Consider the following 56,391-nt stretch of genomic DNA (forward strand, 5'->3'; position numbering starts at 1 on the left):
ATCCGATCGAGCGGGTCGAAGAAGCCGATCGTTTCTTCCAGAACACCGGCGCGGTGATCCGTCACGGCGGCAACGAGGCATTCTTCCTGCCTGGCGCTGACATCATCCAGATGCCTCCGCTCCCCGCCTTCAAGGATGTGGCGAGCTACTATGCGACCCTCAGCCACGAGGCCACCCACTGGACTGCCCCGTCCAATCGTGTCGGCCGCGACCTCTCCCGTTACTCGAAGGACAAGAGCGAGCGGGCCCGTGAGGAACTGATCGCCGAACTCGGTAGCTGCTTCCTCTGCGCAGATCTCGGCATCACGCCCGAGCTGGAGCCGCGCCCGGACCATGCGTCTTACCTTGAGGCATGGTTGCGTGTGTTGTCCGGCGACAAGCGTGCGATCTTCCAGGCGGCCGCGCACGCGCAGCGCGCTGTCGCTTACCTTCACGGTCTCCAGCCGGCTGCGTTCGAAGCGCGGGAGGCAGCGTGATGAACGCCATCCCCTCCTCCCGCCTGTTGATCCTCGCCTGCTCGGCAACGAAGCGCGATGGCCCGGAATACCTGCCCGCGCTTGAACGCTATGACGGTCCGCTCTGGCGGACGCTTCGGGCGGTAGACCCCCATGGTGAGAAAGCGAAGATCGCCTTCCTGTCCGCCCATCTCGGCTTCCGTGCCGCTGACTGGCCGATCGAGATGTACGACGCCCGGATGACCGAGCAGATGGCGGCTGCCATGAAAACCGGCGATCTCGGCACGCGGTGGCCTCGCCCGAAGACCCAGCGTCGGGCGATGCCTTCCGGAGAGCATCCGGGCATGCATATCTACCACCTTTGCGGAGGAGCCGAACGTCGGGTCTTCCGCGACGTTGCGATGGTCGGAGGCCATCTCTATCTCGACGTCATGCGGCACCTTGTCAGCCTGTTCCGTCTCCGCGGCTATGTCGCCGACGATGCGCGGATCACGGAGATCAACGGTCCCATCGGCCTGATGCGCCGTGATCTCCGACGCTGGCTTGTCGAGAATGACGGGGAGGCGAACTGATGTTCTTTTCCCCGATCGACCGTGGCGAGTGGCTTGAGCCCTCCCCGATCCGGCTGCGCGCGCTGAGCCTCGGCGCCGGCGTTCAGTCGACTACGATGGCGCTTATGGCGGCTCATGGCGAGATCGGCCCGATGCCCGATTGTGCCATATTCGCGGATACCGGCTGGGAGCCGCGCGCCGTCTACGAGCACCTCGAATGGCTGATGTCGGACAATGTCTTGCCGTTCCCCGTCCATATCGTCTCGGCCGGCAACATTCGTGACGATCTCATGGCGGCCGGTGACGGCAACCGATGGGCATCCATTCCCGCGTTCGCCAAGACCGTCACGCCCGCCGGCGCGATCGTGCCCATCCTCGACGAGGACGAGGATGGCGAGATCATCGAGATCGGGTCGCGTAGCACTTCGCGCGAGACCACGTCCATCGGCATGATCCGCAGGCAATGCACGACTGACTACAAGGTGGTGCCAATACGACGCAAGGTCCGCGAGTTGGCGGGCCTTACGCGGAAGCGCTCACCCGACCATGCCGTGGTCGAGCAGTGGATAGGGATCAGCTGCGATGAGATCGTTCGGGCGAAGCCGAGCTTCGAGGCGTGGCAGACCAAGCGCTTCCCACTAATCGAGCAGCGGATGACCCGACGCGATTGCCTCGCCTGGCTGCGCCGCCATGGCTATCCCGAAGCTCCGAAATCGAGCTGCGTCGGGTGCCCCTTCCACGATAACGCAAGGTGGCGCTTCATGCGCGACCATGACCCGGACGCCTGGGCGGATGCGATCGAGGTCGACCGTGCGCTGCGCACGGGCCTTCGCGGTATCCGGGGGGAGGTCTATCTCCACCGCTCCTGTGTGCCGCTCGACGCCGCCGACCTTTCGACGGCTTCCGATCGTGGCCAGCTCGACCTCTGGCCGAACGAGTGCGAGGGGATGTGCGGTGTCTGATCGCTCCTCGCGCGCGCAGGTGAGAAATCCCCTCCTGCGCCTCCCGGCAGCGCAACGGATCCAGTGCCTTCCGCCCGAGGCGCGGCAGGCGCTTGCCGCGCTGTTGCTCGAACTGTCCCGCGATGCGCGGGACCACGCCAACCGAAGCTGGCGGCAAAACAAGGCGCCGATGGCTGCCTACTGGAAGGCAGTCAGCGTCTATGCCGGCCATCTTCACCGCATCACGCGCCCCGCGAAGGTCGAGATCGAGACCGGCGCGCACGCGCTCCATCCTGAACAGGATCAAAGAAGATCGTCCAATGAGCCCTCATGAAGCCGTCGCCCTCGCATACAGCGCGCGCCAGAGACAAGTCCGTCTCGCTGCCATGCTGTTTCGCAGCATGGGCTTTCAACTGAACCGGAGCAGCCTCAATCGGCTTGCCATGCGTATCGGCTACAACGGTGGCGACTGGCATGCTGCCGCGCGTCGGGAGGCCATCTATGTGCTCCATCTTGCGTTGTGCCCGAACCGGACGATCTGGCGCGGGAAAGGCTGGCGTGAACCGTTCACGATCGGCCTTTAACTGAGGGCATCGATGATGATGCCGACGTTCCGTCCCGACCTCACCACCTACTCGCATGAAGCTTTTCGGGGTGGTAAACGTCATTCATTTGCATTACATTACCCTCGAAGGAGTTCCTCATGGCTGCAAATGCACTCGTCCAGACACGCATCGATACCGAGATCCGCGACCGCGCCTCGGCCGTGCTCGAAAGCATGGGCCTCACGGTTTCCGATGCGGTTCGCATCCTGTTGACCCGCACGGCCAACGAGGGCGCGCTTCCGCTGGAACTCGTCACGAACAGCGCCGCACACGATGCTTGGTTCCGGGCGAAGGTCCGGGAGGCCCTGGACGATAGCCGCCCGGACATCCCCGACGATCAGGTGGAGGCGCATTTCGCGAAGCGCCGGGCCGCTGCCCGCAAGGCCGGCGATCCGAAGTCGTGAGGCTTGTCTGGTCGGCTTTCGCGCTCTCCGACCGCGATGCCATCTTCACGCATATCGAAGGCGAGAACCCCGCGGCCGCCATTGCGGTCGACGAACGGATTGCGGCCGCGGCGCACCGTCTCCGCGACTTTCCGGAGAGCGGCCGACCTGGCCGACTTTCCGGGACGCGCGAACTCGTCGTCACAGGCATGCCCTACCTCGCCGCCTATCTTGTCAGCGGAGAGATTGTGCGGATTCTTCGTGTTCTGCACGGCGCGCAACAATGGCCGGAGGACCTTCCTTCCGATTGAAATACGGAGCGCAGGAGCGGGGGGCAGTCGGTCCCGCCTCCCCTGCGGGCCGCTATGCTGAGGCTCCTGCGGCTGCCCTTTTTCCCGCTCCTACGCGTCGAGAATTCCCGAAATCCCGCCCTTATGGGCGGCGCTATGCTGATTTCTCCGATGCTCTTCTTCCTCGTCGACCGCGCCTTGCTCGCTGCGCGTCGCGCCGGCACGATCCGGCCGGCTCGCGTTACCCACGCTGTGGACGAGAGACGGCACTCCACGCTTTCGGAGGGTGACGGCAGCGGTTGAAGTCGTCGGGATGTTGCCGGCGGGAAAGAGATGGCCCGCCATTCCGCGCCCGAAGAGGCTGGGGGACGCGCCACGCCTTACGGCGGGCAGGCGCGGTATCCGTATCGCGACGAGCGGCCCGGACGAGGACGAAGCCACCGTGCCTATCGGCCGGCCAGGCCGATGGATGATCGATGCACATTGGGCGCTGTATCGGCCGAGTTGCATGAGATCGCCAAGGCACGCGGTCCTGCCGAGGGCCGCCCCCGCCGGCAACCGACACGGCCGCCGGCATGATCCGGGCCAGAGGCGCGGGTGTGCGGAGGAGCATGCGCTCGATCGGGCCGGGCCAAGCCAAGGAAACGCAGAGCGCGTAGCGCGGCCGGCGATCACAATGGCGCTGGCATGACGCGAGGGCTGACGATGACGGCCCGCCATCTCCAAAACCCATCCGGTCTGATCAACCCCGGCGCGGCCACCACGTCCTCGATGTGGCATGTCTGATCGGAGAGCGGCTGCGCCTCGATCGTCCTCCCGCAACGCCCGTCCGCAACTTTCTTCCCCTGCGAACAGGGTTCGCATTCCTCGCGGGACAAGAAAGCCGCTCCCGGCCGTCCTCCACCTTGTTCCGGCCTGAAGGTGCGGTCCGATCGTCCCCGATCCTTTCGACAGCCATCGAGGTCGCGATGGTCGCGACCCGAACAAACCGGAAGGATTTCGAAAATGGCTATTATCGGCAGCTTCACCACCACCGCCAACGCAATTACCGGCCAGGTCCGCACCCTGACGGTCTCCATGAAGGCCCGCCTCGTCCCGATCGAGCGCAGCTCGCAGAACGCCCCTGATTTCCGGATCATGTCCGGCATGGCCGAAGTCGGCGCCGGCTGGAAGGCGGTCTCGGAAGACGGCGAGCCCTACATCTCGGTCAAGCTCGACGACCCGAGCTTCAACGCCCCGATCAACTCGGCGCTGTGGCCGGCTGAAAAGGACGGCGACTACGACCTGGTCTGGAGCCGCCCGAAGCGCGAGGCCTGACACCTGGACTGCCCCGCCGCAAGGCGGGGCTCTTCCCTTGTCGTGGTGAAGCCGGAAGCAGGCATCGAGCCCGCTTCCGGCTTTTCAGGTGTTTGGCGGAAAAGGAGAGGTCTGGTGAGCGCGGCCGGCTCGCCACGACCGCGCAGGGCTTTTGCGGCGAACTCCGCCGCGTCAGCCGGGCAACCGCGTCGTGCGATGGCTCGTCGTGTTGCTCCTTGGCCTGTAGCCACGGGCGCGCCGCTGACGGAGCAGATCGAGAAATAGGCGAACGGCCTCTTCTTCCCGCTCGAAATGGTGGACCTTCTCCTGACCCGCCGTGCCGATGCGGCCCCAACGCCGTGTCAGGCAGCAATCGCCGAACAGCGTCGGCTCGATCGCCATGGCATAGTAGCGCGCCATGTTTTTCGTCGGGTCCGTCCGTTCGACATAGAGCTGGTAGGGTTGTGCGATCATGGAGGGATCGTCGCCGATCGCGGAATCCGTGTCCAACGACAGTTCTGAATCGATTACGTGCCAATGATTCATGGCCGTGATGATTGGCGGTCCCGGTAGAATGGTCTGGGCGAGCCGCCTTCGGCGACCGCGTGCTATGCGCCTGCGCACGGAGCCTGCCAGCAGTCTCCGCCCTATCGGGTAACGCCCACATCTCGCGGGATGAACCCGGCCGGTTCGACCGGCCCGCTCCATCACGAAGGGCCACCCTTCGCGCTTCCCCCGGCTGGTCGCCGGACACAGGCCGCGCCCCATCGGGCGCGGGGCTCTTCTTACGACGTCCAATTGTACGCCAGCCCGGAAAGCGTCAAGGACGGCGCGCCCGAGCCGATTTTATGCCGCCGCCGGCGACGTCAGAAAATCGGCCCAGGCGCTTGCAAGCCGCGTTCCGCGGTCCTTGACCCTCCCCGGGCAACAGCGTGGCCCCCCTTCCGTCATGACGAAAGGAGACATATCATGAATGATTTCAACGCACTGAAGCTCATCCCGATCGTTGTATCGTTCCGCGAGGACGTGGCTGTACGCGAACAGGCATGCAAGAGCGAATTCGCGCGCAGCCTTCACAGCACGCTTCTCGGCATGCTCGATGCGATGAAGGTCGATCTCGACAGGGAGGTCGAGGAGGAGAAAGCGCTTGCGCCTTTTCTGGGAACGCCGGAAGGCGACTTCTATTACCGGATCTACCACGTCTGCACGTTCTTCGAACATCGCTGGACCGCAAAGGGAGCAATCTCGATCCTGGATCCGATCGAGGAACTCGTCGTCATCGAGGACGACGCCTTCCCGTTTCCCGTCGAGTACAGCGAGGTGCCGGCCGACGAGATGGAAGGGCTTGCCGAGGTCATTGAAATGATCACGCAGCAGACGGGCGTCCGCTTCGTCGCGGCGCGCGTTTGAGATCAGGAAGGCAGGCCGCAGGGCCTGCCTTCCTTCTTCCCTTGGAAGCGAGCGTGCGCCGGCGGATCGACCGCCTTCGCACGCTGACCTGGCCGTTCGTTCCAGCTTTGTGATCCTACGAGGAATGCCGGCTGGCCGCCGGATGCGGACACGGCGCCTGCCGGCGCCGTGGGTTACCTCTCTCTGGTCGCCCATTGTCGCACCGCCTCTCCGGCGTCAAGGACATCGCGGTTCCCCCAATTTTCAGTCGACGCCCCGATGGGCGTCCCCGGAAAATCGGCACCCCCGCTCGCCGCCGCTGGCGGCCGCACACGGTCCCTGACCCCTCGATGCGCCGGTGCGGGCTCTTTCCGTCAGAGAGACGAAAGGAGAATTTCATGACCTGGGATCAAGCCCTCATGCTGATGGTGAAGCTCGCCGGCTTCAAGCTCATCGTCCGCGCCAACCGGCTCGGATGCGACACCGATCTCGCCCGTGATGCACACGATATGCTGACCGGCCATCTTGACGAGTTCCGCGAGGATCTCGACCGGGTTCTCGCTTTGTGGAACGAGTTGCTGGCCGAGCGTGACGCTGATGTGGCCGAGGATGTCGCCTACCAGTTGCGCGACATGCGCATCAGGGTCGAGCACTTCTGGCTCCACAACCATCATCCATATATCGCCGGTGGCTGGCGTCACGCCGATGACGCCGGCGGTTATCGCATCGCCGATGAATGTGACTACGAGCTGTTCGCGTCCCGCCATTGGGTGCGGCCTCTCGCGGACGACGAGCTGTGCGGCCTGCGGACTATCCTCGACCAGCTTGCCGGAGAGACGGGGCTGATCATCCCGGCCGTCGTGATCTACTACCGGCCCGATCCCGACCAGCCCGAGGCCCGGCGGTCCGATCCCTGCGATCCCGAGGCCCCCATCCCATGGTGACGTCGTTCGGGAAGGTGGCGGTAGCCGCATTCCCGCTTTTTTTGCGCCAATGCGGACGCGACCCCTGGCCGGGGCCGCGGTGCCTTCTCTTTCTGATCGCCCACTGTCGCACCGCCTCTCCGGCGTCAAGGACAGCGCGGTTCCCCCAATTTTCAGTTGACGCCCAAGGGGGCGCCCCCGGAAAATCGGCTCCCCCGCTCGCCGCCGCTGGCGGCCGCAGGCGGTCCCTGACCCCTCGATGCGCCGGTGCGGGCTCCTCCGCGTCAAAAACGCAAAGGAGACGCTGATATGTCCGATCCCTTCTACTACACGAAGCTCTACGCACGCCTTTCCGGCTGGCGGCTCATGGTGCTTGCGAACCGCTTCGGATGCGACGACGATTTTGCGCGCGAGTTGCACGACAACCTGCTCGAAGGATTGAGCGGCGTGATGTGGGAAGCCCGCAATATGAGCCAGCTCGAGCGCGACGTCCTCACCGCGACCGATCCGGAGGACCTGTCCCTGGCGAAGTTTCTTTATGAGGGGCACGCAGAAATCCTCGCGGAACGCAGGATCATCCTGCTGGACTATCTGGAGATCGACCACGAGACCCACGAGTACCGCCTGAATGGCGGCGAGTGGTTTTGCGCCTTGAGTGCGGACTGCGATGGCGTATCGGTGGACTACCCGACGACCGTCGAACTGGCCGACGAGGAGCTTGGCGGTCTGCGACCGATCATCCGCGGTATCGGAGCGGAAACCGGCATCGAGATCACCGTCGAACGCATCGATTACCGGTAGCCGGCCTGCGGGAGGCGGTCTTCGCCGCCTCCCGTCAATCTCGGCAAGGCCGTCGCCTCGCCGGACCCGTCTCTCCTGCCCGATGGTCCGCCCGGGCGTGGTGGCCCGCATCGGCAAGAGAGCTTCGTTCTTATCCTGACATCGTCGGGCAGGCCGGTAAAGCGGCCCGTGAAAGTGGCCCATCTCCCGCGCCAGTCCGCGAGCGGACCCGTGAAGATGGGCCACTTTCCGCGCCAGCCGCTTGACAGTCCCGCCCGCCGCCGTGGGGTCGGGCTGTGCTCCTCCCCCACTCTGTCCGGCAGGTGGCAGAGGCCATTCCGAAGAGAAAGGAAAGGCTTCGCCGGCGGGCGGCCGCCGGCACCTTCACCCTGCAACGAGGAAAGGACAGACCATGGATACGACGACCGACGACACGCTAGGCATCACGCTGGTAGAGAAGGGCCTGGCCCCAAATCTCGGGCTCCTCGACATCAACAATTCGTTGTCGGTTCCGCACGGCTTCGATCTGCCGGAGCCATGGAACCTGCCTTCGCGAATGTTCCGCTTCCCGGTCGAGGTCGCCTCGCCCGACAAGGATCAGCCGCGCAGGATCGGCCTGCGCCATCCCCTGCTTGCCGATCATCCTTATGTGCGCCACCTAGAAAAACTGCTCGGCTTTGAGATCGACCGGCGGGGCGCGCCGAACCGTTTCGGCTATACGAGCGGGCCGACCGCCCGCTGGTGGCACGCCGTCGATCTGGTCACCGCCGGTAAATGGCGGGAATTGCTGGAGACGCAGGCATTCACCGAGCCCGCCTGCATCATGCAGGCGATCGCCTTCGGCTGCCGCTACTCGCATCATGAGGACAGGAAGGCATCGGGCTACCTGTCCATCGCCGAGGCTCGCGAGATCATGCGCGTCCTTGGGGCGCGCGAACCGGCGGACCGCGGCGCGTCGGTTCGCGCTTTCTCGACCCCCAGCATCTGCCGTCAGGACAGCGGACGCGAGCATTGGCCCATCAATACCGGACGGCTCGCCGCCGAGGCTGTGGCCTGGGGCTTCATTCTCGGTATCGAGGACGGCTGGTTTCGCTATGACCGCTCCGGCTTCCTCCACTGGTCCGCGCCGGGCCGGGAGCGCTACGCCGCCGGCGACAGCGCCATCTACACGGAAGCCAGCGGTCAATCTGCCTTCGCGTTCTGAAGGCTATGGTCGCGTCGCCGAAAAATCACCGAGATCCGATCGCATACGGAGACCGCCGTCTGATGGTGCCGCCCGCCATGAAGCCGCTCGCGCCTTCGATCAATCGATTGGCCAGCCCACACAGGAGATAGCATGAGCCGCTATACAATTACCCTTGCCAAGGGCGAGAGGACCGACGATGAAGCCGTCCTCGGCTTCGATCCGCCCTTGCGCAGCTTCTTTCTTCAGGGTTTTGAGGCCGACGACGACTTCGGGACACCGGAAATCTGGCTCGGAACACTCCTTGAGGAGTTCCCGACCCTGGAGGGGATCATCGAGGCGGCGCGAGCGCAGGGATATGAGGTTCGCGACCTCGACCATGCCGACATGATCGCCATGCTTGCCGAAGCCGGTCAGAAATACGAGCCGTCGATCGCCGAGAAGCTCGGCTTCATCCTCTAGGCCTCCCTCCCCTTCCCTCGCGTTGAAGCCGGATACGGCATCGAGCCGCGTCCGGCTTCCGGGTGCCATGCGGAGAGGAAAAGTCTGCTCAGTCCGTCCGAGGATGCCATGGAGCCGGTCAGGCCTCAAGGACGCGCGGTTCCCCCAAATTTCAGACCCGTCCCTTGCGGGCCGCGCCAGAAATTCGGCACCCCCACGCGCCGCCGCTGGCGGTCGCTTTGCGATCCTTGACCCCTGCCCGCCCCCATGACCGGCGGCGTCGTCTTTCACAAACGTCAAGGAGACGACGATGACCTACGTTCTCGAAGCCACGATTGAGGAACTGCGCGCCGAGCTGCGCCATTGCGACCCGGCGGAGCGCGCTCAGATCCAGGCCGAACTGGATCAGGCCTATGCGGAACGCGAGGTCATCGTGGCCGAGCACGAAGGCCGCGTCAGCAGCGAGCCTCCCTTCTAGGGAGGCTTTCGCCATAGTCGCGTTCACCCATTTACAGGAATGCGGTATTTGCTGTATATTACAGCAAATCCAGCAAATACAGGAGATCGCCATGCCGCGTTCGGGTGGTTCCTATACGACCAGCGACCTATCCCGGAAATCCGGGGACATCATCGCCGAAGCCCTGCGCCGGCCGGTGACGATCACCCAGCGCAACAAGCCGCGCCTCGTCCTCCTCAACATCGACGACTACGAACGGCTGATGCGCCGTTCCGATGCCCGGTCCGCCGGCACCATAGAAACCATGCCGGACAGCCTCTTTGCAGACTTCGAAACTGCCGTCGAAGCCTATGCGGCCGAGGACGAGGGCTTGAAGTCATGAGCTATGACACCATCCAGACCGCAACCGTCATCCGCTACCCCTATCTTTGGGCCAGAGAGGCGCGGGCGGGAGAGACGGAGGGCCGCAAGGAGCGGCCGGTCGCCGTCGGCGTCCGCCTTCCCCGGCCCGATGGCGATCTGGTTCTCTTTTTCCCGATCAGCACCAAGCAGCCGGAGGCTTCGCGGTTCTCCGCCGAAATCCCGGCGATCGAGAAGCGCCGCGCCGGCCTCGATACCGATCTGCGGCTCTGGATCATTCTCGACGAATTCAACACCGATATCGTCGGCCAGTCCTTCTACATTGAGCCGGAACCGCCGATCGGCCGCTTCAGCAAGGCCTTCTTCCTGCCTCTGCTGCGTACCTTCATCGCCCGGCGGAAGGAATTTGCCGAGGTCAGCCGCTTCCGCTGACCTCGCGCCGCAACCCATCGCCGATTCGGCTTTGATGCCGCTTGCGATCACTCGCACCAGCTCCGTCGCGATCCTTCCCATCGGCGGGCCAGACCTTCGCCAACCAGCACCTCGCCGATAGATCGCCCCTCGCGCGTCACCATGCGCAGCTTGCGTCCGTACCGGTCTTCGGAGCGCCAGCCAGCGACGAGCGAAAACGGCCCCGCATTCAGCAGCTCCCGGAGGCGACGTTTGATCGTGTCGAAGATCTGCGGCACGCGACTGTTAAGCGCATCAGTCAGCAGCTCACCTGCATGCCGGCGGCCGGTCCCCCATTCCGATGTGCCGACGGCGAGATAACCAAGCTGGCGCGCATCGACAGTCCAGGAAGCCAGTTCCGGCATATGATGGATCTTGATGTCGACGTTCATTGTCTCCTTGACGAAGGCCACTACATCGAGGGCGGGGATCCACGGCGCGCCGAGACGCGCGGTGATGTCGGACGGGCGAAGATCGACCGGCTGCACGCCCTGCAGGGCCGTGACGTTGCGCTCGTAGACTGGATCGAGAAGGGCAGCGGCTTCCGCGACCTTCAGCTTGTCGCGGACACGGCCTGACAGATAGGCATCAGCCATCTGCCACGAGCCGTCGGCGGGGTCCTGGAAGATCGCGCTGCCAAGCTCGGAGACAACGTCCTGCGGATCACAGTGCAGCAGCTCGGCGATATGATCGACATCGACCCGGCCCCGTTCATTGAGAACGACGGCGAGCGCGTCGGCCGCGCTGGAAATCACCGGCGGCGCCGGCGGAGAGATAACGCGCTCCGTGAAAATCGGTCCGGGTCTGGCCGTGTCGTTTTCGAGATCGTAGTCCTCGATCGAGGCGACCAGCCAGCAATCGGGGTCGTCGAGGAAGGGCTGGAGATTGGGACGCCGATGGCTTTCGCGCGTCTCGCCGGTCTCCACGTCCTCGCTGATCGAGACGGTGGTGTGGTTGATCGGTCCGAAGTCACGAACGAAACTCGACCAGGCAATGCGCAGCCTGAACTGAATACCTTGACAGGGCTGGTCCAGTTCCTGGGCTTTCAGCACCTCGCGCACCGCATCGCGGACCGGGATAAGCTTGCGGATGATGCGGACGTGCTTTTCGGGAATGCCGTCGCCGCCCCGGCCCTTGCGCGCCTTGATCGCAACCGGCTCGCCGTCGATGATTTGCATCAGGCCGCGTGCGTTGTCGAAGAAGAAGCTCCCTTCACGCACATGCCGGCCATTGGGCAGATCGACGCCGGTCTGATTGCCCGCTCCATCCAGATCAGGATCGATTTCCGAGGGTTCGCCGTCATAGCGGTCTTCCGGAAGGAGATTGACGGCGACCGACAAGGCCGCATGAAGATTCTCGCCGTCGCGGGGCACGCATGTGTAGGTCTCGCCGAAGGGACCAGAGGTCAGCGCATGCGTGCCGAGCACAAAATCCGGGTGGCGCGCCAACCAGCGGTTGACACGGATCGCGCCCTCATCGGCTGTGGCCGGCCGGACCTCCTCGGTGTCAAGCCAGGACTGGTCGCCTTCCGGCTCGCCCGACTTGCGCTTGCGGAAAAACAGGATGTCGACAACGACATCCGTCCCGGCGTCCGCGCGGAAACTTCCCTCGGGCAGCCGGACCGCAGCGATCAGGTCCGACGACTTCGCGATATGCTTACGCGCGCTGCGGTCGGCCTTGTCCATCGTGCCCGAGCTGGTGACGAAGGCCGCGAAGCCGCCCGGCTTCAACAGGTCGATCGACCGCGCGATGAAGTAGTCGTGCAGGCGCAAGGACAGCGATCGATAGGCCCGGTCGGAACGGACCGTTCGGTCGGAAAAGGGCGGATTTCCGATGGCGAGATCGAAGCTCGATGGCAATTCCGTGCGGGCGAAATCGGCGGTGACGATGCGCGCCTGCGGCTGCAACAGCCGGGCGATGCGCGCCGTGACCGGATCGAGCTCGATGCCGGTGACATGGGAGACGTCGCGCAGGCCTTCCGGCATGAGCGCTGCAAACAGCCCCGTGCCAATGCCTGGCTCCAGTACACGCCCGCCGCGCCATCCCATGCGCTTGAGACCCGACCAGATCGCCCGGACGATGAACTCCGGCGTAAAATGGGCGTACTGGGTGCAGCGTGCGAGGGAAGCATAATCGCTCTCGCCGACGGCATCCTCCAGATCGATGCTAATTTCATCCCAGCCCTTGCGGAAATCGATCTCGCCAGGCCGGCGAAAGACGCCATTGGCTAGATCGGACGCACCGAAACCTGTGAAACGGATCAGTTGCGCTTGTTCTTCAGCGGTCGCCGGGCGCTCATCCGCGTCGATTTTCGCCGCGAGCCGGATCGCAGCAACGTTGTCGCGGGCGCGCTCCTTCCAGCCCTGCGCGAGACCTCGGTCGTCGGTGAGATAGAAGTTCGAACCACGTTCCCGGACGGGCTTGGAGGGTGCGCGGGCGGCAGCTGCGATCGGCATCGCCGGCGCCGGGGACGATGGGTCGGGATCGTCGTCGGGTTCAAAGTTGCCGGCAAAGGCCATCACGCCAAGACCGAGACCGGACGAAAGGGCTGTATTGCCGAAAAGATCGATGGTGAAAGGGTCGTCGTGCGACATGTTGTTTCTCCTAGCTGAAGGCGCACTTCGCCGCTCCGCTGGTGTCCTCCAGCAGGCTCGACATGTGCGGATGTTCGGGATTGGGGTGCGAGCGGCCGCCAGACGGCGCCCATCGCGGAAATGCTAGTCCTGCTGGACTGCGAGGAGCTGCATCGAGTTCGGCTGCAAGACGATCTTCAGATGCGTGCAGCCGGGCCTGGCCGCGATCAGCTTCACGAGCATGAAGCCATCGAGAAACTCGATTCCGTCATCCCCGCCGAAATGCTGACGCTTGTAGTGCCAGTAATCGGGGTTGGTCTTCGGGTTGCACTCTTCGGCATAGACGACGAACGGACGCTGCCCTTCCGCGAGCTTGCCGTTGGAGAGGATGTAGACGCCCTCGTCGCCGACCAGCCAGACACCGGGCTTTTCATCACGGCCGGGATAAAGCCCATAATGAGGATTGCGGAAGCCGCCGTTGACGTAGGCGTCGAGCCGCCCGCGCATCATCACGACGCGGACATCCGTCACGGAAAAGGTGAACATCGCCTCCTCCCCTCATGCCGCGATTGCGTCGGGGAGGTAGCGCAGATGCACCGGCAGCTTGGCTGCGATCTCCGCATCCGTGAGGTCGTCGAGCAGCTTGACCTCGCGGCTTCGGTCGCGACCGAAGAACAGGACCGTTCGCCGCCCGCGCTGCGCCTGCGGAAAGCGCCAATCGGCATAGCCGCGGTATTCGTCGTGGCTTGAACTCCAGATATGCTCGATCCGCTCTTCGCGGGTCATTGCACGGACTGGACGGCTTTCCCGCTCGACAATGGCGGCGCGCATGTGTGCGGGCGAACCCTTGTCGGCAAGGTCGCAATAGGCGTGGAAGAACCGCATCCGGTCGTCGATCTTCAGGGTGAAGAAGACGCTGGTGATGCAGCCCGTCAGGAATTCCCGCATGGCGAACATCTCGCCGTTCATGAAGAGCGGCGGCAGGATGTTGAACATGTAATCATGCTCGATCTCGGTAAGCTCGAACCACTCCCCGCGATAGAGGCCGGCATCGGCATCCTCGAAACGATTGGGGCGCTGCGTGTGGCGATCGAACATGCGGAACATCTGCCGGCGGTCGGCAATACCCTGGTAGACTTTGCGGATTGGAGAAGAGGGGTTCATTGGCGGGCTCCTTCAGCCTCGTCGGACTGGAGCGCGACGCATCCTCGGGGATCACCATCATCTTCAGCCCTTCCTGACCCCTCCCCAGCGGCCGCCTCTCCGTCCGGCCGGGTCAAGTGCCGGCGGAGCCGGGCGAAGCTTCACACTTGACGCGGCTGGCGGGTATGCGGCAGCCGGGTTTCATTCGTTTTATTTCCTTCTTCTTCCTCCCCAATTCGGCCGCATGCCCGGGCTGATCCGCCGATGAGCCGCGCACTCGTCTTCGCCCCAATCCTCGTCGCTACCGGCGAGATCATCTTGGAGATCTACACGCCAGAGCTAAGTCGGCCGATGTGGAAGCTGCGAAGCTGGAGGCCGCGTCAAGACTTGGCGCGCCATTGCGGATCGAGATGACGACGGCGAAGGTCGGGCCAGCGATCCTCGATCGCGCATCATGAGCGCTGGAGGTGCCGGTCTGCCCGATCAGGCGATTGCCCCCTCCTTCAGCATCGCATTCCAGTCCTCCGCACGCGGCTTCAGACGTTCGAAGTCGCAGGAGAGTTCACCGGCAAGCTCACGCAACCGCGCCACGAACGCTTCGCCCTGCGTGTTCGCATCGGTCGCGGCGACGAAGCGGACATCGGGCCGTTCCCCCAACATGCGAATGGCGCCGTCGGTGGCCGGCGACCAGCCGCCGCCAGTGCTGACATAAAGCGTATCGCGCCGGGCCTTCTCGATCGCGCCAAGGCTCATGGCATCGATGGCGGCTTCGGTTACGCAGATGCGAGCGGCGCCCTTGAACCCGAAGCGGAACAAGACCTTGCTGCCGCCGGTTGCAAAGCCGCGCCATTCGGGACCACGTTCCTCCCAACCGGTGACCACGCCATCGGCACCCTGATGAGCGGCCCACATGCTCCCACGCGGCCCTTCCCGCAGAAGGTCCTGGGCGATGGCTGCCCGGAGGACCTGTTCGGGAATGTGCCGGTCGTCGCGCAGATATCGCCAGGTTGCCGACCCGCGCCAGGGCTTGCGCCGGGCACCCCAACGATCCGGTATGGATTGGTCAGGTTCCGCCTCGCGCGACTGTCGTTTCCATTCTGGCTCGCGGGGCTCGAAGCCGACCAGGGACGCGACTTGCACAAACGCTTCCAGAAAATCGCCGCCGTCCAGATGCTGAACGAGCGAATAGACATCACCCTTGGCGTCGGAGAGCGGATCAAACCAGCCCTTGCCATCGTGGATAACGATGATGATGTCATCGCCACGGCGATACTTCACTGCCTTGCGCGTGCTTTCCTTCAAGTCGATCGCGAACCCTCCGGTCTCCAGCACGGCCGCACAACCCACCCTGCCTCGCAGCTCTTCGATATCCGCTTTTTCCATTCTTTTCTCCCAGCGGCCTTTCGGCCGACCTTTCATTCAGTTTATCTTCTCCGCACACTTCGCGGAACACCTTAGCGACCGGCGCGAAGAGCAAAGGGGGCAAGGGCGCGGCTCCTGCCGCGGCGCAGCTTACCTTGCGGCCTGCCGCTCGCAAGCGGCACGCCGGGCAAGAGACGGTTCAATGAACCGGCTGGCCACCCGTGTAGGGGTCGTAAAAGTAGAGGGCGTTGACCTCGTCGTCATCGAGGTCGTCGGCAGGAAGAACGCCGTATGCGTCTTCATCGACCTTGAAGAGGATGACCGGCGTCATCAGGGTGCGCGCGAGGTTCCAGGCGTGGTTCTGAGCGAGGCTGAGTTCTTGCGACATGGTGTGACTCCCGTAGCTGCGGGGACCATTCCCCGCTCGACAGGCGCCCGTCGGTTCCGGCCTGGACCACGATCACCGCGTTGGCGAAGCCATAAGCGGCGGCACGCTTGCGTAGTCCGACCCCTCGCGGGTTGATCGACAAGGTCCGGGCTGGAACAAGGGAAATAAGCCGATAAGAGCGGGGGTGGTCTTTGCGCCTGAGCCGCATTTCCAGCACGAACCGTCGCGGATTCATGCCGCAGACAGCGCCGGCTGATGCATGCCGCTATCATCAAGGTCTTTGCGAGGACCGGTTCTTCCTGTACCGACGATGTCGCCACCATCAAAAGCCGACAGCCAATTTGATCGGCCTGACCACGGAGATCGTTGCCGCTTACGTCAGCAACAGTTCCGTACCCAGGGCTGAGCTTCTGCGGCTCATTGCCGAAGGCCGTCCTGCTGCCGGCGACTGAGGCGCGGTCGCGCGAACGCGACTGCCCCAAGCAAAAAGCGGACGAAAGCGCCCGCAGCAAACACGGTCGAGCCTGCCGCGCCGCCTCGACCTCGCCTCTGGCCACCCAGCATCGACCTTTCTCCGGTCCGGACGCCTTCCTTCGTCTAAAACGCGAAGAGACCGCGACAAATCCGTTCGTTTTCGGTATGGATTCAGTTGAGGCAGCGACGCACTGCCTCAAGGGCGTCGAAACCCTTACCAGCGGTATGGAATCAACCGGGATGATTCCAACCTCCTTGACCTTATGGTCGGGGAGCCTGTGGCGTATACAACAGGCTCACCGAGCTAAAGGCCATGGGGCCGTCTGGTACGGTTTCGAACTCCCCGATCACCAAGGGGTCAATGAGCATCGCAGAGCGGGGGCGCACCGCGAGCGATGGCTTCGAAACCGGATAATGACAACGGGTAGTTCCGAGGCAAGGGCGAAGCTTGGCTTCCAGCTTATTCACGATGTGATGCTGCATCAGGTCGTTGGATTCCCGCTGGCCGGCGAGACGCCAGGCGCACGACTACGGCAATACGCGATGGTAACGGTTATCCTAGACCTGCACTGCAAGGGCGAGCCGATAACGATTTCCAATATTGTCGCTGTCACCGGGATGACGCGCGGTGCTGCCGATGAGGTTCTTGGCGCCCTTGGAAGAAGGGGACTCATCGAAGGATCCTGGACAAAAAACTCAATGGGCCGAGGTCAAGCAAGGGAGTACCGGATCGCTGGAAGGCTTAATGTCGATATTGCCGGCCTACTCGATAACCTTCGCCCCTCATGAGCGTCGGGATCAATCTGACAATCGGCAGGGGTCATTCGCTGCCGGTTTGCATCTGGCAATCATTCCGCTGAAACAACCATCTAGCCTCGGGCAATTCAGAGGATGCCGAGCAAGGCCCAACGTCGCGCCTACCAGTTCGGGACGCGGCGCAAAGCGCGGCACGCTATCTACTAGGACAACTGGGATCAGGCCGGCCATGTAGGGGGCGGGCTCACGCGTTACCTTCTCGGCTCGTAGCGCAGCGCTACAGCGCCTGAGCTGAGCTCTTGCCGGTCGACGAGCTTCAACTCGATATATTTGGAGAGCCCGGCGAACAAGGTGGGCCCATGACCGGCAAGCCTGGGCTGTACCACGAATTCATACTCGTCGATCAGGCCCAGCTCCGCCAGCGCCATCGGCAGCTTTACGCCGCCCGTGAACAGCGCCCTGCCCGGCTGCTGCTTGAGCTTCCGGACCGCCTCGCCGAGGTTACCGCTAACCCGTTCCGCGTTCCAATCGACCCGCTCGAGTGTGTTTGAAACGACGTATTTCTTCATTGCGTCGATGGTGCGCGCGAAAGGCTCGGTCCAGTCAGGCGGCGTGATGGTCCGCGTCTCATGCCTCCACGCCTCTTCCATCATCTGGTAGGTGACGCGGCCAAAGAGCAGAGCATCGGCCCGGCCGATACTCTCGGTGGCGTGCTGATGTGTTGCACGCAGTTGTTCTTGCTGCAGCGCCTCGTCCGTGGGTATGGCCCTGTGGTCGACGCAGCCATCGAGCGTGACGTTGATGGAATAGAGAAGAGGTCGCATTACGGTCGTTGCTCCTTTGCTACTCGTGCTTTTATGGCTAAGTCAAACCGTTGCAGCTGGCTGGTCAGTCCGGCGATTGCGCCGCGTGTCATCTCGGGGTCCGGGTGGCGATCGGCCGTCAGCACCATCCGGACTCGCCCGGCCTCGGGGTGAAGCTCGACCATCATGTCGTAGGGATAGGCCTGGACGCCCGGGACGAAGTCGATGTCGAAGCGGATTCGCAGGCGCCGGTGAGGCACGATCTCGACGAACCGACCGCTCACCCGCGCCGTTGACGATCTGTTCCGGTTCGCAAAATAGGCGACCTGCTCGGCGCCCACCGCCGTCATCACGTGTTCGAAGGCACCACCGACTCGCAGATCGAGAGTCAATAACTCGAAGCGCATGCCCTCGGGCGCGAACCACGCCTCGAGCCCTTCCCTGGTGGCCCATAGCGCCCAGACCTCGTCCACCGATGCGTCGTAAACCCGCTCCAGCCTGATCGTAGCTGCGCCCGGCTCGCTGGCCTCTATCATCACTTTCCCCCCTCGCGTTGCAGCGCGCCACGCCGTCGCGCCAAGGCGGCGTCAAACCGATCGAGCCGGCCCTCCCAAAGCTCGCGATAGCTCCGAACCCATTCGTCGATCGCCTGGAACGGCTCGGGCCGGAGCGAATAAAGGCGCCTCGCCCCGTCAGGCCTCATCGTGACGAAGCCGGCTTCGTCGAGGATCCGCAGGTGCCGCGAAACGCCGGACTGATCGATGTCGACGGCCTGAACCAGGTCGCCCACGGCCCGCTCGCCGCCTGCCAAAGCCTCGACGATACGAAACCGCGTAGGGTCAGCCAACATCTGAAATATGCTTTGTTGCATCATCATGCATATGTATTGCTGCGCATATTCGGAGTCAAGCCGCTTCGACCAATGGCGTGCCGCGTGCGACGCAGGCAACGACGCTCCGCTGCCGACATTGGGTGTCAGCAACGGCCCAGTCTCGTTTACCTGAATTTCCGCCTGGCCATTCGCGGGGTCGGGAATTCAACTTTTTCGACGTGGCTGCGCGTTGCCCGAAAACGTCAACCTTGCTCGCAACATTTGCGTTCCCCATCAGAGCGGGCTTTATGCTGAAGCATATTTTTCTTTTACGAAATCGTGCTTTGCCTACCGAAAATCCCGCGTCTTCACCTGGATTTGGTCGGTATGCCCGTAGCCGTGCGCGAGATCCCACGCTTTCTGCAGACCTCTCGAATCCGGGGCTGGCGATCCATGGTGGAACTCGTCGCCCCTCCCGTGCGGAAAAGGGAACCTCGTGTCGCGCGAGCCGACACTGGCGAGTTCCGCGGAGAGATCAACGAGTTGGTGGGCGACGATATGGACCACCTCGCCTTCGCGCTGCACCCTGCCCTTGATCCCGATCATGCCGGCACCAAGGACGGTCCGGCGAAACTGCTTGAAGACCTTCTCCCAGATGACGATGTTGGCGACAGTGGTTTCGTCCTCGATGGTCATGAACATGACACCCTTCGCCGAACCCGGCCGCTGCCGGACGAGGACCAGGCCGGCGACATCGACCCAACGCCGGTCACGCGAAGCGACAGCGTCGGCGCTGGTCAGGAATCGCCGGGCCGCGAGGTCCTTCCGCAGAAAGGAAACGGGATGCTGGCGCAGCGTCAGCCCGACATGACCGTAATCCTCGACGACTTCGCTGCCGGCAGTCATCGGCCGCAACGAGACGGTTGGCTCCGTCTGCTCGGCGACCGGCAAGGCTTCCCGGACTGCCGCCGCGGCGAATAGCGGTAACGGTTCGTCGCGTAGCGCCTTGATCGACCAAAGTGCCTCCCGCCGGGCAAGGCCGATGGAGGGCCGGAACGCATCGGCCTCGGCAAGCTCACTGAGGGCCGCGGCGCGAATGGCGGCGCGCCGCCAAAGATCATCGACCGAGCGGAATGGCTGCTCGGCACGGCAGGAGACGAGGCGCGCGGCTTCCGCATTTCCCAGTCCCTTGACCAGACGCAAGCCGAGGCGAACGGCGAACCGGCCATCATCGGCGTCCCGGGGTTCGAGCGTGCAATCCCAACGGCTTGAATTGACACAGACGGGGCGGATTTCGACGCCATGCTCAACCGCGTCGCGCACGATTTGCGCCGGCGCATAGAAGCCCATGGGCTGGGCGTTCAAAAGTGCCGCACAGAACACGTCCGGGTGCCAGCATTTGAGCCAGGAGCTCGCATAGGCGATGAGAGCGAAACTGGCTGCATGGCTTTCGGGAAAGCCATAGGAGCCAAAGCCCTCCAACTGCTTGAAAGTCCGCTCGGCAAATTCCCGATCATAGCCGTTATCGACCATGCCCTGGACGAGCTTTTCACCGAATTTCGAGACGCCGCCCGTGTGCTTAAAAGTTGCCATGGCGCGGCGGAGCTGGTCGGCCTCGCCGGCGGTAAACCCGGCGCATTCGATCGCCACCCGCATCGCCTGCTCCTGAAACAACGGCACGCCGAGCGTCTTGCCGAGCACGGCCTCAAGCTCGGGCTTGGGATAGATGACATCCTCCTTGCCCTCTCGTCGCCTGAGATAGGGGTGGACCATGTCACCCTGGATCGGTCCCGGCCGCACGATCGCGACCTCGATGACCAGATCGTAGAAGGTCCGCGGTTTGATGCGCGGCAGCATCGCCATCTGGGCGCGGCTCTCGATCTGGAAGGTGCCGAGCGTATCGGCCTTGCGGATCATGGCGTAGGTGCGCGGATCCTCGGCCGGAATCGTCGCGAGGTCGAGCCGGATGTCCTTGTGTTCGGCGAGAAGATCGAAGCCGCGGCGCATGCACGACAGCATGCCGAGCGCCAGCACGTCGACCTTCATCATCTTCAAGGCATCAACGTCGTCTTTGTCCCATTCCACGACCTGGCGATCGGCCATGGCCGCAGGCTCGATCGGTACGAGCTCATCGAGCCGATCGCGGGTCAAAACGAATCCGCCCGGATGCTGGGATAGGTGACGGGGTGTTCCGACGAGTTGATGCGCAAGCTCCAGCGCCAGCCTCAGACGGCGATCGCCCATGTTGAGGTTCAGCCCTTCGGCATGCTTCTGCTCGACGCCTTCGGACCAGCCCCAGACCTGCGAGGACAATGTCTTGGTCAGGTCCTCCGGCAGGCCGAGCGCTTTACCGACGTCGCGAACGGCCCCTTTGGAGCGATACCGGATGACCGTCGAACAAAGCGCGGCGCGGTCGCGTCCATAGGTCTCGTCGACCCACTGGATGACTTCCTCGCGCCTTTCGTGTTCAAAGTCGACGTCGATGTCGGGCGGTTCTCGGCGTTCTTCCGAAACAAAGCGTTCGAACAGCAGGTCATTGCGATCCGGATCGATCGAGGTGATGCCGAGCACGTAGCAGACCGCTGAGTTGGCGGCCGAGCCGCGTCCCTGGCACAGGATTTCCTTTGAGCGCGCAAAACGCACGATCGAGTTCACCGTGAGGAAGTAGGGTGCATATTCGAGCTTCTCGATCAGGCGTAATTCGTGCTCGAGGTTGCGCCGGACCTTGGAAGGCAGTCCTTCCGGATAGCGGTCGACGGCCCCTTCCCAGGTCAACTTTTCGAGCGCCTGCTGAGGGGTAAGGTCGGGATAGAGCTTCTCTTCGGGATACTGATAGGCAAGCTCGTCGAGCTTGAACGGGCAGCGCTCCATGATCTCGATCGTGCAGGCGAGCGCTTCCGGGTAGCGGCCGAACAGCCGGTGCATTTCTTCGGGCGGTTTCAGGTAGCGATCGGCGAAACGCTCGCGCCGATGTCCGAGCTCGTCGATGGTGACGTTGTGGCGGATCGCGGTGACGACATCCTGCAGGACCTGGCGGCCCGGCTCGTGAAAGAGCGCGTCATTGGTCACGACCGTGGGGACACGCACGGCGGTCGCCATGTCGGACAGCTCCCAAAGGCGAAGCTGATCGTTGGGGCGCCGGCGTAGTGTCAGCGCTATATAGGCGCGATTGCCAAAGGACTCCCGCAGCCGGCGCAGCTGCATGGCGCAGGTCTCATCGGCAACGTCCGGCACAGCACTGCAATCAGTCCTTCGCCGTAGGCAACGACATCGGACCATTCCAAATGGCATTTCGCCTTGCCCGCCCTGCCCTTTCCAAGGGACAGCAGCCGACAGAGGCGCGCATAGGCTGAGCGGTCCGTCGGATAGACGAGCACCGACATGCCGTCAGCAAGATCAAGTCGGCATCCGACGACGAGACGGAGTCCGGTGGCCTTGGCAGCCTCATGCGCGCGCACGACGCCGGCGAGGCTGTTTCGATCAACGACGGCAAGTGCCTCGACGCCCATCGTGGCGGCCGTCGCGAACAGTTCCTCGCAACTGCTCGCACCGCGCAGGAACGAAAAATGGCTCGTCACCTGAAGCTCGGCGTAGCGCGGCCCGCTCATCCGAAGATCCCGTGCAGGAACCAGCGCTGGCTGCCGCTCTCCGGACGCTCGCCATCGCCGGACCGGAACAGCCAGTAGCGCTCGCCGGTGTCATCCTCGACCCGGAAATAATCCCGCACCGTCGCGGTTTCCGCGTCGCGCTTCCACCATTCTCCCCGAATGCGTTCCGGTCCGTCGGCGCGGCGAACCCGCCGGCGAACGCCGCGCCATGTAAACCACACCGGCGGATTGTCGGGCAGAAGCGCCATGGTCTCGATCGGTTCCGGCCGGGACAGCAGGCGCGGCGGCCGCGGCCAGTCACCGTCCCAGGTCGCGCCCGTTTCAGGGGCGAGTGGCGGGACACAGGCGACGGAGCGCTCGGGGACATCGCTTTGGACGGGCGTGAAACGGCAAAGGCGATTTTCTCCGACACGGTTCGCAAGGACATCGATCAGGTCCGAAATATCCGCCTGCGGTTCCTCGACCAGCGAGGATATGGTCTGCCGATCCCGCAATGGCTCGACGAGGATCGCTGCCAGTTCCATCGTCTCAATTCCGAATCCCGGATCGATGGTGTCGATCTTCTCGCAAAGCAGCCGCGTCAGACGTTTTGCGTCTCGAACCGGCTGCGCTGTGCCGACACGGATGGCTTGCCTCGTGTTGTCGACGAGATGGAACAGCAGATCGAGCCGGCGCGCGCCAAGGCCTTTGGTTTCCAGGATCTGACACAAAGCCTCGACAAGCCTGGCGGTATAGCGGGCAATCGTCTCTGCCGCCCCGATCGGCTCAGCGAAGACGCGCCGGACCTCGACGATTTCGGCTTCGCGGAACGGCTCGATCGGCTCGCCGACATTGCCAAGCGCCTGATCAAGGCGGCGGCCGATTTCAGGACCGAAGCGCAGCGCCAGCGGCGCGCGCGGTTGATCCAGGAGATCGCCGATACGATCGAAGCCGAGCGTGCGCAGGCCTGTGACAATATCGGGTTGCAGCCGCAGCGCCGCGATCGGCAGACGCCGCAGAAGAGGCGCAGTTTCGCCCCGAGGAATGACCAGGGTGGAGCGTGCGGCAAAGCGCGCGCCGGCATGCGCCGCGCCCCATGTGTCGGCGATCGCGGCGCGCGCCTCGACACCGGATGCAGCAAAGCGCTGGACGATCGTGCTCAGCATGACGTCCTCGCCGCCATGGAGATGATCGGCGCCCGTGGTGTCGATCACCAGACCATCCGGCGGATCGGCCATGACGACGGGCGAGATGCGTTGCAGGGCCCAGAGCGCCAGCTTCTCCAGTCCTTCCGCATCCGCGCGTGGATCGGCATCGATGACGACCAGCCCCGGCGCGAGTGCCTGTGCCTTCGCCACCGGCATGCCGGTGCGAAGCCCAAGTGCTTCGGCGTTCGCGTCAAGGGCGGTGACGACGCGCCGATTGCCAACCCGGCTTATAAGGACGAGCGCTGCCTCACGCGGAGGCGATGCGTCGCCCGATTTCCTTCGAAGACGGTCCACCGGCCATCGCGGAAGGAAGAGCGATACGACCCTTGCCATCGCAAGCTTCCACTTCAATGTCTGCGCTGTCGCCGGCGCGACAGCGGATGAGTTCAAGGAGCCAGCGCGCCCGGCCCATGCCCGGGACGGGGAGCTGGGCAGAGGGGAGAACCGACACCCGCCAGCGCGTGACGCTTGCGGTCGGCTGCCCGAAATCGCCGGCCTCGGTCTGGCGGCGCCAGCGCCGCACAGCGATGCCGATTGTGCCGGAGGCTTCAGCGGCGAGCTGGAGCCGCCGCGAAGCCGTCATCGAAAGTCGGGCAGTCTCGGCGACGACAGCACCGAGACCGCCATGGCGAAGCCCTTCCTCAAAGCAGGCGAGCAACGCCTTTTCATCGCCTGCCTCGACATGGATCAGCCGGTCTGGGTGAAGTCCGGCCTGCGCGATCGCCGGCATAAAGAGATCACGCCGCGTCACCACCCAGAGAACCTTGCCCTTGGTGCGCGCCGCGATGCCGGCCGTGAATAGCGCAGCGGCAGCGCCATCCACCGCGCCGTTACCGCCCCCCGCCACCTCATGCAGGCACCCCAGCGCCAACCCGCCTCCCGGAAGCCTCCGATCGAGTTCCGCTACGCCGAACGGCAGCACCTTGCGGGCACGGCCTGTCCCGCCTTCGAGGCGCGCGATGCGCTCTCGAAGTTCGGTGATGACGGGACTGGCGACGGAATCCGACATATCGAAAAAGGCTGCTCCTTGAGGCTTTGCAAAGGGTCTCTCCGCTGGTATGTTCTTTATTTGTTCTCTATTGCCTAATGAGTCAATCGGACTCGCAAAAGAGTCTTTGTTGATTTCCGCCGAGAACTGACCCGGGATTGAGGGATTTTTCCATCGAGAAGTGACCCATGTTTGAACCCACCCCTGCTTGATGAGCGCAGGGGACATTGGAGTGATAGACATGGCGTTACTGAGCGTTATCCGGCGCTGGCATCTGCGGGATGGACTTTCGATCCGGGAGATTGCGCGGCGTACGGGACTGTCGCGGAACACGATCCGCAAATACCTGCGATCCGACGAGGTCGAGCCTCGCTTCAACGTGCCGGAGCGGCCGAGCAAGCTCGATGCCTATGCCGAGCGGCTGTCGGCCTGGCTGAGGACGGAAGCGAACAGGCCGCGCAAGCAGAAGCGCACGATCAGGCAGTTGCACGCCGACCTGATGAGCCTCGGCTACGAGGGTTCTTATGGCCGTGTCGCCGCCTTTGCGCGTGCCTGGAAAGAAGAGCGTCAGCGCCAGATGCAAACGAGCGGGCGCGGTACCTTCGTGCCGTTGGCATTCGAGCCCGGCGAAGCCTTCCAGTTCGACTGGTCGGAAGACTGGGCGATGATCGGCGGCGAGCGCACCAAGCTGCAGGTTGCGCACTTCAAGCTCAGCTACAGCCGTGCCTTCATGGTGCGGGCCTATCCGCTGCAAACGCACGAGATGTTGTTCGATGCCCACAACCACGCCTTCCGGGTTCTGGGCGGCGTTCCCCGGCGCGGGATCTACGACAACATGCGCACGGCGGTCGACAGGATCGGCCGCGGCAAGGAACGACAGGTCAATGCCCGCTTCTCGGCCATGGCCAGCCACTATCTGTTCGAGGCCGAGTTCTGCAATCCGGCCTCGGGCTGGGAGAAGGGACAGGTCGAGAAGAACGTCCAGGATTCCCGCCACCGGCTATGGCAGCCGATGCCGCGCTTTCCATCGCTGGAGGCGCTGAACGACTGGCTGGAGCAGCGATGCCGGGAGCTGTGGCAACAGATTCCCCACGGCCTCAGACCCGGAACGGTCGAGGACATCCGGGCCGAGGAGGCTCAGTTCCTGATGCCGATGCCTCGGCTCTTCGACGGCTTCGTCGAATACACCAAGCGGGTCTCTCCGACCTGCCTGGTCCATCTGGAGCGCAACCGCTACAGCGTGCCGGCATCCTTCGCCAATCGGCCTGTCAGCCTCCGGGTCTATCCGGAACGGATTGTGGTTGCCGCCGAAGGGCAGCTCATCTGCGAGCACCGCCGCATCATCGAGCGGTCGCACGACCGTCTTGGCCAGACCGTCTACGATTGGCGGCATTATCTGGCGGTCATCCAGCGCAAGCCGGGAGCCTTGCGCAACGGCGCGCCCTTCACAGAACTGCCCGAAGCCTTCAAGCAGGTGCAGCAGCACCTGCTCAGGAAGCCCGGAGGCGACCGCGAGATGGTCGAGATCCTGGCCCTTGTCCTGCAGCATGACGAGCAGGCCGTGCTGGCGGCAGTGGAGATGGCTCTCGAGACCGGTGTCCCGACCAAGGTCCATATCCTCAATCTCCTGCACAGGCTGGTCGACGGCAGGCCGCTCTCGACACCTGTCGTGGATGCACCGCAGGCGCTGAGCCTGGCCAAGGAGCCGCAGGCCAATGTCGAGCGCTACGATGCGCTGCGCCAAGCCAGGGAGGTGCGCCATGCGTCATGATCCCGCCAGCGGCGCCATCGTCATCATGCTGCGAAGCCTGAAGATGCATGGCATGGCGCAGGCCGTCGCCGACCTCACCGAACAGGCCGCTCCCGCCTTCGAGGCCGCCATCCCGATCCTGTCGCAACTGCTGAAGGCCGAGATGGCAGAACGGGAGGTCAGATCCACCGCCTATCAGCTCAAGGCAGCCCGCTTCCCCGTCTATCGCGACCTGGCCGGCTTCGACTTCGCCAGCAGTGAGATCAATGAAGCCCTCGTGCGCCAGCTCCATCGCTGCGAGTTCATGGAGGATGCCAACAACGTCGTGCTTGTCGGAGGTCCAGGCACCGGAAAGACCCACATCGCCACAGCTCTCGGCGTGCAGGCGGTCGAGCATCATCGCAAGCGTGTCCGCTTCTTCTCCACCGTCGAACTCGTCAACGTGCTCGAACAGGAGAAGGCCCAAGGCAAAGCAGGTCAGATCGCCAATCGGCTCGCCCATTCCGATCTCGTCATCCTCGACGAACTCGGATACCTGCCCTTCAGCGCATCAGGCGGGGCGCTGCTGTTCCATCTGCTGAGCACGCTCTACGAGCGCACCAGCGTCGTCATCACCACCAACCTCAGCTTCAGCGAGTGGGCTACCGTCTTTGGCGACGCCAAGATGACAACCGCGCTCCTCGATCGCCTCACCCATCACTGCCACATCCTGGAAACCGGAAACGACAGCTTCCGCTTCAAAAACAGTTCCGCCCAAGCCCCAGCCAAAAGGAAGGAGAAAGCCGCGCCCTTGACCAAAACCTGAGACCCAAACCATACATGAAGGCGGGTCACTTCTCGGCGAAAATCCCGGGTCAGCTCTCAGCGGAAATCAACAATCGGGATTACTCGATAGATCTTGCCCCATCGTTTTGCTGTTGCAGCGGCTTGGATCTCACTTGCGTGAATGTTGGTGAGCGTGATCTTGCCAGTGTCATCGACAACCGCCCATGCCTTAACCGGCTCCGTCTCCATCACCTGCATTTCCTGTGTCGCGGCATAGTGCGTTGAGCTAATATACGGCGAGGGGTGTATAGCATGCTCGACATGCGGCATCACCTGACGCTTTGCCGCGCCATAGGAGCGCAACCTGTCGGTGATCATGCGCTTCGGCGCGATGCCCTGTTTCTTCAGCAGGCGCATCAACAATCGCCTCGCGGCCTTGGCGTTGCGACGGCGCTGGACGATTTCATCGAGCACGTAGCCGTCCTGATCGAACTTCTCGCCGGCGATCATGATGGCAACTTCATCGAGGTACCAGATGTCATCGCGACTTGGCTGCTTGCGGCGCAAACCGCGGGCGTACTCGGACCCGAGCTTCTTGCCCCAGCGACGGACCGTTTCATAAGAGACTGGGATGCCGCGCTCCAACAGCATTTCTTCGACATGCCGCAGGCTCAGCGGAAACCGATAGTACAACCAGACCGCGTGGGCGATGATCTGCGGCGGAAAGCGATGGCGTTTGTACTGATGGGGGAGGTGCTCATACCCTCCGCTCTATCCGGAAAAAGCCTCACCGCAAGTTAACGTGACAACGCCGTCGTGCCACTTGAGAACCGGTCCTTGGTGCTCTATATGATGCGTGATGATTGATGCGTAATTAGGAGGGCGATATGAGAACGACACTCGCGATTGATGACGACGTCCTCGTCGCAGCCAAAGCGATGGCCCGGCAGCAGGATCGCAGCGTTGGCGAGATCATCACCGATCTCGCGCGGCGCTCGCTGCGCCGCCCGCAAGGCGGCGGGGAGCGCAATGGCATTCCTCTGCTGTCGCCCCGCCCGGATGCACCTCCTGTCACGCTTGAGATGGTCAATGCCTTGCGTGACGAACTGCCGTGACCTTCCTGCTCGATGTTAATGTGCTGATCGCGCTGATCGATCCTGGCCATGTCGCCCATGACGACGCGCATGGCTGGTTCAAAGCGACCGGTCACGCTGCATGGGCCACCTGTCCCATCACCGAAAACGGCGTCATGCGCATCGTCGGCAATCCAAAGTATCCCAATTCTCCCGGCTCGCCTGCTGTCGTCGCGCAGATCGTTACCAAGTTGCGAACCCTGCATGGACACAGCTTCTGGCCCGACGATGTGAGCCTGGTTGGATCGGGCGACATCGATGCCGCAAAAATCCTGACCTCGGCACAGGTCACCGATACCTATCTTCTTGCGCTCGCCAAGGCGCATGGAGGCCAACTGGCGAGTTTCGACCGCAAGCTGTCGACTGCGGCCGTGAAGGGCGGCAAGTCCGCACTGCATCTCATCTCCGCAAGGTAGGCTTGGCAGGCTCCTGCTGTCATGCGGACATTGCTGGCAAATGATCAGCCGTTGAGCGGCACCGTAAAGTTATGGGCGAGGGAATGCGGTCGGGCCAACGGAGCTGATGGCGGTGTTGTCAGGGTAACGGCTTGTTCGGACCCGCTGCGATGAACGCAGGCGCATGAACACCTCTCCCATCAGCTACAAGCGCCACCGTTTTCCGCCCAGATCATCGCCCATGCGGTGTGGCTCTACTTTCGCTTTCCGCTGAGCCTGCGCTTGGTCGAGGAAATGCTGCTGGAGCGCGGCATTGTCGTTTCCTATGAGACAATCCGTCGATGGGCAATGAAGTTCGGCCCGGACTATGCGCGTCGTCTTCATCGTAAGAAGCCCAGCAGGAACGACGTATGGCATCCTATTTCGAAGCGTTCGACATTCTGTTGGCACCTGCCACCGCCTGCCCTGCATTTCCGCTTCGCAATCCCCCAGCTCAGATCGGCGGGCGTGCTGACAGGGGGTCCTGTTGCGACGATACCGGCGCCGCAGCCGGACGGCGCCCCGCCCTGTGGTGTTCTAGTCTTTGGAGCGTTCGGACGGGACGATCTAGTCTTGCGCCTTTGCCATGGCATCGAGAACACCGATCGATAAAGCTACCGATGCAGTCAGTAGTTTAACGCTACACCTGCAGGCGCTAACTCAGGCGGCGCCTCGTAAGCAGCGCCACCGCTGCGAAAAGTAGGATCGAGAGCGCTAACAACAGCGTAGCGGCGGCCATGATGGTGGGATTGATCTGGTCTCTAATTCCAGAAAACATCTGAACAGGCAGCGTACGCTGCTCGGCAGCCGTCATGAACAGCGCTACCACCACCTCGTCGAAGGAGACAGCGAACGCAAAGATCGCGCCGGAGACAACGCCGGGCATGATGTTCGGCAACGTCACGCGAAAGAATGCCGAAAGCGGCGAGGCGCCCAGGCTCAGTGCCGCCCGAGTCAAATTTGTATCATAAGTGGAGAGGGTCGCCGTAACCGTGATGACAACAAACGGCGTCGCCAGCGCGGTGTGCGCCAAGACAAGGCCGGTGCGTGTGTTCGTCAGGCCGAACTGGCCGAAGAAGAGATAGCTGCCAACCGCAACGATAACGACGGGCACGATCATCGGCGAGATCAGCAGTGCCATGATCAGCCGCCGTGCCGGAAAGTCCAGGCGCGAGATGCCCAGCGCCGCCAGAGTGCCCAGTGTTGTCGCCAGCACAGTGGTCAGAACCGCTGCAATGGCGCTGTTGAAGATGGAAATCATCCAGCGCGTGTTGCCGAAGAAATCCTCGTACCAGCGTAACGAATACTCCCGCACCGGCAACGTAAAGAACGGATCCTTGGAGAATGACAGCGGCACGACGATGAACAGCGGCGCGATTAGATACAGCAGCACCGCAATGGCGAACGCCACCACCAGCGTCCTCATCAGGCGCTCGGAAGGGGTCGCATAGGAAGGCAGCCACATGACGTCACCCCAGCTTGATCTTGTCCGCGCCGACGAGACGCAGGAACAACAGATAGATGGCAAGTGTCACAACGAGCAGGACAACGCCGAGACCGGCGGCCAATCCCCAGTTGAGATCCCGGTTGATGTAGATTGAGATGAAGTTCGAGACCATCTGATCGCGCGGCCCGCCGACCAGCGCTGGCGTGATGTAGTAGCCGAGCGACAGAATGAAGGTCATTAGGCAACCAGCGACAACGCCAGGCAAGGTTTGCGGCGCATAGATCCGCCAGAAGGCGGAAGACGGGCCAGCGCCAAGCGAACGCGCGGCCCTGAGCTGCGTGGCCGGGATCGAGCGCATGACGCTGTAGATCGGCAGAATGGTGAACGGCAGCTGGATGTGCGTCATTGCCGTAACCGTGCCGACGCGCGTGAAGATGAGCTGCAGCTTTTCGGTTGTCAGGTGCAAGCCCATGAGGATGTTGTTGATGACGCCGTCTGACTGAAGCAGAACCACCCAGGCCGTGGTGCGGACGAGCAGCGACGTCCACAGCGGCAGCAGCACCATAAGCATCATGATGCCGGCGATGGCCTTGGGCGCGATGGTCAGAACATAGGCGACTGGATAGCCCAGGATCAGGGTGAACAGGGTCACCAGGCCGGCCACAAACAGAGTGCGCAACAACACATCGGTGAAGATCGCCTGGTCACCCTGCACGCGTTCGACCGAACCGTCCGGGGTCTGCTTGAGATCTAGCGCGGTCAGCAAATAGTACGGGGTAACCGGCGCGCCGTTGCGCTTGATGACCGCCCACGTATCGGGCGAGCCCCAGTCCTTGTTCAGTTCAAGGAACTTCTCCTTGTAGGGACCGTCGTCCAGCTTTTCAGCCATTCGCGCCGCTGCCAGCACGCGGCTACGCATGCCGGAGATCTCGTAGTTGAGACGCTTGCCGAGCAGGGCCGCCGTGCTGTTTTCCTTGGCTACCTTCAGGTCGGCGGCCAGTGCCGCAAAGACAGTTTCGTCCGGCGTCGAAGCGCCGTCCCAGCTCTCGAGGGCGACCAATGTACGCGGCATCACCTCGTCGGCTTCCGGATTCGCAACGGCGGTGACGAGCAGATAAAGGATAGGGGCCACGAACACGACTACCAGGAAAACGACTAGCGGCAGCGCAAGCGACAAAGCGGCGCGTCGAGCGGGCCGCTCGGCCCTGCGCACGGCCAAGAAAACGTTGATGCGATCAATGTCCACATCGGTCATGGCATCACATCTCCAGCAAGCGGCATTCGGAAGCGCCGCATTGGAGAGTTACGTCTTCGCCCTGTTTGAACTGCCGAGCCTGGCCTGCTGGTATGCGTGCGGTGACGAGCTGCCCACCAAACGCTTCGACCGATAGCCGCATATGATCGCCAAGGAAGAAAACGTCGCGAGCCTTGCCGATAAATCGGTTGCGATCGGTGCTGATGCCGTCGCCGGCAAGCGAGATGTTCTCCGGCCGCACTGATACGCTTACGTCGCCGCTCGAACTCGAAACATTGGCATTGGCGGCTTTCAAGCTTGTGCCATCGGGCATGCGCACCACTGCCAGATCGCCCTGCCGCCCCAGAAGAGTGCAAGGCAAGGTATTGTTTTCGCCGATGAAGGAGGCGACGAAGCGGTTGGAGGGTTCGTTGTACAGCGTTTGCGGATCGGCAAGCTGCTGGATGCGTCCGTCATGGAACACGGCAATGCGGTCCGACATGGTCAGCGCTTCCGACTGATCATGCGTGACATAGACCATGGTTATGCCGAGCGAGGTCTGCAGGTGCTTGATTTCGACCTGCATGCGTTCGCGCAACTGCTTGTCGAGCGCGCCAAGCGGCTCGTCCATCAAAACCAGCGAGGGTTCGAACACCAGCGCGCGAGCCAAGGCGACACGCTGTTGCTGGCCACCGGAAAGCTGGACCGGGCGGCGATCGCCCAGTGCCTCGAGGCTGACGCGCCCAAGCGCCAAGCGGACCTTTTCCTTGGCGGCGACGCCGGTGATGCCACGATAGCGCAGTGGAAACGCGACGTTTTCCGCCACCGTCATATGCGGGAACAAGGCATAGTTCTGAAACACGAAGCCGATGTTGCGCTTTTCCGGCGGCAACCGCTCGACAGGTTTTCCGTCGAGCAGGATGCGACCAAGCGTCGGTCGCTCGAAACCACCCAGCATCATCAGCGTCGTGGTCTTACCGGAGCCCGAAGGCCCCAGCATGGTGAGGAACTCACCACGCAAGACGTTCAAGTTCAGGTCCTTCACGACGAAGTTGATACCGTCGTAGGACTTCTTCACCTGCTCGAAGCGAACGAGTGCATCGACTGCCTTGGCTGTCTCCAGCGACGTTCGTTTGTTAGCGGTCATCGATGCTCTCCTTCCCTCGCCTTCGCTATTGTGCGAGCCAGGTCGTGAAGCGCTTGCGGATTTCGTCTCCGTTGTCAGCCCAGAAGGCATTGTCCAGCGTCAGGGAAACCGTCAGGTTCTCTGGGCTGGTGGGCAGGTTCTTGGCATCTTCCGGCGCCACGAATTCGGCAGAGGATTTGCGCACCGGTCCATATGGAATGTACTTGGTGATGCCGGCCAGAACCTTGGGCTCGACCGCGTACTTGATAAAAGCGAGCGATCCGGCGGCATTCTTGGCGCCCTTGGGGATCACCCAATAGTTGGAATCGAGGATCTGGTTGTCCCAGACGATGCGGAAATCCTTGCCTTCCTTGTTGGCGTTATAGATGCGACCGTTCCAGGCGGTGGTCATCGTCACCTCGCCCGAGGCGAGCAGTTGCGGCGCCTGAGCGCCAGCTTCCCACCACACGATGCTGTCCTTGATCGTGTCGAGCTTTGCAAAGGCGCGGTCGACGCCTTCAGGCGTCGCAAGCATGTCGTAGATTTCGGATGGCGGCACGCCGTCAGCAAGCAAAGCGAATTCGAGATTGGTTGCAGGGTTCTTCCACAGGCCGCGCTTGCCAGGGAATTTCTGCGTATCGAACAGGTCGCTGATCGTCTTCGGGCCATCGGCGAGCTTGGCGCCGTCATAAGCGAGCGTGGTCGCATAAACGATCGTTCCAACGCCGCAGTCGGACGTCGTGCCGTCGATCCAGTCCTCTTTCGGACCGATGGCCGACCAGTCGATTTTCTCGAAAATGCCATCGTCGCAACCCTGCAGCAGGGTCGGAGCATCGACGTCGACGACATCCACAGTGGTGTTGCCGGATTCGATCATCGCCTTGATCTTGGCGATCTCGCCACCGTACTCCTGCTCGGTAAGCTTTATGCCGGTGCCCGCGGCGTAGGTTTCAAACACCGCCTTGCGCTGCGCTTCCTGATAGGCGCCGCCGAAGCTCATCACCGACAGCGCATCCTGCGCGACGGAGGGCGTCGCATGGAGCGGCATGGCAAATGCCAACAGCGACAGGCTGAGACCACGAACGATTGATGCATTTCCCATTGTCATTCCCTCTGTTTATAGGCCCAGATGCCTCTCCTAGGATGTCTGTCCCAACGGTGCATCGGTTATCGGAAACGCTAGGGGGAACGGTGACGCGCTTCAAATAAGTAGTGGTCATGGGAACATCAGGCATACTTATTTCACGGTGATTGTGCGCTTTCCACGTGATGTGAATCATCAAATATATATACTTCAGTGTGAATTATATTCGCAAAAATATTTATAGTGATCTGGATAATGTTTCCAAAGTCGTGGCATTGAGCACTGATTAATCACGCAATTATTTCGGCCAAATCATCGGCGAATGCCATAGGCCAGCGTGTCGTGACAACTGGCTGAATCTTGCAGGCACGCTTCTTGTCAATCCAAGGTAAATGCGCACTGCGACTGCCACGGTGACGATCTGGGCATCCATCAAACCGATGTCGCCGTAAGCCGCATCGCTTTCGCTATGATGCCATTGTTCCGGAAGTCGACAATTGTCTGGACAACCCGCTTTGCTGCTTGCGTCTGCTGACCTTAAGAGCCCCGTCGGATCGCCCGTTTACTCGCCCTACGTTGGCGACTGTGTCGTCGCTGCCCTTCGCGCTGGTGAAAAACGCGCGCCCCTTGACCAAGCTGCGCCAGAGCGGCCGGAGCATCGATTGATCGCTGTCCCGTTTTCCGCATCGTCGTTGTCATGGCAGTTGGTGTGGCTCGCAAAGCCGTAGGCGGGCTCGTAGAGATAGGCGCGCTGCAGCGTGCGAACAGGACATCGTTGCAGCCGACCGTGTCGGCCAGCAAATACATCATCGCGCGCTCCCGCGGCGGTGCCGACCAGACGAAATCGCCAGCCGTCGGTCCCAGCCCGTGGTACCGCGCGAATGCGCCCTACATGCATCGCCTCCTTGTAATCGTGGAGATTGTAGCAATTGAAGCCCACGCACTGCGGTCCTCGATCTGCTTGATCCTCAATATCTGAGCTTTGAGAACCTCTATGGCCTTGCCCGTACCGGGCTGTACGACATGCTCCCGGACGAGCTCGCGGTGCCTGACAACGAACTGAAACGTCGGCTCGTCCATCGCGAAAATGGCTCCTTGGTCGTCAGCACAATAGTTAGACGGGCAGATCACGACGACCGATTGGTGCGCTGTCCTCAGCAATCGCGGTTGCGCGCCACATCGTGGCGGGCCCAAGGTGAGGCGGCACGGCCTCAGTTCTCGACCGAAAGAACCTTGCCGTCCCATTTCAGCAGGAACACTTCCGTACGCGGCCTGCCTTCGCTGTCCTCGCCGCCAACGATAAGCACACCTCCGGGCGTCGAGAAGGAAGCGCCATAGGCGAGCCCGCGGGGAAGCTTTCCGATTTCCTTCCAGTGCTTGCCGTCAAAGGCATAGATTTCGTCGCGCCAGCACTTCTTCAGGCCGTCGTGAGCGAACCATTTGCCGGCATCGGCATTGGCCTGCGCTCCGCTGAAGTTGGCGCCGCCAGCGACCAGCACCGCGCCGGTCGCTTCGCCGGCAAATGCGCCGGCCACGCCTTCCTGACGATCGTCGGCAGCAGGCTTGGGAAGGTCGGCGAGTTGTTGCCAGGTCGCTGACTTTCCCTCGACCGTTACCAATTTGACGTTGGCCGTGCGCAGGCCGGACTTTATCTCACCGCTGATGACAAGGAAGGCGTTGTCGCCCCGGCCGACGATCGCCGGATCGCAATTGGGCAAATAGGGGCTTTCGCCGAGCGTGCCCCAGCTATTGGCTGCAGCATCATAGGACAGAACCTTAGTATTCCACCGGTAGTCCTTCGGCGCCATTCCCATGTAGGCATCGACGAGCTGCTTGAAGCCTTTCGGGTTCGTCTCCTTATCAGCCGCGGCAAGGTCGACGTGGTAATTGTCGAACAGTTCCTTGTTGTAGCCGCCGATGATGGCGATAAGGCCGTCACTCAGCGTCTCGGCCTTGGCCCCAGACAAGCCTGCGGGCGTCTTGGTGTCGATGCTCGACCAGGCGTCGGACGCGGCATCATAAGCATAGACGCTATCGAAAATGATCGGCGACCTGGCGTCAGCAGTGGCCTTGCCATTGCCGCTGAAGACGAAAATCTTGTTTCCGACAGCAGCAACCGCCGCACCGTTCGTCGATGGCCCGGCAAACGTGGTGCGCCTGATCCACCCCAGCGCTGGATTGGCGAGATCTAGCGAATAAAAATCTGTTCCCGCTGACCCGAGACCGACATAGGCGGTGTCGCCGATACGGGCGGCAATGCCGTTCTTGATGCCGACGGGCAAGTCCGGCCAGGTTTCAGCGACCATGACGGCAACCTTTGACGGGGCGAGCGCTGCGGAGCTTAAGCTTTGGGTCTTCATAAGAGAATTTCGAAGTATGCATTTTCTACCCTCCTTTATGTGAGCACCCCAGCTGACCGAACATCCTCACATGGATCCGCCGGCCAGATCGGCGGCCCCGATGATGCCGGCGTCAACACCGAGCCCGGGGCGGACCAGATTGGGTATGAGGACGTTCGGGTAGGCCTTGAGGGCATCTTCCAGACGCGCAAGGAAGCCGTCGGCGAGGCCGATGCCGCCGCCAATGACGATGCGCTCCGGATCGACCACGGCCTGCAGCCCGGCGATCGCGGCTGCGAGTTCCGCTGCCGCTTCGCAAAGGATGGCATCGGCCCAGCCTTCGCCGCCCCGGGCCGCATCGAACACCGCCCTGGCGTCGCCCTCGCGGCCGCTTTCCCTGGCAGCCTTGGCAATGGCAAAGCCCGAAGCCAGCACTTCGAGGCGAACCGGTACATCCGCAGTCCGTCGTGGGCATTGACCTAAGCTGCCAGCGAGGCCGCGCGCGCCGCGCAGTAATCGGCCACCACATACGATGCCACCGCCAATGCCGCTCGAAATGGTCAGGAAGGCCATGTCGCGCCCCTGCCCAGCACCAAAACGGTACTCGCCCCAAGCCGCGGCCTGGGCGTCGTTGACGACTTCGGCCGGAACACCGAGTGCCGCTCCGAGCCTTTGGGCAATCGGATAGTTTTCTGGAATAGCCAGCGTAGCGGGGTTGAGCGACGACCACTTGCCGTCGGCGACGAGCCCGGTGACGGCGGCCGCGGCACAGGAATATTTGCCCTGCCAGTCGACAGCGAGGGCGGCAAGCTCCTCCAGCCAGCCCGGCGCGCCGACATCGCGTCGTGTCGCGACCAGCTTTCGGTCAAGAATTTCGCTGCCTCGCACCAACGCGGCGAGCGTCTTGGTGCCACCAATGTCAAAGGCCAGCACTGGATCGGCCGGACGCGCCGCAGCCTCGACTGCCTGCTTGAACCAGCTGACGATGTGCTCGGGCCGAGTGATGGCGGAGCCAACAACCACTGCGTCCGCGCCGGCTCGAATGGCGGCGGCGGCGAGCTCAGGCGAATTGTAGCGCCCCTCGGCCAGTACCGGCGCACCAAGGGCAGCGCAGCTTCTCACCAGTTCAAGGTCGGGCAGCACAGGCGTCTGGTCAGGCCCAGTGTAGCCGGACATGGTGGTGCCAACGATATCGGCCCCTGCGGCGAGCGCTGCTCGCGCTTCCCCCATACTTGAGATGTCGGCCATGGCAACGGCGCCGAGCCGCTTGACGGTGGCAATCAGCTCCGCCGACGGTACTGGACGCTGCCGCTCGGTAGCATCCACCGCGACGATTGCCGCGCCAGCCCGCACCAAAGCCTCGACATCCTCCAAATAGGGTGTGATCCGGACAGGGCTGTCACTGAGGTCTCGCTTGATGAGCCCGATCACGGGCAACTTGCTGGCCCTGGCCGCACCCTCGACATTGCGTGCCCCCTCAACGCGCAGGCCGACCGCCCCGCTGGATTCTGCGACACGGGCATAGGCGACCACGGCTTCGACAGTATCGAAGGGGCCATCCGGCACCGGCTGACACGATACGACGAGACCGCCACGAAGGCCGGCTAAGATTTCAGATGTGGTTTTCGACGAAGTCACCGCCCAATGCCTCCTGCGCGCTTGTGGAGCAACGCTGGCTCAAGATCGACAAGAGCTGTGGAATGACTGCACGGAAACGGGCCGCGATGGGGTTTGCGCTTCGGTCGATCCAGCATCTGCGCTATTCCTGCGCCGTGAACAACAAGTGGGCATCTAATATCCAATTGACAGATATCCTACAAGTGGGTAATTAACCGCTCGTAGCTGTTTTTTCGGACCGCCCGCAGGCAACCGGAGACGATGATGAGCCTGAAATCGATCAAGCCGCTGAAAAGAGCCCCCCTTCTGCATGTATCGGTGCAGGAGAGCCTTCGCGCCTATATCGACGACAACGGGCTTGAGGCTGGCGCGCCGCTGCCGCCCGAGGGCGACCTGGCTGTCCAGCTGGGTGTCAGCCGCAATTCGGTGCGCGAGAGCATCAAGGCGCTGGAATCGGTGGGCGTGCTCGAGTCGCGCCGCGGCATCGGCGTCTTCGTCAAGGCCTTCTCCTTCGAGCCCCTGCTCGAGAACCTCGCCTATGGCTTGGGCAGCGCACTCAAACAGATCGAAGAAGTGATTGTTATCCGTCAGACTCTCGAGGTGGGGCTGATCGAAAAGACAATTGAGATGATCGGTCCCCAAGATATTCGCGAGCTGCGTGAGACGCTGGCCCAGATGAAGGCGCATGCCGAACGCGGCGAGAGCTTTCCCGACCAGGACCGGCACTTCCACCAGCTTCTGTTCCGTTGCCAGGACAATGAAGTGCTACTGCGCCTGATCGAGGTGTTCTGGCTGGCTTTTTACAAGGCTTCCGACTTCGTCAATCTCGAGAACTCCGACCCCATGCAGACCTGGCGCGACCACGCGGCCATCGTCGATGCGGTCGAGGCTCGCGATCTCGCCGGCGCCAAGGACCGGCTCGACAAGCATTATGCGGGGATCAATCGCGTGATCGCCCATAATAAGACCAACGCATCCAATGGGAGGAGTACATGAAATTGAGGACGATGATCTCGGCGTTTGCCTTGTCGGCTGCGCTGTTCGGCGGCATGGCGGCCACCACTTTGCCCGCAATGTCCCAGGGCGCCACCATCTCCGGCGGTTTCGACGTCGGTCCGGGCGGCTTCCAGGGCAACTTCAACCCGCTTGCCGCAACGGGCGGCTTCACTTGGCTCGTCACCTATTTCGAGCCGCTGGTGATCTATGACGACAAGCTGGCCAACGTGATCGGCGCGCTCGCCGAGTCCTACGAAATCAGCCCCGACCAGAAGGCCTATACCTTCAAGCTGGCCGACACCAAGTGGCATGACGGCAAGCCCTTCACCTCGAAGGACGTGAAGTTCACCATCGATCTCGCCAAGAACGAAAAGGCCGGCTCCGTCTTCGCCGCGCGCCTCGGAGCGATCGAAGCCGTCGAGACGCCCGACGAGCGCACTGTCGTGGTCAAGCTCAGCGCCGCGTCCCCCAGCATGCTTGACACGCTGACCAAGCTGATGATGCTGCCCGAACACGCGCTGGCCTCGATCCCGGCCGAGCAGATCGCCAAGAACGCCTGGTGGTCGACCTCGCCTGTTGGCACCGGCCCGTTCAAGTTCACCAAATATGTCACCGACCAGTATGTCGAGCTCGCGGCCAACCCCGATTTCCGAAGTGGCAAGCCGGCAGCCGAAAAGCTGATCAACCGCTACTTCGCCAACCCGGCGGCAGCGATCGCCGCACTGCGTTCGGGCGAGATCCAGTTCACCTACGTCGACTCCAACGACGTCTCGACGTTTAACGGCGACAACGCGTTCAAGGTCATCGAAGGCGACTCCTATGTCGTCAATTATGTCGGCTTCAATCAGGAAGTGCCGATCTGGAAGGACCTCAAGGTACGCCAGGCCTTCATGCACGCCATCGACCGCGACGCCATCATCAAGAGCCTCTATGGCGGTGCCGCCAAGCCAGCGAACTGCGTCTATGTCGCAGACCAGCTGGTTCCGGAAGGCATTGACCAGTACGCTTACGACCCCGAGAAAGCCAAGCAGCTTTTGGCTGAAGCCGGCTGGGACAAGATCAACGGCGACAAGCCGATCACCATCTTGACCTACTACACCTCGCCGCTGGCCACCAACGTGCTCGCCGCCGTGCAGGCGATGCTTGCCCAGGTCGGCATCAACATCGTGCCACGCGCCGTCGACACGCCGACCTACAACTCGATCGTCTACCAGCAGTCGGACAAAGCCGGCGACTTCCCGCTGATCTATGCCGGTCTGCAGAACGGCCCTGATGCCTCCAACATCAACATCGGTCTCAACGAAAAGCAGATCCCGCCGGCCGGCGCCAACCTGATGCGCATCCGCATGCCCGAGGTGACCAACGCGCTCGACGCGGCGCTGGCCGAGACCGACGCCTCCAAGCGTGACGCGCGCTACCAGGATGTCTGCAAGGCCACCAACGCCAACCTGCCCTGGGGCACGATGTGGGTCGCCAACCGTTACGGCGTGGCTTCCGACAAGCTCAAGGACTTCGTCTGGATCCCGGCTCCGGCCGGCGGCCCTTACCAGGCCCACCCTGAAAAGTGGTCGATCGCGGAATAGGCCAACTTCCCTCCCGGGGGGCGACTATCCCAGTGGTCGTCCCCACCTTTTTCGGAAGTCTCGTCAACTCGCTCGACAGGGTGCTGAACCCATATGCTTCGCTATTGCCTCCATCGCCTGTTGATCGGGCTCGGCATGCTGCTCGCGCTGACGATGCTCATCTTCGTTTTGCTGCAGCTGACGCCGGGCGACCCGATCGACGCCTACATCGATCCTAACGTCGCCATGTCGAAGGAAGCGATGGACGCGTTGCGCGCACAGCTCGGTCTCGACCGGCCGCTGCCCATTCAGTATCTCGCCTGGCTGTCGCAGGCTGTTCAGGGCAATCTCGGCCATTCGCTGCAACGCTTCAACGAGACGGTATCCGGCCTGATCGTGGCGCGCATCGGCCCTACGCTGCTGCTGATGGGGGCAGGCCTTTCGATCGCCATCGTCATTGGCATCGCCTCCGGCATCGTCAGCGCCGTACGCCGCAATTCGCTGCCCGACTATTCATTCTCGGTACTCGCCATGTTCGGCATTTCGAGTCCCGCCTTCCTCACCGCCCTTCTCGGCCTCTACGTCTTTTCGGTGCGGCTCAAATGGGCGCCGTCTGGTGGCATGCTGACGCCGGCGGCCGATTTTTCTGTCGGCGATCTGCTGCGTCACCTGATCCTGCCGGCAGTCGTTCTGTCGATCGGCCATGCCGCGCTGATCATGCGCTACATGCGCGCCTCGATGCTCGAAGTGCTCAACCAGGATTATGTGCGCACCGCCCGCGCCAAGGGCGTCAAGGAGTTCTGGGTCGTGACCAAGCACGCGCTGCGCAATGCGCTGCTGCCGGTCGTCACCCTCATCGGCTCGACCATCGGCCTTGCCGTCGGCGGCGCGATCTTCATCGAGAGCGTGTTCAACTGGCCGGGGATGGGCCTGCTGCTGATCAACTCGGTCGAGACGCGCGATTATCCCGTCATCATGGGCGCGACCCTGGTCATCGGCGCCTGCGTCATCATCGTCAACATCCTGACCGACCTTGCCTATGCGGTCATCGACCCGCGCATCAAGGTGGCCTGACATGAGCGTCCTGACCATATCATCGACAGGCCCTCTGGCCCGCGCCACCAGCCGTTTTGTCCAGAACCGCGCGGCCATGTTCGGCCTGGTGCTGCTGGTGCCTCTGCTGTTTGCGGTGCTGACCTACCCGCTGTGGCTGCCCTACAAGCCCAACGATATCGACCTTCTGGCTATGAACGCCGGACCGTCGTGGAAGCACTGGTTCGGCACCGACGGCGTCGGCCGCGATGTGCTCGCCCGCACGCTCGAAGGCGGCCGCATCTCGCTTTTGGTCGCGGTTTCTTCCGTGGTCATCTCGACGGCGATCGGCTTCCTCGTCGGCGCGCTGTCGGCCTTTGGCGGCCGCTGGACCGACGCAGTCGCCATGCGCACGGTCGACCTTGCCATGACTTTGCCGCCGGTCATCTTCCTTCTGGTGCTTGCCTCCATCGTCGGCTCCGGCATCTGGTCGACCGTCTTCGTCATCGCGCTTTTGTCGTGGCCGGTGCTGTCGCGCATGATCCGCGCTCGCCTGCTTGAACTACGCGAACGCGAATTCGTCATGGCCTCGCGCGGCATGGGTGCGGGCCTCGGCCACCTGCTGTTCCGCCACGGCCTGCCCAATTCCATCGACATCCTGATGGTCTACGCCACGCTTCAGGTCGCCAACGCTATCCTGCTCGAAGCCGGCCTGTCCTTCCTCGGGCTCGGCGTGCCGCCGCCGGCCGCGAGCTGGGGCAACATGCTGAATGCGGCGCGCTCGACGGCGGTGCTCGAACAATTCCCCTGGCAATGGCTGTTCCCCGGTGGAGCGCTGGTCATCGCTGTGCTTGCCATCAACTTCATCGGCGACGGTCTGAGGGATGCCTTCGATCCTCGTGCTGAACTCAACTGAACCGTGAAAGAGAACTGATATGTCGAAATTCTTTGGTGTCATTCCCCCCGTGGTCACACCGCTCAACGACGACTTTTCCGTCGACTACGCGTCCTACACCCGCGTCCTCAAATATCTGATCGACGGCGGCTGCCACGGCCTGTTCGCGCTCGGCTCAACCAGCGAAGTGGTGTTTTATGACGATGCCGAGCGTCGCAAAATCCTCGAACACACCGTCAAGGTCGCCAACGGCCGCGTGCCTGTCATCGCTGGCGTCATCGACCCGACCACCGACCGCGTCATCCGCCATGCCCAGACGGCAAAGTCCGTCGGCGTCGATGCCGTCGTGGTCACCGCACCTTTCTACACCCTCACCAGCCAGGCCGAGACGATCGACCATTTCCGCATGATCCGCGACGCAGTCGATGTGCCACTGATCGCCTATGACATCCCGGTCTGCGTCCACACCAAGCTTGCGCGCCAGACCGTGGTGACGCTGGCCAACGAAGGCACCATTATCGGCCTCAAGGACTCGTCCGGCGACGACGGCAACTTCCGCTATGCGTTGAGCGACCTCGCCGGCAACAAGGACGTGTTCCTGATGACCGGCTCCGAGATCGTCGTCGACAATGCGCTGCAGATGGGCGCGCACGGCGTGGTTCCCGGCCTCGCCAATGTCGATCCGGCCGGCTATGTCCGCCTCTGGGACGCTGCCCAGCGCGGCGACTGGGATGCGGCGCGCAAGGAGCAGGAGCGGCTTTGCCGCCTGTTCGAGATCGTTTGGGTAGCAGCAGGCCGCGTCAGCGGCGGCGCGACCGGGGTTGGTGGCTTCAAGACCGCGATGCGCAGCCTCGGTGTCATCTCGACCAACGTCATGGCGCGGCCCCGCTCCCCGCTCAACGATGCCGAAACACGCAAGGTCGACGAGATCCTGCGCTCGGTCGGCATGCTTGGCTGAGAGTGACCAGATGACCCCCGAACCCATTCTCGAGGTCAAGGGCCTGCGGACCGTCTTTCGGGTGCGCGACCGGGAGATTGCCGCTGTCAACGGCATCGACCTCGTCGTTCACCCTGGCGAGACGGTTGCGCTTGTCGGCGAATCGGGTTCGGGCAAGTCGGTGACCAGCCTGTCCGTGATGCGGCTTCTGGCCCGCAAGGTGGGCTCGATCGACGCCGGTTCGGTGCTGTTCCGCGGCAAGGACGGCAAGCTGAAAGACCTCGTCAAGCTCGACGAGGAAGCGATGCGCCAGATCCGCGGCAACGACATCGGCATGGTGTTCCAGGAGCCGATGACCAGCCTGAATCCGGTCTACACCGTAGGCGATCAGATCTCCGAGCCGATCCGCGTTCATCGCGGAACCGGAAAGCGTAAGGCGCTGGAGGCCGCCGTCGACTTGCTCGACAAGGTCGGCATCCCCGATGCGCGCCGCCGTGCCAGCCAGTACCCCCACGAGCTTTCGGGCGGCATGCGTCAGCGCGCCACTATCGCCATGGCGCTGGCCTGTGACCCGACACTGCTGATTGCCGACGAACCGACGACCGCGCTCGACGTCACCATCCAGGCGCAGATCCTCGACCTGATGCAGAACCTGCAGCGCGAGCGCGGCATGGGCATGCTGTTCGTCACCCATAATCTCGGCGTCGTCGCCGAGATCGCCCACCGCGTGGCGGTGATGTATGCCGGCCGCATCGTCGAATTCGGCCCCGTCGCCGAGGTCTTCCGCAACCCGCGCCACCCCTACACGATGGGCCTGCTCAAATCGATGCCGCGGCTCGGCGCCGCCACCGCCATGAAGCGCGCTGGCGAGACGCTGAACGCCATCCCCGGAATGGTGCCAAGCCTTGCCAACATGCCTGTTGGCTGCGCCTTCGCGCCGCGCTGCGCCTATGCCATCGACGCATGCCGGGCAGCCATGCCCGAACTGGCCGCTGTCAACGAGCGCCACGGCAGCCGATGTATCCGCTGGCAGGAGATCGCCTGATGACGAGCCCCGCTCCCCTTCTGTCCGTTCGCGGTCTGGCCAAGCACTATGCGACGCGCGGCACTACCCTGAAGATCCTCGAAAACATCTCGTTCGATATCGCCAAGGGCGAGGTTGTCGGGCTGGTCGGAGAATCCGGCAGCGGCAAGACAACCATTGGCCGTTCGGTGCTGAGGTTGATCGAGCCGACCTCTGGCGAGATCGTCTTCGACGGCGCCGATCTGACAAAGCTTTCGGCCGGCGAGATGCGGCGCAAACGGCCGCGCATGCAATACATCTTCCAGGATCCCTACGCCTCGCTGTCACCACGCATGACAGTCGGCGAGATCCTCATGGAAGGGCTGAAGATCCAGGGCATCGGTACCAAGAAGGAGCGCGTCGAACGCGCCCGCAAGGCGCTCGAACAGGTCGAGCTGCCGCCCGACGCCATCAACCGCTACGCCCACGAGTTCTCAGGCGGCCAACGTCAGCGCATCGGCATTGCCCGGGCGCTGACGCTTGCCCCCGAATTCATCGTCGCCGACGAACCGGTCTCCGCACTCGACGTGTCGATCCAGGCGCAGGTGGTCAACCTGCTGCGCGACCTGCAGCAGCGGCTTGGGCTGACCATGCTGTTCATCTCGCATGACCTCGCGGTGGTCGAATATATCTGCGATCGGGTCATCGTGCTCTATCTCGGCCGCATCATGGAAATCGCGTCGAGCGAAGACCTCTATGCGAGGCCGCAGCACCCCTACACGCGGGCGCTGATGTCGGCGATCCCCTCGCCCGACCCCGACGCTAAGACCGAACGCCAGATCCTCAAGGGCGACATTCCGAGCCCGGCCAATCCGCCGAGCGGCTGCGTCTTCCGCACACGCTGCCCCAGTGCGCTCGACGCCTGCGCCATCACCGTGCCCGATCTGCGCGAGGTAGCACCGGGACATTTCAAGGCCTGCATCCGCGACGATCTGGAGGGAAGCCTGGTGCCGGTAGGCGCCTGAACGCGGCAGCACATCAAGAGGGCTTCACGGGACGACACGGTCCCGAGTTGGCGGGGCAGGCCCAACAAGCGGCACGCTCCGATGGGAAAGGTTTTGCCAAAAAAAGGGAGAAGAAGCGTGCCAAGACTTTCGAAATATCTCGCCAGTGCCAGCCTCGGCCTCGCACTTGCCTGGGTTGCGCCCGCATTTGCCGACAGCGTTTCGGTGACCTGGAAAGAGCTGCCTTCGGTGCCGGCCAACACCGCCGCCTGGAACGACGCCATTCCGGTCAAGGAGAAATACTGGCGGCAGATTGGCCTAGCCGGCCCGATCGCCGGCGTCCATGGCGACTATCTGCTGGTCGGCGGCGGCGCCAATTTCCCTGAACCCGGCAAGATGCCGAACGAGGCCAACACGCTCGGCAAAGTCTACTGGAACGAGAAGCACTTCGCCTTGCCGGCGGCACTTGGCTACGCCGCGACCGTCGTCCTGCCTGAGGGCGTTCTGGTAATCGGCGGCGAAGGCTTCAACGAGGCCCCCAACGGCAACAAGCTCGCCAAGGTGGAGAAGTTCGCCGACGTCATGTTGATGAGCTTCGACCCGAAGAAGGACGATGTGACGTTCAAGGCCTATCCGCCGCTGCCGGCGCCGAGCAGCTATGGTGCCGCAGCCCTGGTCGGCCGCACGATCTACTACCAGACAGGCAAGGACACTTACGCGCTCGACCTCGACAAGCTCGACGCCGGCTGGAAGGCCCTGCTGCCGCTGCCAGGCGAACCGCGCGACACAGCTGTTGCCGCTGCAGTAGACGGCAAGTTCATCGTCGCCACCGGCCGCAACAAGAAGGACGACGTATGGTACGTCCACAACGACGCCTACGCTTTCGACCCCGCAAAGCAAGCGTGGGAGAAGCTGCCCGACATGCCCTTCACCGCAATGGCCGGCGAGGCCTTCGGCGTCGACGACCGCTATATGGTGATCGTCGGCGGCGACAAGAACGTTGAGCGCTGGAACCTGCTCACCGGTCTCGAGGCCGAACGCGCCAAGCACGAAAAGGGCACACCGGAATGGGAGAAGGTCAACACAGCGCTGACCTTCCTTGCCGACCATCATCTCGGTTTCAACACCGAGATCCTCGCCTACGACGCCAAGGACGGCAAATGGAGCCAGGCCGGTTTCTTCCCGGGTGCTGCGCCCGTGACCACCCAGCCGGTGACATGGAAAGGCAAGCTGATCCTGCCTTCCGGTGAAATGCGCCCGGGCATCCGTTCGCCCAAAGTGTGGATCGGCAGCGTCGCGGACTAAAAGTCGCCAAGACAAAGGAAGAACCCCCTGTCCTTCGGACAGCGGGTTCTTTCATGTCCGGCCGATGCGGTTAGGCTTACGCCTCCACCGCCACTTCGCGACGCTCTCGCGAGGCCTTGAAGGCGGCCTCGATGCAGGCAACGACATGCATGCCGTCTTCACCTGTTAGTGGCGGCCTGGTTCCTGTGCTGACAGCCTGAACGAATGCCAGCCATTGACGGATGAGGCCCTGGCCAGCGACGTCCAGCTCGATGGAATCCTCCACCTGCTGCCACTTGAGATCGCGGCCGAGGCAAACCCCCTTGAAGAAGTCAACCGTCAGCACGCCCTTGTCGAACACCAGCTCGTCGCCGGAGATGAAGGCGCCGTCGGCGTAGCCGATGCTGGCCACCTGCCCTGCCGCCTCGTCGCCGAAGCGAATGAGCAGTAGTGCCGCATCGTCCGCCTTTTGCTGGTGGAATGTCGTGGCCGTGATGGCACTGACATGGGTGGCGCGGCGGCCGGCGAATGCCAGAAGCCGGTCGAGCGCATGGATGCCGGCGGTGAACAGCATGCCCCCACCGGTGGCCGGATCGAGGTGCCAGTCGCGGCGGTTGCCCTCCATCCAGAGCTTGATCATGCGGCTGGAGCCATAACGCATGGCTCCGAGTTCACCGCTGTCGATGAGCCGCTTGGCCGCCAGGAACGGCAGCGAAAAGCGCATGGTGTGGCTCGGCATCAGCGTCACGCCGGCCTTGTCGGCGGCGGCGAGGATCCTGCGGCACTCGGCGACCGTCGGCGCCAGCGGCTTTTCGATCATGATGTGTTTGCCGGCCTCGGCGCAGGCAATGGCGACGTCGGTGTGCAGGTGATGCGGCAGCGCCACCACGACCGTGTCCACCTCAGGATCGGCGAGCATGTCACGATAGTCGAGGTAGCCCCTGCCGCCATATTCGTTGGTGAACGACTTCAGCCCTTCGGCGTCGTTGCGGCAGGCTGCTACCAGCGTCGCGCCCGTAACCGAGCGCAGCGCCTGCGCATGTGCTGCGCCGAAATGGCCCGCGCCAATGATGCCAACCCTGAGCATGTCAGACTCCCTGAATTTCGTAGCAATGGTCGATGATTGCCATGGCGCGGCGGCAATCGGCGAGCGACACGGCCGGCGGCCGTCCCTGGGCTAGCCGTTTCAGCGTATCAGTCATGACGTCGTCGTAGCGGCGCGCCGGCGGGGTAACCGGCAGGTCGCGCTGGCCCTCGTCGTCGAGCGTGGAAAGGGCGATGCGGTCGCCGAAGTCGCTGAGCGTGGCGTTCTTCGCCGAGACGCGCCATTCGAAGATGCCGCGCTTCATCGAGGCGAAGGTGTAACCTGCCTCGACCAGCCCCAGCGTGCCATCGGCCGCACTGAGCACAACGGCCGCATAGTCCTCGACCTCGGTGCCGTGGATCGGGCGACCGAACGAGGCGCTAACGACATCGACCTTCTGATCGCCTGCAAGCGTCAGGAAGGCGTTGATGCCATGGATGCCCAGATTGCGCAGGGCGCCACCGCCGCCGATGGCGCGATCCAGAACCCAGCCGACGCCGTCATCGACATAACGCTGTGGCGGACCGTTGATGAGGCGGAAATGCGAATGCGAGATCGCCCCGAGACGGCCGGCCGTATCGAGGTCGCGCAGTGCCGCCATCATGCCGAGCCCGTGCGGCAGCGCTACGGCGACAAAGGCATTTTTGCCCTGGCCGGCGGCGACAAGCGGATCGGCGGCCCGAGCCGAAATGCCTATCGGCTTTTCGATCAGCAGCGGAACGCCAGCCTCGATGACGGCCAGCCCGCGTTCGGCTATTTCGAACGGACGCCCCATGACAACAGCGAGATCGGCTCCGGCAAGCGCCTGATCCAGCCTCGACGCCACCGCGCAGCCGAACTTGTCGGCAAAGAGCCGTACCGCTTCCGCGGACGGATCCCAAGCCATGGCGATCTCCGCTCCCGCCGCCAGCGCGGCCTTCGCATGCATCGTCGAATGCCAGTGGCTAACACCGAGAAAGGCCAGTTTCATATGGGAGCCGTAAGATATAGGATAAGTGGATGCCTTATATCCTATACGATACGACCAATGCAAGTCATAGAGGCTGCCGGGCCACCATTTAGACGCCCGAGCTAAGGACGGGCCCGCAAAGTCAGAGCCATGCCACGCCTATTCCGCCGTGGCATGGCTGGTCTGCATGGCGATGTTTTCGGCTACATATCCTCGCGACCGTCGCCAGCACCTAATTCAGCTGAACCCGCCCGCTGGAAATCGCCATTGCCGGTATAGACCCAGCTCTTGCCGACGGACGTGGCTAGGAAGCGATCATCAAAGCCGCTTTCGATTTCCTGCTGCGGATTGCGCGGCAGCACGACGATCTTCATCAGAACGTAGTAGAGAACGAGACCGAGCGGAAAGCCGATGATGAAAGCGTAGCTCGAATACCAGGCCGCGACGCTGCCGGCGGCAATCCAGGCGATCATGCCCGCCCAGTTGATGCCACCCGAATAGCGGAACTGCCCGTTCATGCGATAGAGGTCGGGCACGTTCACCCGACGGCGACGGATCAGGTAATAGTCGGCCGTCATGATGCCGCCGATCGCCGACAGGAATGCACCGTAATAGCCGAGGAAGACGAACAGGTTGTCAAGGATCAGCCATGGAAAGCACAGCGTGCCGATGATGCCGGCGAGCACCACGCCGACCTTGTAGTTGACGTGGCGCGGCGACAGGTTGACCAGCGTCAAGGCCGACGGAATGAGGTTGGCGGCCGTGTTGGTCGACCACTGGGCGAGCACCACCAACACCAGCAGCATGATGAGCGCAAAACCCTGGCTTTGCGCCTGGATGACTTCGATCGGGTTCCAGTTGCCAGTGGCGATGAACGACACGCCGCCGATGCCGGCTATCATTGCCTGCGTGACCGGCAAGGCGATCAGCTGTGCTGCAAAGATGCTCTTGTTGCGCTTGAGGAAGGTTTTCGAACCTGGCTCGGTCTTGACGAAGCGGGTCAGGTTGGGAATGTCGATCGCCATGGTCGACCAGAAACCTAGATTGGCGATGAACAGCACCAGCAGCGACATCTCGCCCTGGGCATGGAAATTCCAGATGTTGATGCCCTTGGTCTGGGCGATGCCTTCGAGGGTAAAATACATCCATAGCGAGATCGCGATGATGCAAGGGGCCGCGAGCGCTGCCAGGCGTTCGATCGACTTGATGCCGCAAGCTGTGTTGACCACCTGCACGATGCCGAAGGCGACATACCAGACGAACCAGTTATCGAAGCCGAGGAAATGCGAGCCGATGCCGTTCAGCGCCAGAGCTCCAAGATAGGTCTGGATGCCGAACCACATTGAGGCGACGAGACCGCGCGAGATCGCCGGCAAATGCGTTCCGTGAATACCGAAGGGCGCGCGCAGATAGACGGCAAAGGGAAGCCCGTGCTCGGTGCCGATATCGGCGGTGAGCAGCATGAACAAGCCGATGCCGATGTTGGCAAGAAAGATCGTCAAGATGACGGTCGACAAAGGAATGCCACCGCCGACGCCAGTGGCGCCGAGCGAGAATGTCGCGATAATGACGGCGATGCCGATCCAGATCCAGGCGTATCCCAGCATGCTGATCGGTCGCTGGCTAAGTGTCGTGGGCAGGATCGATTCTTCGATGAGCGTGCTGCGCTCACGCTCGATCGCGCCCGCTTGGGCTGCAATTGTCACGGTAACCTCCACTTTTGATTGTATTAATTCCCCACGTCTGAAGATTGGGCGGCCAGTTGGTTTAGGCCTGCACCAGATTTCTTGGGCCTTTGCAGCCGGTTTCGATGGCGCTTTGCCTATGCGCTGCGGAGCGCTGCTCTCAGCTTTTCGGTGGCCTCGATGTCGATCGTCTCGTCCTCGATATTGACCGCGACGCCGTAGATCTCACGGGCATGGGCCACCGAGCAAAAGCCGTCGAGCACGTCCTCCAGCACCTTTTGCGCCGGACGCTTCAGCGGCGATCCGTAACCGCCGCCATTGGGGCTGTAATAGGCCATGACATCGTTGGACTCGACCGCCAGGCCGGAGAACTTGGAGTGCATCTCGCGGGCATCGCCTGGAGCACCCGCATTGTAGATGAGGCACTTGCCGACAGCGCCATCGGTACCGCCGAAGATGCCCCACGGGGCATCCTTGTGGCGTTCGGATTCATGGGTAATGAAGCCGGGCGAAAGCACGCGCTGCGCCTTGACCACACCAATTCCGCCGCGGAATTCACCGGCGCCGGGGGGCACGTCGTCACGAAGTTCGTAGCGGTCGCAGATCATCGGGATGTGCATCGCCAGATCCTCGAGCGGATTGTTGCGCGTGTTGGCCATCAGATTATCAATGCTGTCGGGGCCGTCGGACCGTGGCCGGCCACCATAGGCGCCCTCGTTGACCTCGAGGAACACCCAGTAATCGCCGCTCGGCCGCACGCCGGAATAGGCGGCAAACGAAATCGAAGCCGAACTGCCGGCAATCACCGTTTCGGGCATCACCGGCGCCAGCGCGCGGATGATGAGATCGATCATGCGATTGCACTGCGTGAAACGCGCTTCGGCCGAGGCCGGCGCCTTGGGATTGAAGATCGAGCCAAGCGGCGCGATCACGTTGATCGGCCGGAACGAGCCTTCATTGGACGGAACCCGGACGTCGGACGTATAGGCGTCCAGCAGAAGCTTTCGGAACGCCGCGTAGGCGGCGACCTTGGTCGAGCCCTCGAAGGGCACGTTGTAGGCGGTAGGCGTCTGGTCGGCCGAACCGGTCAGGTCAACGTCAAGCTCGTCTCCGTAGACCCGCACCGTCACCTTGACCTTGAGGCGCTGATCGCGATTGCGGCCATCGTCGTCGAGCCAGCCTTCGGCCATGTATTCGCCATCGGGGATGTCCGAGATGCGCTGGCGCATCATGCGCTCGGCATAGTCCATCAGCTGATTGGCAGCGTGGAAGATGATATCTTCACCGAATTTCTCGATCAGTTCGACAAAGCGCTTTGCGCCAAGGCGGGCCGAGGCGATCTGGGCTTCGATGTCGCGCACCAACTGCTGCGCAGCCCGGCTGTTGTTGCGGATGAAGTTCCATATCGCATTGTTCGGTTCGCCCTTGCGATAAAGCTTGGTGCCGGCAAACAGCATGCCCTCGGCGAAGACGTCGGGAACATCGATAATGAGGCCGGGCGTGGCCGCGCCGATGTCGACATGATGCGCGGTGTTGCCGGCAAAGCCGACGAGCCTGCCCTGGTAGAAGACCGGCACGACGATCGCCAGGTCGGGCGTGTGGCTGGAGCCGTGATAGGGATGGTTATGGACGACGACGTCGCCGTCATACCATTCGCCATCCTCGAGCGTCTCGCGGATACCGCGCAGATAGCCTGGGATAGATCCGATATGCATCGGCGTCGATTCCGACTCGCACAGCGTGTTGAACTCGGCGTCGAAAAGGCCCGCGCCCAGGTCCTCGGACTCGCGGATGATTGAGGAAAAGGACATGCGGTAAAGGACATGCGCCATCTCTTCAGCGATGGTCTCGAAGGAGCCGCGTATAACCTGCAGAGTGATCGGATCGATCTCGGCAGGAAGCATCCGCTCCGCAACTGGCTGTGCCATGGTGTTCATGTGCGTTTCCTCCCTGGTCAGGCAATGCCCGCGCGATGAACGCGCGTGTTGCCGTATTCGAGCGTCTCGGCGACATAGCCGGGCGGTACGAGCGTCGTTGAATCGTGCTGGACCAGGATCGCCGGCCCGCTGACGCGGTCTCCTGCGTAGAGCTTGGTGCGGTCATAGCGCGGGGTGTCCAGCGTGCAGCCATCATCAAAGGTCGTGGCGCGCACGAACATCAGCGCCCTGTCGATGCTTGAGCCGTCCGTCGGCTTAATCTTCGGAATCCCGATGCGCTCGATCGAAGCCTTGCCGATGGCGCGCAAGGTGATGAGTTCGACCTCCGCGTCACGGTAGGAGTAGCCGTAGTCGAGCTGGTGCTGGTCGTGAAAGCTTGTCACCACCGAAGACTTGTTGGCCTGGGTAACCGGACCTTCGGGCATCGTCGCCCTCAGTTCGAAGCCCTGGCCCTGGTAGCGGCATTCGGCAACCACTTCGACATGGTGGCGTTCACGCGGAATGCCGTCGTCGTCGAGCTCGGCAACGACCCTGTCGCGAAGGCTGGCGGCAGCGCGGTTGATGCGGTCGAGCTGGCTGTCGGTCGCACCGTTCAACTCGACGATCACGGCCTCGGTGTGTTCGTACTGCAGGTCGGTCTTGAGCAGGCCGACGGCCGCCGTGATCCCCGGCGCGACCGGCACGATGACGTCGCGCGCCGAGATCGCCTCGGCCAGTGCTACGCCGTGCAGCGGACCCGCACCGCCAAAGGGCAGGATCGAGAACTGCCTGGGATCGACGCCGCGTGCCACCGAATTCGAGCGGATCGCCAGCGCCATGTTTGAGTTGATGATCTTGAGGATGCCGAGAGCAGCGTCCTTGACCGACAGGCCGAGCGGCTTGGCGATTTTTTTCTCGACGGCCTTGCGGGAAAGTTCCGGATCAAGCTTGAGATCGCCACCGAGGACGAAGTCTGGGTCGAGCCGGCCAAGCACGATCTGCGCATCGGTAACGGTCGGTTCGGTGCCCCCCCGGCCGTAGCAAGCAGGTCCGGGTTCCGATCCGGCCGAGCGTGGACCAACATTGAAAGCGCCCGCCTCGTCGATATAGGCGACAGAACCGCCGCCGGCACCGATGGTGACCAGGTCGATCATCGGCGTCAGTACCGGATGTCCCGAGACGTAGGTGTCGCGCGGGTTCATGATCTTGAGGCGGCCGTCCGGGATGGTGCTGATGTCGGCCGAGGTGCCGCCGATATCGACGGTGATGATGTTGCTGACGCCAGCCATCTCGCCTTCCGAGGCGCCGCCGATGACGCCGCCAGCCGGCCCCGACATCAGGATGCGCACCGGACGCGTTGCGCAGGATTCGACGGTCGAAACGCCGCCGTTGGACTGCATGATGCGCAGCTTAGAGAAAACTCCTGCCTCACGCAGCTTGCTTTCGAGATCGCGCAGGTAATAGGACGTCTTGGGGCCGACATAGCAGTTCATCGCTGCCGTCGAGAAGCGCTCGTATTCGCGCATCACGTTGGCGACCTCGCTCGACAGCGTGACATAGGCGTCCGGCATCTCTTCGAGCACGATCTCCTTGGCGCGACGCTCATGTGCGTCGTTGAGGAAGGAGAACATGAAACCGATGACGACCGATTTGATGCCGCGCTTCTTGAACAGCTTGATCGCCTCACGCACCTCAGCCTCGTCCAGCACCGTCTCGACATCGCCTTGGGGCGGCAGGATGCGCTCGGAGATGGCGATGCGGTTGCGGCGCTTGACCAGCGGCTGGCTCTGCCACGGCACGGTGAAGTGCAGCGAGAAATTATACGGCCGCTTGTGTCGGCCGATATGCAGGATGTCGCGAAATCCCCGCGTCGTGAGCATCCCGGTTTCCGAGCCGTTGTGCTCGATGGTGATGTTGGTTGCTGTCGTGGTGCCATGCACGATGACATCGACGTCGGTCGTGTCGATGCCGGCCAGACTGCAAATCCCCCTAACGCCCTCGACCACGCCGATCGACTGGTTCTTAAGAGTTGTCGGGACCTTGTGGTAGAAGACCCCCTTCGCGCATTCGAGAACGAGGTCGGTGTTGGTACCGCCGACATCCACACCTATACGAGTCATGTTTTCCTCCCTGGCAAAAGGGCGTGTCCCGCAAAGGACACGCCCTGTTCGATTACTCCGCCGCCATGCGCGATGCGTTGACGGTGTTGAGATAGTCGACACACTCGTCGACGCTGTGGACGTCGGCGAACTTGGCGTCGATATCGTAGAGGTTCCAGGCAACAGCGCCCGGCACGCGATCACCGATGCACTCACGAACGGCGATTGTGCGGAAGCCGTCGGCGAGACCGTCGCAGATGGTGGTGCGCACACAGGCTGTGGCTGTGACGCCTGTGACGAGAATGGTGTCGACGCCTGCGGCGCGCAGAATGCCGGCAAGGCCGGTGCCGTGGAACGAGCTGGCCCGCTTCTTGAGCAGCGTATACTCGCCTTCGATCGGAGCGATGCGAGAGTCGATCGCCCACAGGTCCTTGTTCTTCAGGTTGACGACATCGATCGGGATCTTGCAGTGCCACAGGCCCATGTCGGTGAAGCTTGCGTCGCGGTCGGTGATCTCATAGGCGGTGGTGACGTGGATCACCGGATGGCCGTTGGCGCGGCAGGCCTTGAGCAGGCGCTGCATGCCAGGGATGATCTCGTTGTCCATCGCGTCCTGGTCGCAGGTGAACGGATTTCCCGGTCGCGTCCAGGCGTTGGCGAGGTCGACGCTGACCAGTGCTGGACGCTTGCCGAACCCGACGCGGCGCTGAAAGCCGCGCTCCTGGTAGATCTTGTTCGAGGCTTCGAACGCCTGCTTCAGCATCCGGTCCAGTTCCTTGTTGTCGATGTCGCTCATGGCGTTTCCTCTTTGACTGAGCCCTCAGGGCCACTTGATCCTGGTTTCCGATACCTGCCGGGTGGTCCCTGCGGTTATCTGGATGTCAGAGTGCCGCAGGGGCAGCTTGAGCGGAATTGGTCTTTTGCCAATTATTCTTGCACGCCACGCATCAATCGATAGAGTGCCCAAACCGTTGGGAGGCAAGCAAATGGACATCGAAGCGGGCCTCGACCTCACGCAATCGTTCCTTATCGTTGCAGAGGAACTCAACTTCCGCCGCAGCGCCGAGCGCCTGCATATCGATCAATCGGCGCTGACCCGGCGGATCCAGAAGCTTGAGCACATGCTGGGCTTTGCGCTGTTCGAGCGCAGCACGCGCGAAGTCTCACTCACGCCTGCCGGGCGCAGCTTCTACGAAGAGAATGCGCGTCTTTTGTTCAGCTATTCGCAGTCGGTAAAGGCGGCCCGCTTGGTGGCCGAAGGCAAAACGGGCACGCTACGTGTCGCCTATATGGCCTTCGCTGCCACCGAGCTGATGCCGAGCGCCGTGCTGCGTTTCCGCAATGCCTACCCGCATGTCGCGGTCAATCTGCGTTACATCCGAACGCAAGGACAGAAGCTGGCGCTCGCCCATGACGAGGTCGATATCGGCTACATGATTGGCCCGTTCGACCACAGCGACTTTCACAGCCTGCTTCTGGCCAACGACCCGCTCTATGTCGTCACGCCGAAGAACCATGCCCTGCTGCACAAGCACGAGATCAGGCCGGCTGATCTCGTCGATTGCGACCTGATCTTGGGCGACATGATCGAATGGGAAGCCTACCGCTGGCGGCTCAACGAGATGTTTGCAGCCGAGGGCGTGCCGCTCAACATCAAGCTGGAGGCGTCGAACACGCTTGCACTTCTGGGATTGGTCGCCGCCGGCCTGGGCGTCACCGTCTATCCCGAAAGCCTGATCGGCTTCCTCGGTCGCAGTGTCGAGGTGCGTCCGATCATGCACCCGAACTTCCGTATCCAGACAATTCTGGTCTGGCGACGGGTCAACCGCGCCAAGTCGTTACGCCATTTCGTCGAGATCGCGAAGAACTTGCCGGCACGAATCTGAAGGAAAGCTATGAGCCCAAAAACTGTCATGATCGCGGTGGCTTGATCAGCACTCCGGCAGGTTGACGGCAAGGCCGCCGAGGCTGGTTTCCTTGAACTTGGCGCTCATTTCCTCACCGGTCTGGCGCATCGCCTCGATGCAATTGTCGAGTGGCATGAAATGCGTGCCGTCGCCGCGAAGCGCAAGCGACGCCGCCGCGACCGCCTTGGTTGCACCGATGCCATTGCGCTCGATGCAGGGCACCTGCACCAATCCGGCAACCGGATCGCAGGTCATGCCGAGATGATGTTCAAGCGCGATCTCGGCGGCATTCTCGACCTGCTCCGGCGTGCCGCCGAGCACTGCGCACAATCCGGCGGCAGCCATTGCCGCGGCTGATCCGACCTCGCCCTGGCAGCCGGCCTCGGCGCCCGAAATCGAAGCATTGTGCTTGATCAGCCCACCGATTGCCGCTGCCGTCAGCAGGAAATCCGAGACCTTGCCACGATCAGCGCCGGTGCAATGGTCGAGATAGTAGCGCAGCACCGCCGGCA

Annotated in this window: 53 protein-coding genes and 5 pseudogenes (2 of these 58 running past the window's edge); 31 read left to right on the plus strand and 27 right to left on the minus strand. The window is 62.7% G+C overall.

Annotated elements, in window-relative coordinates; translation table 11 throughout:
* From J2X50_RS16990 to J2X50_RS17025, 8 genes are all read left to right on the plus strand, one after another.
* Window positions 1-476, plus strand: the 3' portion of a protein-coding gene (locus J2X50_RS16990) for an ArdC family protein (RefSeq protein WP_306041192.1). The gene continues 451 nt to the left of window position 1, outside the view; the window shows 476 of its 927 coding nt (coding positions 452-927); the start codon falls outside the window, past its left edge; its stop codon occupies window positions 474-476.
* On the plus strand, window positions 476-1,027 hold the full coding sequence (locus tag J2X50_RS16995) for a hypothetical protein (RefSeq protein ID WP_306041194.1): 552 nt from the start codon (window positions 476-478) through the stop codon (window positions 1,025-1,027). The genes J2X50_RS16990 and J2X50_RS16995 overlap by 1 nt, the downstream gene beginning before the upstream one ends.
* Window positions 1,027-1,968 carry a hypothetical protein gene (locus tag J2X50_RS17000; RefSeq protein WP_306041196.1) on the plus strand — a complete coding sequence of 314 codons (942 nt, stop codon included), beginning with the start codon at window positions 1,027-1,029 and terminating at the stop codon, window positions 1,966-1,968. Before J2X50_RS16995 ends, J2X50_RS17000 begins: the two co-directional genes overlap by 1 nt.
* Window positions 1,961-2,281, plus strand: coding sequence for a hypothetical protein (locus tag J2X50_RS17005; protein ID WP_306041198.1), 321 nt, complete (start codon window positions 1,961-1,963; stop codon window positions 2,279-2,281). The genes J2X50_RS17000 and J2X50_RS17005 overlap by 8 nt, the downstream gene beginning before the upstream one ends.
* Window positions 2,268-2,531: a hypothetical protein gene (locus J2X50_RS17010; protein WP_306041199.1), complete on the plus strand. Its 264-nt coding sequence runs from the start codon at window positions 2,268-2,270 to the stop codon at window positions 2,529-2,531. Before J2X50_RS17005 ends, J2X50_RS17010 begins: the two co-directional genes overlap by 14 nt.
* 119 nt (window positions 2,532-2,650) lie before the next feature.
* Window positions 2,651-2,956 (plus strand): type II toxin-antitoxin system RelB/DinJ family antitoxin, encoded by a 306-nt coding sequence (locus tag J2X50_RS17015; protein ID WP_306041201.1) that lies wholly within the window; start codon window positions 2,651-2,653, stop codon window positions 2,954-2,956.
* Window positions 2,953-3,246, plus strand: a complete 294-nt coding sequence (locus J2X50_RS17020) for a type II toxin-antitoxin system RelE/ParE family toxin (protein WP_306041203.1) — start codon at window positions 2,953-2,955, stop codon at window positions 3,244-3,246. Before J2X50_RS17015 ends, J2X50_RS17020 begins: the two co-directional genes overlap by 4 nt.
* A 984-nt stretch (window positions 3,247-4,230) precedes the next feature.
* The gene (locus J2X50_RS17025) at window positions 4,231-4,542 is read left to right on the plus strand and encodes a DUF736 domain-containing protein (RefSeq protein WP_306041206.1); all 312 of its coding nucleotides are present in this window, start codon (window positions 4,231-4,233) and stop codon (window positions 4,540-4,542) included.
* 171 nt (window positions 4,543-4,713) lie between these two features.
* Here the strand turns inward: J2X50_RS17025 and J2X50_RS17030 are convergent, their stop codons facing one another.
* Complete coding sequence (locus tag J2X50_RS17030) at window positions 4,714-5,067, minus strand: WGR domain-containing protein (protein WP_306041208.1); 354 nt, start codon at window positions 5,065-5,067, stop codon at window positions 4,714-4,716.
* A gap of 423 nt (window positions 5,068-5,490) precedes the next feature.
* Between J2X50_RS17030 and J2X50_RS17035 the strand changes: the two genes are divergently transcribed.
* From J2X50_RS17035 to J2X50_RS17070, 8 genes are all read left to right on the plus strand, one after another.
* Complete coding sequence (locus tag J2X50_RS17035) at window positions 5,491-5,931, plus strand: hypothetical protein (protein ID WP_306041210.1); 441 nt, start codon at window positions 5,491-5,493, stop codon at window positions 5,929-5,931.
* Between the two features lie 377 nt (window positions 5,932-6,308).
* Window positions 6,309-6,854 carry a hypothetical protein gene (locus tag J2X50_RS17040; protein WP_306041212.1) on the plus strand — a complete coding sequence of 182 codons (546 nt, stop codon included), beginning with the start codon at window positions 6,309-6,311 and terminating at the stop codon, window positions 6,852-6,854.
* A gap of 288 nt (window positions 6,855-7,142) precedes the next feature.
* Window positions 7,143-7,634, plus strand: coding sequence for a hypothetical protein (locus tag J2X50_RS17045; RefSeq protein WP_306041215.1), 492 nt, complete (start codon window positions 7,143-7,145; stop codon window positions 7,632-7,634).
* Window positions 7,635-8,025: 391 nt separating this feature from the next.
* A complete protein-coding gene (locus J2X50_RS17050) occupies window positions 8,026-8,817 on the plus strand; it encodes a hypothetical protein (RefSeq protein WP_306041217.1) in 792 nt (263 codons plus the stop codon).
* A 132-nt stretch (window positions 8,818-8,949) separates the two neighbouring features.
* Window positions 8,950-9,258 carry a hypothetical protein gene (locus tag J2X50_RS17055; protein WP_306041219.1) on the plus strand — a complete coding sequence of 103 codons (309 nt, stop codon included), beginning with the start codon at window positions 8,950-8,952 and terminating at the stop codon, window positions 9,256-9,258.
* 289 nt (window positions 9,259-9,547) lie between these two features.
* Window positions 9,548-9,715 (plus strand): hypothetical protein, encoded by a 168-nt coding sequence (locus J2X50_RS17060; RefSeq protein WP_306041221.1) that lies wholly within the window; start codon window positions 9,548-9,550, stop codon window positions 9,713-9,715.
* 91 nt (window positions 9,716-9,806) lie between these two features.
* Window positions 9,807-10,076, plus strand: coding sequence for a type II toxin-antitoxin system prevent-host-death family antitoxin (locus J2X50_RS17065; RefSeq protein ID WP_306041222.1), 270 nt, complete (start codon window positions 9,807-9,809; stop codon window positions 10,074-10,076).
* Entirely contained in the window at window positions 10,073-10,486 is a 414-nt protein-coding gene (locus J2X50_RS17070) for a hypothetical protein (RefSeq protein WP_306041224.1), read from the plus strand. The genes J2X50_RS17065 and J2X50_RS17070 overlap by 4 nt, the downstream gene beginning before the upstream one ends.
* A gap of 47 nt (window positions 10,487-10,533) precedes the next feature.
* Here the strand turns inward: J2X50_RS17070 and J2X50_RS17075 are convergent.
* The 6 genes and pseudogenes from J2X50_RS17075 to J2X50_RS17100 form a co-directional block, all read right to left on the minus strand.
* Window positions 10,534-10,728, minus strand: a pseudogene (locus J2X50_RS17075) (thermonuclease family protein); the annotation flags it as partial.
* Window positions 10,717-13,098, minus strand: a pseudogene (locus J2X50_RS17080) (Eco57I restriction-modification methylase domain-containing protein); the annotation flags it as partial. The pseudogenes J2X50_RS17075 and J2X50_RS17080, both read right to left, overlap by 12 nt.
* A gap of 123 nt (window positions 13,099-13,221) precedes the next feature.
* The gene (locus J2X50_RS17085; RefSeq protein WP_018431447.1) at window positions 13,222-13,623 is read right to left on the minus strand and encodes a DUF3085 domain-containing protein; all 402 of its coding nucleotides are present in this window, start codon (window positions 13,621-13,623) and stop codon (window positions 13,222-13,224) included.
* 12 nt (window positions 13,624-13,635) lie between these two features.
* Window positions 13,636-14,241 (minus strand): DUF1419 domain-containing protein, encoded by a 606-nt coding sequence (locus J2X50_RS17090; protein ID WP_026227913.1) that lies wholly within the window; start codon window positions 14,239-14,241, stop codon window positions 13,636-13,638.
* 462 nt (window positions 14,242-14,703) lie between these two features.
* Complete coding sequence (locus J2X50_RS17095; protein WP_026227912.1) at window positions 14,704-15,603, minus strand: DUF3991 and toprim domain-containing protein; 900 nt, start codon at window positions 15,601-15,603, stop codon at window positions 14,704-14,706.
* 178 nt (window positions 15,604-15,781) lie between these two features.
* Complete coding sequence (locus J2X50_RS17100; RefSeq protein WP_011578758.1) at window positions 15,782-15,970, minus strand: hypothetical protein; 189 nt, start codon at window positions 15,968-15,970, stop codon at window positions 15,782-15,784.
* A 420-nt stretch (window positions 15,971-16,390) separates the two neighbouring features.
* On the opposite strand from J2X50_RS17100, the gene J2X50_RS17105 reads away from it, so the two are divergent.
* Window positions 16,391-17,233: a hypothetical protein gene (locus J2X50_RS17105; protein WP_246259486.1), complete on the plus strand. Its 843-nt coding sequence runs from the start codon at window positions 16,391-16,393 to the stop codon at window positions 17,231-17,233.
* A gap of 218 nt (window positions 17,234-17,451) precedes the next feature.
* Here J2X50_RS17105 and J2X50_RS17110 read toward each other — a convergent pair whose 3' ends face one another.
* From J2X50_RS17110 to J2X50_RS17135, 6 genes and pseudogenes are all read right to left on the minus strand, one after another.
* Window positions 17,452-18,024, minus strand: coding sequence for a dihydrofolate reductase family protein (locus J2X50_RS17110; RefSeq protein WP_018431443.1), 573 nt, complete (start codon window positions 18,022-18,024; stop codon window positions 17,452-17,454).
* Window positions 18,024-18,539, minus strand: coding sequence for an SRPBCC family protein (locus J2X50_RS17115; protein WP_018431442.1), 516 nt, complete (start codon window positions 18,537-18,539; stop codon window positions 18,024-18,026). The genes J2X50_RS17110 and J2X50_RS17115 overlap by 1 nt, the downstream gene beginning before the upstream one ends.
* On the minus strand, window positions 18,539-18,985 hold the full coding sequence (locus tag J2X50_RS17120) for an ArsR/SmtB family transcription factor (RefSeq protein ID WP_245262449.1): 447 nt from the start codon (window positions 18,983-18,985) through the stop codon (window positions 18,539-18,541). Before J2X50_RS17120 ends, J2X50_RS17115 begins: the two co-directional genes overlap by 1 nt.
* A gap of 177 nt (window positions 18,986-19,162) precedes the next feature.
* Window positions 19,163-22,422: pseudogene (locus tag J2X50_RS17125) on the minus strand (error-prone DNA polymerase).
* Window positions 22,419-23,942 carry a Y-family DNA polymerase gene (locus J2X50_RS17130; protein ID WP_429096712.1) on the minus strand — a complete coding sequence of 508 codons (1,524 nt, stop codon included), beginning with the start codon at window positions 23,940-23,942 and terminating at the stop codon, window positions 22,419-22,421. The pseudogene J2X50_RS17125 and the gene J2X50_RS17130 overlap by 4 nt, the downstream one beginning before the upstream one ends.
* A complete protein-coding gene (locus J2X50_RS17135) occupies window positions 23,857-24,618 on the minus strand; it encodes an ImuA family protein (protein WP_429096714.1) in 762 nt (253 codons plus the stop codon). Before J2X50_RS17135 ends, J2X50_RS17130 begins: the two co-directional genes overlap by 86 nt.
* 220 nt (window positions 24,619-24,838) lie before the next feature.
* Here J2X50_RS17135 and istA point away from each other — a divergent pair, with 220 nt between their 5' ends.
* Complete coding sequence (gene istA / locus J2X50_RS17140; RefSeq protein ID WP_429096716.1) at window positions 24,839-26,368, plus strand: IS21 family transposase; 1,530 nt, start codon at window positions 24,839-24,841, stop codon at window positions 26,366-26,368.
* Window positions 26,358-27,152 carry an IS21-like element helper ATPase IstB gene (istB, locus tag J2X50_RS17145; protein WP_429096718.1) on the plus strand — a complete coding sequence of 265 codons (795 nt, stop codon included), beginning with the start codon at window positions 26,358-26,360 and terminating at the stop codon, window positions 27,150-27,152. Before istA ends, istB begins: the two co-directional genes overlap by 11 nt.
* Before the next feature lie 263 nt (window positions 27,153-27,415).
* Here the strand turns inward: istB and J2X50_RS17150 are convergent.
* Window positions 27,416-27,873 (minus strand): annotated as a pseudogene (locus J2X50_RS17150) (IS6 family transposase); the annotation flags it as partial.
* A 126-nt stretch (window positions 27,874-27,999) separates the two neighbouring features.
* On the opposite strand from J2X50_RS17150, the gene J2X50_RS17155 reads away from it, so the two are divergent.
* The 3 genes and pseudogenes from J2X50_RS17155 to J2X50_RS17165 form a co-directional block, all read left to right on the plus strand.
* Entirely contained in the window at window positions 28,000-28,227 is a 228-nt protein-coding gene (locus J2X50_RS17155; protein ID WP_192320871.1) for a CopG family transcriptional regulator, read from the plus strand.
* Entirely contained in the window at window positions 28,224-28,661 is a 438-nt protein-coding gene (locus J2X50_RS17160; RefSeq protein WP_429096722.1) for a TA system VapC family ribonuclease toxin, read from the plus strand. Before J2X50_RS17155 ends, J2X50_RS17160 begins: the two co-directional genes overlap by 4 nt.
* A 198-nt stretch (window positions 28,662-28,859) precedes the next feature.
* Window positions 28,860-29,057 (plus strand): annotated as a pseudogene (locus J2X50_RS17165) (IS6 family transposase); the annotation flags it as partial.
* Window positions 29,058-29,334: 277 nt separating this feature from the next.
* On the opposite strand, the gene J2X50_RS17170 reads toward J2X50_RS17165, so the two are convergent.
* From J2X50_RS17170 to J2X50_RS17195, 6 genes are all read right to left on the minus strand, one after another.
* Window positions 29,335-30,144, minus strand: a complete 810-nt coding sequence (locus tag J2X50_RS17170) for an ABC transporter permease (protein ID WP_429096723.1) — start codon at window positions 30,142-30,144, stop codon at window positions 29,335-29,337.
* A gap of 4 nt (window positions 30,145-30,148) precedes the next feature.
* Window positions 30,149-31,381 carry an ABC transporter permease gene (locus tag J2X50_RS17175; protein ID WP_429096725.1) on the minus strand — a complete coding sequence of 411 codons (1,233 nt, stop codon included), beginning with the start codon at window positions 31,379-31,381 and terminating at the stop codon, window positions 30,149-30,151.
* 4 nt (window positions 31,382-31,385) lie between these two features.
* Window positions 31,386-32,507, minus strand: a complete 1,122-nt coding sequence (locus tag J2X50_RS17180) for an ABC transporter ATP-binding protein (protein ID WP_429096727.1) — start codon at window positions 32,505-32,507, stop codon at window positions 31,386-31,388.
* 25 nt (window positions 32,508-32,532) lie between these two features.
* On the minus strand, window positions 32,533-33,588 hold the full coding sequence (locus J2X50_RS17185; RefSeq protein ID WP_429096730.1) for an ABC transporter substrate-binding protein: 1,056 nt from the start codon (window positions 33,586-33,588) through the stop codon (window positions 32,533-32,535).
* A gap of 1,193 nt (window positions 33,589-34,781) precedes the next feature.
* On the minus strand, window positions 34,782-35,930 hold the full coding sequence (locus J2X50_RS17190; RefSeq protein WP_429096732.1) for an N-acetylneuraminate epimerase: 1,149 nt from the start codon (window positions 35,928-35,930) through the stop codon (window positions 34,782-34,784).
* 66 nt (window positions 35,931-35,996) lie between these two features.
* Window positions 35,997-37,547 (minus strand): putative N-acetylmannosamine-6-phosphate 2-epimerase, encoded by a 1,551-nt coding sequence (locus J2X50_RS17195; protein WP_429096734.1) that lies wholly within the window; start codon window positions 37,545-37,547, stop codon window positions 35,997-35,999.
* Window positions 37,548-37,790: 243 nt separating this feature from the next.
* Between J2X50_RS17195 and J2X50_RS17200 the strand changes: the two genes are divergently transcribed.
* From J2X50_RS17200 to J2X50_RS17235, 8 genes are all read left to right on the plus strand, one after another.
* On the plus strand, window positions 37,791-38,522 hold the full coding sequence (locus tag J2X50_RS17200) for a FadR/GntR family transcriptional regulator (RefSeq protein WP_429096737.1): 732 nt from the start codon (window positions 37,791-37,793) through the stop codon (window positions 38,520-38,522).
* A complete protein-coding gene (locus J2X50_RS17205) occupies window positions 38,519-40,105 on the plus strand; it encodes an ABC transporter substrate-binding protein (protein ID WP_429096739.1) in 1,587 nt (528 codons plus the stop codon). Before J2X50_RS17200 ends, J2X50_RS17205 begins: the two co-directional genes overlap by 4 nt.
* A gap of 93 nt (window positions 40,106-40,198) precedes the next feature.
* Window positions 40,199-41,158: an ABC transporter permease gene (locus tag J2X50_RS17210; protein WP_429096740.1), complete on the plus strand. Its 960-nt coding sequence runs from the start codon at window positions 40,199-40,201 to the stop codon at window positions 41,156-41,158.
* The gene (locus J2X50_RS17215; RefSeq protein WP_429096743.1) at window positions 41,124-42,032 is read left to right on the plus strand and encodes an ABC transporter permease; all 909 of its coding nucleotides are present in this window, start codon (window positions 41,124-41,126) and stop codon (window positions 42,030-42,032) included. Before J2X50_RS17210 ends, J2X50_RS17215 begins: the two co-directional genes overlap by 35 nt.
* A 19-nt stretch (window positions 42,033-42,051) precedes the next feature.
* Window positions 42,052-42,969, plus strand: a complete 918-nt coding sequence (locus J2X50_RS17220) for a dihydrodipicolinate synthase family protein (RefSeq protein WP_429096745.1) — start codon at window positions 42,052-42,054, stop codon at window positions 42,967-42,969.
* 10 nt (window positions 42,970-42,979) lie between these two features.
* Window positions 42,980-43,993, plus strand: a complete 1,014-nt coding sequence (locus tag J2X50_RS17225; RefSeq protein WP_429096747.1) for an ABC transporter ATP-binding protein — start codon at window positions 42,980-42,982, stop codon at window positions 43,991-43,993.
* Window positions 43,993-44,976 (plus strand): ABC transporter ATP-binding protein, encoded by a 984-nt coding sequence (locus J2X50_RS17230; protein ID WP_429096748.1) that lies wholly within the window; start codon window positions 43,993-43,995, stop codon window positions 44,974-44,976. The genes J2X50_RS17225 and J2X50_RS17230 overlap by 1 nt, the downstream gene beginning before the upstream one ends.
* Before the next feature lie 117 nt (window positions 44,977-45,093).
* Window positions 45,094-46,260: a hypothetical protein gene (locus J2X50_RS17235; RefSeq protein WP_429096750.1), complete on the plus strand. Its 1,167-nt coding sequence runs from the start codon at window positions 45,094-45,096 to the stop codon at window positions 46,258-46,260.
* A 76-nt stretch (window positions 46,261-46,336) separates the two neighbouring features.
* On the opposite strand, the gene J2X50_RS17240 is transcribed toward J2X50_RS17235, so the two are convergent.
* From J2X50_RS17240 to J2X50_RS17265, 6 genes are all read right to left on the minus strand, one after another.
* Entirely contained in the window at window positions 46,337-47,326 is a 990-nt protein-coding gene (locus J2X50_RS17240) for a Gfo/Idh/MocA family protein (RefSeq protein ID WP_429096752.1), read from the minus strand.
* Window position 47,327: 1 nt separating this feature from the next.
* Window positions 47,328-48,293: a Gfo/Idh/MocA family protein gene (locus J2X50_RS17245; protein ID WP_429096754.1), complete on the minus strand. Its 966-nt coding sequence runs from the start codon at window positions 48,291-48,293 to the stop codon at window positions 47,328-47,330.
* Between the two features lie 182 nt (window positions 48,294-48,475).
* Window positions 48,476-49,978, minus strand: coding sequence for an NCS1 family transporter (locus J2X50_RS17250; RefSeq protein ID WP_026227907.1), 1,503 nt, complete (start codon window positions 49,976-49,978; stop codon window positions 48,476-48,478).
* 116 nt (window positions 49,979-50,094) lie between these two features.
* Entirely contained in the window at window positions 50,095-51,894 is a 1,800-nt protein-coding gene (locus J2X50_RS17255; RefSeq protein ID WP_429096757.1) for a hydantoinase B/oxoprolinase family protein, read from the minus strand.
* 17 nt (window positions 51,895-51,911) lie between these two features.
* Window positions 51,912-53,993 carry a hydantoinase/oxoprolinase family protein gene (locus tag J2X50_RS17260; RefSeq protein ID WP_429096760.1) on the minus strand — a complete coding sequence of 694 codons (2,082 nt, stop codon included), beginning with the start codon at window positions 53,991-53,993 and terminating at the stop codon, window positions 51,912-51,914.
* A 52-nt stretch (window positions 53,994-54,045) separates the two neighbouring features.
* Window positions 54,046-54,768 carry an isochorismatase family protein gene (locus J2X50_RS17265; protein WP_018431425.1) on the minus strand — a complete coding sequence of 241 codons (723 nt, stop codon included), beginning with the start codon at window positions 54,766-54,768 and terminating at the stop codon, window positions 54,046-54,048.
* 106 nt (window positions 54,769-54,874) lie between these two features.
* Here J2X50_RS17265 and J2X50_RS17270 point away from each other — a divergent pair, with 106 nt between their 5' ends.
* Window positions 54,875-55,858: a LysR family transcriptional regulator gene (locus J2X50_RS17270; protein ID WP_429096764.1), complete on the plus strand. Its 984-nt coding sequence runs from the start codon at window positions 54,875-54,877 to the stop codon at window positions 55,856-55,858.
* 45 nt (window positions 55,859-55,903) lie between these two features.
* Here J2X50_RS17270 and J2X50_RS17275 read toward each other — a convergent pair whose 3' ends face one another.
* Window positions 55,904-56,391: the end of an L-serine ammonia-lyase gene (locus J2X50_RS17275; RefSeq protein WP_026227905.1), read on the minus strand. The gene runs 898 nt beyond the window's last position; only the last 488 of its 1,386 coding nucleotides appear in the window; its start codon lies beyond the right edge, outside the window; the stop codon is at window positions 55,904-55,906.

It is taken from the genome of Aminobacter sp. BE322, assembly GCF_050433525.1.
Taxonomy (GTDB): Bacteria; Pseudomonadota; Alphaproteobacteria; order Rhizobiales; family Rhizobiaceae; genus Aminobacter.

What these genes read in the sequence shown, in the direction of transcription:
- J2X50_RS16995 (WP_306041194.1), top strand. Translation starts at nt 476, where the DNA reads ATGAACGCCATCCCCTCCTCCCGCCTGTTGATCCTCGCCTGCTCGGCA.
- J2X50_RS17000 (WP_306041196.1), top strand. Translation starts at nt 1,027, where the DNA reads ATGTTCTTTTCCCCGATCGACCGTGGCGAGTGGCTTGAGCCCTCCCCG.
- J2X50_RS17010 (WP_306041199.1), top strand. Translation starts at nt 2,268, where the DNA reads ATGAGCCCTCATGAAGCCGTCGCCCTCGCATACAGCGCGCGCCAGAGA.
- J2X50_RS17015 (WP_306041201.1), top strand. Translation starts at nt 2,651, where the DNA reads ATGGCTGCAAATGCACTCGTCCAGACACGCATCGATACCGAGATCCGC.
- J2X50_RS17025 (WP_306041206.1), top strand. Translation starts at nt 4,231, where the DNA reads ATGGCTATTATCGGCAGCTTCACCACCACCGCCAACGCAATTACCGGC.
- J2X50_RS17030 (WP_306041208.1), bottom strand. Translation starts at nt 5,067, where the DNA reads ATGAATCATTGGCACGTAATCGATTCAGAACTGTCGTTGGACACGGAT.
- J2X50_RS17035 (WP_306041210.1), top strand. Translation starts at nt 5,491, where the DNA reads ATGAATGATTTCAACGCACTGAAGCTCATCCCGATCGTTGTATCGTTC.
- J2X50_RS17040 (WP_306041212.1), top strand. Translation starts at nt 6,309, where the DNA reads ATGACCTGGGATCAAGCCCTCATGCTGATGGTGAAGCTCGCCGGCTTC.
- J2X50_RS17045 (WP_306041215.1), top strand. Translation starts at nt 7,143, where the DNA reads ATGTCCGATCCCTTCTACTACACGAAGCTCTACGCACGCCTTTCCGGC.
- J2X50_RS17050 (WP_306041217.1), top strand. Translation starts at nt 8,026, where the DNA reads ATGGATACGACGACCGACGACACGCTAGGCATCACGCTGGTAGAGAAG.
- J2X50_RS17055 (WP_306041219.1), top strand. Translation starts at nt 8,950, where the DNA reads ATGAGCCGCTATACAATTACCCTTGCCAAGGGCGAGAGGACCGACGAT.
- J2X50_RS17060 (WP_306041221.1), top strand. Translation starts at nt 9,548, where the DNA reads ATGACCTACGTTCTCGAAGCCACGATTGAGGAACTGCGCGCCGAGCTG.
- J2X50_RS17065 (WP_306041222.1), top strand. Translation starts at nt 9,807, where the DNA reads ATGCCGCGTTCGGGTGGTTCCTATACGACCAGCGACCTATCCCGGAAA.
- J2X50_RS17070 (WP_306041224.1), top strand. Translation starts at nt 10,073, where the DNA reads ATGAGCTATGACACCATCCAGACCGCAACCGTCATCCGCTACCCCTAT.
- J2X50_RS17085 (WP_018431447.1), bottom strand. Translation starts at nt 13,623, where the DNA reads ATGTTCACCTTTTCCGTGACGGATGTCCGCGTCGTGATGATGCGCGGG.
- J2X50_RS17090 (WP_026227913.1), bottom strand. Translation starts at nt 14,241, where the DNA reads ATGAACCCCTCTTCTCCAATCCGCAAAGTCTACCAGGGTATTGCCGAC.
- J2X50_RS17095 (WP_026227912.1), bottom strand. Translation starts at nt 15,603, where the DNA reads ATGGAAAAAGCGGATATCGAAGAGCTGCGAGGCAGGGTGGGTTGTGCG.
- J2X50_RS17100 (WP_011578758.1), bottom strand. Translation starts at nt 15,970, where the DNA reads ATGTCGCAAGAACTCAGCCTCGCTCAGAACCACGCCTGGAACCTCGCG.
- J2X50_RS17110 (WP_018431443.1), bottom strand. Translation starts at nt 18,024, where the DNA reads ATGCGACCTCTTCTCTATTCCATCAACGTCACGCTCGATGGCTGCGTC.
- J2X50_RS17115 (WP_018431442.1), bottom strand. Translation starts at nt 18,539, where the DNA reads ATGATAGAGGCCAGCGAGCCGGGCGCAGCTACGATCAGGCTGGAGCGG.
- J2X50_RS17130 (WP_429096712.1), bottom strand. Translation starts at nt 23,942, where the DNA reads ATGGCAAGGGTCGTATCGCTCTTCCTTCCGCGATGGCCGGTGGACCGT.
- J2X50_RS17135 (WP_429096714.1), bottom strand. Translation starts at nt 24,618, where the DNA reads ATGTCGGATTCCGTCGCCAGTCCCGTCATCACCGAACTTCGAGAGCGC.
- istA (WP_429096716.1), top strand. Translation starts at nt 24,839, where the DNA reads ATGGCGTTACTGAGCGTTATCCGGCGCTGGCATCTGCGGGATGGACTT.
- istB (WP_429096718.1), top strand. Translation starts at nt 26,358, where the DNA reads ATGCGTCATGATCCCGCCAGCGGCGCCATCGTCATCATGCTGCGAAGC.
- J2X50_RS17155 (WP_192320871.1), top strand. Translation starts at nt 28,000, where the DNA reads ATGAGAACGACACTCGCGATTGATGACGACGTCCTCGTCGCAGCCAAA.
- J2X50_RS17170 (WP_429096723.1), bottom strand. Translation starts at nt 30,144, where the DNA reads ATGTGGCTGCCTTCCTATGCGACCCCTTCCGAGCGCCTGATGAGGACG.
- J2X50_RS17175 (WP_429096725.1), bottom strand. Translation starts at nt 31,381, where the DNA reads ATGACCGATGTGGACATTGATCGCATCAACGTTTTCTTGGCCGTGCGC.
- J2X50_RS17180 (WP_429096727.1), bottom strand. Translation starts at nt 32,507, where the DNA reads ATGACCGCTAACAAACGAACGTCGCTGGAGACAGCCAAGGCAGTCGAT.
- J2X50_RS17185 (WP_429096730.1), bottom strand. Translation starts at nt 33,588, where the DNA reads ATGGGAAATGCATCAATCGTTCGTGGTCTCAGCCTGTCGCTGTTGGCA.
- J2X50_RS17190 (WP_429096732.1), bottom strand. Translation starts at nt 35,930, where the DNA reads ATGAAGACCCAAAGCTTAAGCTCCGCAGCGCTCGCCCCGTCAAAGGTT.
- J2X50_RS17200 (WP_429096737.1), top strand. Translation starts at nt 37,791, where the DNA reads ATGAGCCTGAAATCGATCAAGCCGCTGAAAAGAGCCCCCCTTCTGCAT.
- J2X50_RS17205 (WP_429096739.1), top strand. Translation starts at nt 38,519, where the DNA reads ATGAAATTGAGGACGATGATCTCGGCGTTTGCCTTGTCGGCTGCGCTG.
- J2X50_RS17210 (WP_429096740.1), top strand. Translation starts at nt 40,199, where the DNA reads ATGCTTCGCTATTGCCTCCATCGCCTGTTGATCGGGCTCGGCATGCTG.
- J2X50_RS17215 (WP_429096743.1), top strand. Translation starts at nt 41,124, where the DNA reads ATGCGGTCATCGACCCGCGCATCAAGGTGGCCTGACATGAGCGTCCTG.
- J2X50_RS17220 (WP_429096745.1), top strand. Translation starts at nt 42,052, where the DNA reads ATGTCGAAATTCTTTGGTGTCATTCCCCCCGTGGTCACACCGCTCAAC.
- J2X50_RS17225 (WP_429096747.1), top strand. Translation starts at nt 42,980, where the DNA reads ATGACCCCCGAACCCATTCTCGAGGTCAAGGGCCTGCGGACCGTCTTT.
- J2X50_RS17230 (WP_429096748.1), top strand. Translation starts at nt 43,993, where the DNA reads ATGACGAGCCCCGCTCCCCTTCTGTCCGTTCGCGGTCTGGCCAAGCAC.
- J2X50_RS17240 (WP_429096752.1), bottom strand. Translation starts at nt 47,326, where the DNA reads ATGCTCAGGGTTGGCATCATTGGCGCGGGCCATTTCGGCGCAGCACAT.
- J2X50_RS17245 (WP_429096754.1), bottom strand. Translation starts at nt 48,293, where the DNA reads ATGAAACTGGCCTTTCTCGGTGTTAGCCACTGGCATTCGACGATGCAT.
- J2X50_RS17255 (WP_429096757.1), bottom strand. Translation starts at nt 51,894, where the DNA reads ATGAACACCATGGCACAGCCAGTTGCGGAGCGGATGCTTCCTGCCGAG.
- J2X50_RS17260 (WP_429096760.1), bottom strand. Translation starts at nt 53,993, where the DNA reads ATGACTCGTATAGGTGTGGATGTCGGCGGTACCAACACCGACCTCGTT.
- J2X50_RS17265 (WP_018431425.1), bottom strand. Translation starts at nt 54,768, where the DNA reads ATGAGCGACATCGACAACAAGGAACTGGACCGGATGCTGAAGCAGGCG.